Genomic DNA, 49,489 nt, shown 5'->3' with positions numbered 1-49,489 from the left:
CGGCGGACCGATCCGGCTTTGAGCCGTAACCGAAGCCACCGCCTTCAGGCGGTGGAGCATTCACTGGCAGAATCCAAGCTTGGTACCGGCTGGGAACGGGGGAATACGTCACCTAGGCGGAAGCTCGTTCGCCCTCAGTCGAATTCACGCCCATGACCCGAAGCTGCCTTCCATCAATGCGGATTTTTTCAGAATCTCCCGTTCGGGTTGGCCGAGGCCTCAGGCAGGATTTGACCTCAGGCAGGATTTGAAGTGTCGCGGCCAAACGGGCGCCATTCGGACATTCCGGTACCATCATTGTTCACGCGGCCCGGTATCCTACAGCGTCTGCGAACTCTGCCACAGCCAGATTGCGAGCGAGCCTGAACGCCCGCGGACCTGTGCTTCCACAGGTCCTCTTAGAGCACCAGATTTGAACAACTCGCAGTCGCGGCCGGCGACTTGCAGCATTTTGTCGCTCACTGCGACTTCGGCATTTTTGTCGGCGGCGATCTCCATCAAGCGACTGGCGACGTTAACCGTATCACCCGTAATCGCGATGTGCTGACGGCCTTTGCCACCGAGTCTCGACGCAACGATTGTTCCGTAATGCGCTCCGATCTTGAAGCCGAGCCTGGATGCAGTTGATGCGGGCAACGAGACGAGCCAGTTGTTGGTACGGCTGGAGAGCGCTGCGCAGCAGCGGGCAGCATTGAAGGCATCATCTGTCGCTGCTTCCGGTAGACCGAACAGGATCATGGCTCCGTCACCCATGAAATTCGTGACAACGCCACCGCAGCTTGTCACCTCTTCGTCCACCAACGCATGGAACGTGTTCAAAAGTTCGCGTGTGGCGTTCGGCCCCAATGTTTCGCTCAGTCCGGTGAAACCGGACAGGTCAATGAATATGATGGCGGCGTCCCTCCGGACAGGTTCCAGGAGAAAGTCGCCATGCTTCGCGAGCCACCCCGCAAAGCCCGGGGCCTGAACTCGTTGCAGCAATTCGCTCTGCGTGGCGTAATACTGGGCCTGGTTCCTGCCCAACCAAAGCTGCGCGGCCCCGAACAAAATAGCCGGTGGAACGGCGGCGGCCATCGGCAACGCCGCGCTCAGCCAGATATGGTGTGAGAATGCGGTCATATTGACCACGAACCAGATCACAACCACGCCGACGATCGCTGCAAGGCCGATGGCGTTGCGACGCCATGCCAACAGCCCCACAAGAACCACTGGCAGCACCACTGCAAAGCCGGCATCTGCAAGGCGAACGTACTGATCTCGCACTATGCCGTCGCCGGTCATCAGATGGGCAATGGCCGTCGACATGACCTCGACGCCTGGGAGCACGGGATCAAACGGTGTCGGGAAAACATCGCCGGTGCCGGTTGCCGTTGCACCGATCACAACAATTCGATCCCGAAGAATGCCGACATCGACTTGCCCCCCCAGCACCGTCGTGGCGCTGATCGTGCGGATCGTGCCGCGGGGGCCATAGAATGTCAGAGGGAGTATGTGACCAATGTCCGTCCGAATCCGCTGTCCGCCCAGAGATAGATGGTCGGGCGCAATTCCCGGATCCTCTCGCACCGCCATGGCGGCAACGCGCAGGGAGAAAGACGCTTCCGTCCGGTCTCCGGCCCGAAACAGCAACGGGACGAACCGAGGCGTTCCCGTCCAGTCGGTAACCACGTTCACGACGCCGACAGCGGCGATATCCGAGAACGCTTTCAGGGGCCACAGAAACCGCTTGGCATTCGGCACTCGGGCGAGAGGGCCATCGCCCTCGACTGCAATCGATTGTTTACCTCCCGAGTAGACCGCTGCAGCAGCGATTACGCTTGAAGTCCCATGCAGCGAACGCGCGAGCGCCTCATCATCACCTTTTTTCCCGGGATCGACCAGCAGCAGGTCGACCGCAATGGCTTTCGGTCCAAAGCGAGCTATCGTATCGACAATCCGGGCAAGCGTGGCGCGGCTGAGGGGATAGCGGCCCTCGTTTCGGACCGCTTCGTCGTCTATTGCGACAATGGTAATCAGCTCAGGCGGCTTTGCCGTTCCCCGAACAAGCGTTCGAAGATCCGTCATCGTTGCTTCGACGCGATCGAGGGACCACATGTTGCCACGCCAGTGCGCAAAGCCAAGGCCGGCCCCCCAAAGACCCGCCAGAACGAGCGCGATCAGCGTCTGAAGCGCTCGCCCGCTCATTTAGCTTACTGACCGAAACGGGCCATCAAAGCCGAAACACGTGCGGCGGGCCAGCGCTTGACCGTCAGTGTGCCTGTTCCGGCTTCCACATCGACGCCTTCGCCCGGCCCGAGGACCACGCCAGCATTGGACGCCGGCCTTTGCACGGCGACGCGACCTTTGACGACGAAAACAGACGTCTTGCCTCGGGCAACGTCGACTGCCCATCTTGTACCTCGCACCGCCGCGATCGCCTGCGGGGTGACGACAGCGAAGCCACCCCGGACCCTGCCGGCTGGAGCATCGAATAACAGCGCCTTGCGCCGTAATCTGACCGCATCGGCACTGCCATTTCGATCACGGTCCACCAGTGCAAAACGAGCGCCATCTTCCGCAATGATGGTAAGGCCTTCCCGGCATCTCAGAATTTGTCGGGACGTACCTGCTACCACTCTGAACGTACAGCCGGCGTTATTCGACTGCGCTGAAGCGGTATCCACCCAGAAGACACAGCCAAGCATGCATGCCACCAGGCTCCGGAGATATCGGCCACTTGCGCTCATGAACGTCTCCTTGCTTTTGCGAAAATCTGCGGCAAGAAAATCTTTGCATTGTCTTCTGCGGTCAGCTTGGCGGTATACTCATGCTTACGAACCGGCACTTGCAGCCGCGTTGCCCCAAAGGTAGCACGGTGCCGACCAGCGATCTTAGCACGATAGCTTGCTCCAACACCAAATAACGCGACATCAAGCCGTTTGAAGCGGCCGCGATGCGAATGTCGCGAACGTCACGCGGCGACGCGGCTGTTCGGCTCATCTGCCAGAACGAGCAGGTCACGCCAGAAGCAGACGGCGATCGTACCTCTGCTGAGCGACCGGTTTTGGCGCCACTTTCTCGTACCCAATCGACGAGACGAATGACAGCATTCCACAGGCTGCACCCGTTGCAGACAATCATACTGGGCGGTGGCGTAACTCGTCACAGCGCGCCGCCCCGCGTCCAACATTTCAATGGGACCACACAGCCGGACCGGCGATGCGAAACCAGAGCGTCGCACTTTGCGACATATCACCTCTCGAAAAGCCTCGGCTGCATGCTAAGAGACTCAAAACAGCAAACGGACTGAGGAGCGGCCGGCATGCAAGGCGAAAACAAAAAAGCAGCCCGGTCGGACCTCGACGAAGCCGCACTTTATTTCCACAAGCATCCACGCCCTGGAAAGCTTGAAATCCAGGCAACAAAGCCGCTCGGCAACCAGCGCGACCTGGCGCTTGCCTATTCGCCCGGGGTCGCGGCGCCCTGTCTGGAAATCCGCGACAATCCGGCGGCCGCCGCCGACTACACGGCGCGGGCCAATCTGGTTGGCGTCGTCTCCAATGGTACGGCGGTGCTCGGCCTCGGCAATATCGGCCCGTTGGCCTCCAAGCCGGTGATGGAAGGCAAGGCCGTGCTGTTCAAGAAATTCGCCGGCATCGACGTCTTCGACATCGAGATCGACGCGCCTGACATCGAGCGGATGGTCGAGACGATCTCGGCGCTGGAGCCGACCTTCGGCGGCATCAACCTCGAGGACATCAAGGCGCCCGAATGTTTTGAGGTCGAGGAACGGCTGAAGGCCCGCATGGCCATACCGGTCTTCCACGACGACCAGCACGGCACTGCAATCATCGTCGCCGCCGCCGTGCTCAATGGGCTGGAATTTGCCGGCAAGACGATCTCCGACATCAAGATCGTCACCTCCGGCGCCGGGGCAGCGGCCCTCGCCTGCCTCAACTTGCTGGTTTTGCTGGGCGCACGCATCGAAAACATCTGGGTCACCGACCGTTTCGGCGTCGCCTACAAGGGCCGCGTCGATGAGATGGACCGCTGGAAGGACCCCTATGTGAAGGACACCGAGGCGCGCACGCTGGCCGATGTGCTGCCGGGCGCCGACGTGTTCCTGGGTCTTTCGGCCGCCGGCGTGCTGAAACCGGAATTGCTCCAGCACATGGCGCCAAAACCACTGATCCTGGCCTTGGCCAACCCCAACCCCGAGATCATGCCGGAAGCGGCACGGGCGGCGCGACCCGACGCGATGATCTGCACCGGCCGTTCCGATTTTCCCAACCAGGTCAACAACGTACTCTGCTTTCCTTACATTTTCCGTGGCGCCCTGGACTGCGGCGCCAGCGCCATCAACGAAGAGATGAAAATGGCTGCGGTGCGGGCGATCGCAGCCCTTGCCCGCGAGGAACCGTCGGATGTCGCCGCCCGCGCCTATTCCGGCGAAACGCCGATCTTCGGGCCCGATTTCCTGATCCCCTCGCCGTTCGATCCCAGGCTGATCCTGCGCATCGCGCCGGCGGTGGCCAAGGCCGCCTGCGACACCGGCGTCGCGACACGGCCGATCACCGACTTTGCCGCTTATATCGACACGCTCAACCGCTTCGTCTTCCGCTCCGGCCTGGTCATGAAGCCGGTGTTCACGATGGCCAAGACGTCGAGCGCCAAGCGCGTCATCTATGCCGACGGCGAGGACGAGCGCGTGCTGCGCGCCGCCCAGGTGGTGCTGGAGGAAGGCATCGCCGAGCCGATCCTGATCGGCCGCCCGCATGTCATCGAAGTCAGGCTGAAACGCTATGGACTGCGCATCAAGCCGGGCGTCGACTTCGGCCTGATCAATCCCGAGGACGATCCGCGTTATCGCCACTATGTCGACCTTTTGATCGAACTCGCCGGCCGGCGTGGCGTGACGACGGAGGCCGCGCGCACAATGGTGCGCACCGACAACACGGTGATCGCCGCACTTGCCCTCAAGCGTGGCGACGCCGACGCCATGGTCTGCGGCCTGGAAGGACGTTTCGAGCGGCATTTGCGCAATGTCACCCTGATCATCGGCCCGCGCGCCGGCATCAAGGATCACGACCTGTCGACGCTTTCCATGCTGATCTCGCAGCGCGGCATCATTTTCCTCACCGACACCCATGTCACCGTCGATCCAACTGCCGAGGAGATCGCCGAGATGACGGTGCTGGCTGCCGAAGAAATCCAGCGCTTCGGCATCGAGCCCAAGGCCGCCCTGCTGTCGCATTCGGATTTCGGCTCACGCGACTCGCCAAGCGCGCTCAAGATGCGGCAGGCAGCGGCGATCCTGGCGCGCATCGCGCCAGACCTGCAATGCGACGGCGAGATGCATGCCGACTCGGCTCTGTCGGAGCCGCTGCGCCAGCGGGTTTATCCGCATTCGCGGCTGAAGGGCGAAGCCAATCTGCTGGTCTTCCCCAATCTCGATTCGGCAAACATCACGCTCACCGCGCTGCGCGCGATGATGGACGCGCTGCATGTCGGGCCGATCCTGCTCGGCACCGACAGACCGGCGCATATATTGACGCCGTCGGTGACATCGCGCGGCGTCGTCAACATGACGGCGCTCGCGGTGGTCGAAGCAGCCCACAAGGCGCAGGCGGTCGTAAGTCTGGGCTAGGGCAATCGCTTCAGGTCTGCGCTGCCCCTCATTGCCCTGCCGGGCATTTCTCCCCGTATAGTGACGGGGAGAAAGATGCCTTCGCAAACGATTTCGCCAATCTCCAGCGTTGCAAAAAGTGTGCCGAGGTTGCGGCCAGACCCTTCTCCCCGTCACTATACGGGGAGAAGATGCCGGCAGGCAGATGAGGGGCGGCGCCGACGTTGCATTGGTCACGCCCAACATCAGTCAGAGACTCCTTTGTGTGAAGCTATTGCCCTGACCTGGCCATAGCCAATCTGGGCAAAACCCAATTTGACGGTAAGCTGAACAAAAAGTTAACCCCAAACGCGGTAGCTTTCACGACGGGCGGATAAACGGAGCTCAGACGGATGACGGGCGGAGGGTGGAAGCTGACGCGCGCGGCAGCACTGCTCGGTGCGCTGGCATTGTCAGGCTTTGCCGCCACCGAACTGCAGGCCGCCTCCGGTGTTTGCCGGCAACTGGAAGCCGATCTCGCGGCCGCTTCGCGCGGTGGCGGCACCAAGCCGACCCTGCTCAGGAAATATGATGATGCAATCGTGCGGCAGCGCCAGCAGATTTCAAAGGCCGTCAGCCAATCCAGCCGCGCCGGCTGCGGGTTTTCGCTGTCGCGCCGCAACGCCAACGCATGCGCCACACTCGACGCCACCATCGGTCGCATGGCAGCCAATCTCGACGGCTTGCAAGCCAAGCGCGCTGAACTCGCCGGCGGCGGTGCCCGCCGCGATCGCGCACGCATACTGGCTTCGCTCGACGCCAATGGCTGCCGCGACGATGCGGCGCCCAAGCCGGCACCGGGCCGGGACGCCAGCCGTGGAACCGGCGACCGAAACTTGCTCGACCAGCTTTTGGGCAGCGATGCAATTGAACCCGGCGTGCCCGCCTGGCCTGAAGAGCCCAATCAAGCTGTAGGCCCGCGCGACATCCGCACCATGCTCGCCGACGACATGGGCCAGCCGCACGGCGAATTCCGCACCATGTGCGTGCGCACCTGCGACGGCTATTTCTTCCCGATGTCGAATGCTGCCTCGCTGGGCGATTTCGAGCGCGACCAGAAGAACTGCGATTCGAGTTGCCCCGGGACCGAGATGCAGGTGTTTTATACGCGTAGCTTTGGCGACGACTCGGCTGACATGACGTCTTCGGTAACCGGCAGGCCCTACAGCGAACTGCCGACCGCCTATCTCTACAAGCAGCCCGCGCGCCCGCCGGCCTGCGGCTGCAACGCCGCGCGAAATTTCGAGATCATTGCCGGCAACCCGCCAAGCCCGGAACAAGCTGACCCCGCCGACCCCGAGAGTTTGGCCAATGTCGAAGGCCGGCTCGATCGCGAAGCCATCGAGCGCCTCGCCGTAAAACCCTCGCCGACGACCTTGCCGCCACCGGAACAGCGCAAGGTCAGGGTCGTCGGGCCAACGTTCCTTCCCGACCCAGCAGCGGCAACAGATCTGCAAGCTCCGGCCCCGAGGGCTGGCCGGTAAGCGCCAGCCTGAGCGGCGTGAACAGCGCCTTGCCCTTGCGGCCGGTTGCTTCCCTGATCCTGCCGGTCCACTCCTTCCAGACCGACCCGTTCCAGGGGTCTTCCGGCAAAAGATCGAACGCCTGGCGAAGGAACTCGCGGTCGACGTCGGAAAAATCCGGCTGCTCCTGCGGGCCGTCGCGAAGCGCGCGCCACCAGATCGCTGCATCGGCCAGCCTGTCGAGATTGCCGCGCACCGCCAGCCAAAAGGGCTCAGCCTGTTCGCCGGAAATGCCGAGCACGATCAGCCGGTCGCGCGCCTCGGAAAACGGCATATGGTGCAGCAGCGTGCGATTGAGCACGAAGAGCTCGTCCGGATCGAATTTGGCTGGGGATTTCGATGTCGCCGCCGGATCGAAGCGTTCGGCAAGCTCAGCCATCGTCTGCACCGCGACGACGTTCTCCGAGGTGCCGACGAGCACCGCTAGCGAGGCGACGGCCATCGGCTCGATGCCGGTCTCGCGCAGGCTTTCGATGGACAGCCCGCCGCTCCGCTTCGACAGGCCCTCGCCCGATGTGGTGGTCAACAGATTGTGGTGGCCGAACACTGGCGGCTCGGCACTCAGCGCCTGGAACAAGGCTAACTGCACGCCGGTATTGGTGACGTGGTCGTCGCCGCGGATGACATGGCTGATCCCCATCTCGATGTCGTCGGCCACCGAAGGCAGAGTATAGAGATAGGTGCCGTCCTCGCGCATGAGAACCGGGTCGGAAAGCGAGGCGAGGTCGACGGTTTCCTCGCCGCGCACCAGATCGGTCCAGTGGATTTCGGTGCGCTCCGGCTGCAACGGGTCGCTGGTGAAATTGGGCAGGAGAAAGCGCCAGTGCGGCCGGCGGCCATCGGCCTGGTATTCGGCGACCTGCTCAGCCGTCAGCGTCAGCGCCTCGCGGCCGTAGACCGGCGGCAGGCCGCGCGTGCGGCGCACCTTGCGCCTGAGATCGAGCTCTTCCGGTGTTTCGTAGCAAGCATAGAGAAGGCGCGCCGCCTTCAATTTCTCCACCGCCGCATCGTAGATCTCGAAGCGCCGTGACTGGTATTCCGTGGCGTCGGGAAAGATGCCCAGCCAATGCAGATCGTAGAGGATGGCGTCGGAGAATTCCTGCGTCGAGCGCGCGACGTCGGTGTCGTCGAAGCGCTGGATGAAGCGGCCCTTGTTGTTCATGGCGAACAGCCAGTTGAACAGCGCAGTGCGCGCATTGCCGATATGAATGCGGCCGGTGGGCGATGGGGCGAAACGGACGGTTACTGTCATGAACGGGGCGTACCGGATGGTTTTGCTGTTGACAAGACGCCCCCGCGTTTGGCCGCAGACATAGAACGTGACGAAGGCGATGAAAAGGCGGCAGCGCCGCGCGTTCTAGCGCATCGGCCCGAAAATCGGAACCGATTTTCGGGCCGCACGATGCGCAGATTTCAGATCGCCAGCCCCCTGGTCAATTCGAGCGCCTGGCGCTCGAACAGCCGGCGGTAGATGCCGCCTTGCAGCCGGATCAGCTGATCATGCGAGCCCTCCTCGACGATGCGGCCGCGATCGAACACCAGGAGCCTGTCAAGCGCTCGCACCGTCGAAAGCCGGTGCGCGATGACCAGCGTCGTGCGGCCGACCATCAACCGCTCCATCGCCTGCTGGATCAGCACCTCCGATTCCGAATCGAGGCTCGACGTCGCCTCGTCCAGAATGAGGATCCGCGCATCGGCAAGGAAAGCCCGCGCGATCGCCACCCGCTGGCGCTCGCCGCCCGATAGTTTCACGCCACGCTCGCCGACCAGCGTGCCATAGCCTTTCGGCAGATCGACGATGAAGTCGTGCGCGCTTGCCAGCCGTGCGGCATGCTCGATCTCGGCCTGCGTCGCGCTCGGCCGGGCATAGGCGATGTTTTCGGCCAGCGACCGATGGAACAGGATCGGCTCCTGCTGGACGATGGCGATCTGCCCGCGCAGCGATGCCTGCGCCACCACGGAGATATCCTGGCCGTCGATCAGGATCGTTCCCGCGTTTACGTCGTAAAGCCGCTGGATCAGCTTGACGAAGGTCGTCTTGCCCGAGCCCGAATGGCCGACCAGCCCGACGCGTTCCCCCGGCGTGATGTCCACCGAAAAGTCGCGATACAGCGGCAGTCGGTGGCTGCCGTAATGGAAGGTGACGTTGTCGAAGCTGATGCGGCCGTCGGTGATGCGGATCGGTTTGGCGCCGGGCACATCCTCGATGCCGAGCGGCTCGAACTGGAAGTCGACCAGTTCCTCCATGTCGTTGATCGAGCGCTGCAAATTGCGGATGTGGGTGCCGATATCGCGCAAATAGCCTTGCAGCACAAAAAACGAGGTCAGCACGAAGGTGACATCGCCGGCGCTCGCCTGCCCCCACGACCACAAAAGCAGGGAGAATCCGACCACCGCTGTTCGCAGAAGCAGCAGCATCGATCCTTGCGTGGTGCCGTTGATGGTGCCGCGCACCCAGGTGCGGCGCGTGCGGGCGCGCCATCTGGCGACGACCTTGGCGAGGCGCGTTTCCTCGCGTTCCTCGGCGCCAAAACCCTTGACCACGGCGTTGCAGCTCACCGCATCGGCCAGGGAGCCGCCCAGGCGTGTGTCCCATGCATTGGCAAGCCTTGCCGCGGGCGCGACATAGCCAAGCGACAGCAGCGCCGTCACCGCGATGAACAGCACCGAGCCTGCGGCGACGACAGCACCCATCAGCGGCCAGAACCAGCCGAGCAGCAGCGTCGAGCCGACGAGCATGACGACGGACGGCAGCAGCGCGATCAGGATCGTGTCGTTGAGCAGGTCGAGCGCCCACATGCCACGGGTTATCTTGCGCACGGTCGATCCGGCGAAGCTGTTGGCGTGCCAGTCGGTGGAGAAGCGCTGGACGCGGTGGAAGGCGTCGGCTGCGATATCCGCCATCATCTTCAGGGTCAGTTCGACGATGGCCATGAAGGCGAGGTTGCGCAGCACGACACCGGTGAGCGCCAGCGCCACCAGCATCGAAAACGCCGCCATCGCCGCGTTCCAAGCGACGTCGTCGGCCGCAGCACTGCTGGCGACGGCGTCGACCAGCCGGCCGGAATAGAGCGGCGTCAGCACGTCGGCCAAGGTAGACAGCAGGAACGTGCCCATGATGAGCGAAAGCCGCCACGGCTGGCGCCGCCAATGGCTGAGCGTGAAGCCAAGGACGCTGCGAAAGGCGCCGGCGCGCAAATCGATCTGAAAACGAGCCATGATGTCATTCGGGCGCAAACGAGCCCGGTCCCGCTAAGGTCGAAATTGAGAAAACCGCGTTGGGCGCGTGAGTGCCCGGGAATGCGGAAGGTTCGGCATTTTTGGCGGCTCGCCCGAATACGGGCGGCGACCGGCATCGACGAATGCCTGTTGTCAGATCGCCTGGGCATGAAGGTGAAAACCTTCCGGCGCGCCCTCTGAACCTAGGCTTCGCGGCCTCGCATAACGATGTCAAATCCTGGCATTCGGTCCTCCCATTAGAGCGATGTGCGTCCATTCGGACGCACAAAGTACGCTCTAACTCTTGAATCTGCGCATCGTGCTTTCTGAAAATCGATTCCGATTTTCAGGCCGATGCGTAGGGATCGCGGAAAGGCGTTTATAGAGTCGCGTCAGCGCCGCGCCAAGTCAGTGGAAGGCCAAAAGTGCATCTGGTCCAACTGGTGAGGCGATTTTGCAACAATCGCGGGTTGTGCACTTCCTCGCGGCAGCCATTTTCACAAGAGCGAGAAACGGCGATCTACCCGCCATCCCTGAACCGGTTGGTGATGGGATAACGGCGGTCGCGGCCGAAATTCTTTTTGGTGATCTTGACGCCGGGCGCTGCCTGCCGGCGCTTGTATTCGGCAATGTAGAGCAGGTGCTCGATGCGCGTCACCGTTGCCCGGTCGTGGCCGCGGGCAACGATCTCGTCGACACCCATCTCGTTCTCGACCAGACACTCCAATATGTCGTCCAGCACCGGATAGGGCGGCAGCGAATCCTGATCCGTCTGGTTCTCGCGCAGTTCCGCCGACGGCGCCTTGTCGATGATGTTGTTCGGGATCACCTCGCCGGAAGGGCCCAGCGCACCCGGCGGCACATGCGTATTGCGCCAGCGCGCCAGCGCATAGACCTGCATCTTGTAGAGGTCTTTTATTGGATTGAAGCCGCCATTCATGTCGCCGTAGAGCGTGGCGTAGCCGACCGACATCTCGCTCTTGTTGCCGGTGGTCACCACCATCGAGCCGAACTTGTTGGAGATCGCCATCAAAATAGTGCCGCGCGCGCGGCTCTGCAGGTTTTCCTCGGTGATGCCTTCCTTGGTGCCCTCGAAAAGTTGCGTCAGCGTATGCAGGAATCCCTCGACCGGCTCGAAGATCGGCACGATGTCGTAACGGCAGCCGAGCGCGCGGGCGCAGTCCTCGGCGTCCTTGAGTGAGTCCTTCGAGGTGTAGCGGTAGGGCATCATCACGGCGCGCAGCCGCTCCTCGCCGAGCGCATCGACGGCAAGTGCTGCGCAGATCGCCGAATCGATGCCGCCGGAAAGACCGAGCACGACATTCCTAAAACCGTTCTTGTTGACGTAGTCGCGCAGGCCCAGCATGCAGGCGCGGTAATCGGCCTCCTCCGTTTCCGGGATTTTCGACATCGGTCCTTCGGAGCAGACCCAGCCCTCGGAATTATTTCCACTTTGCGCGCCTGCGGCAGCGCGGTTGCGCTTCCAGGTGGTGACGTTGACCGTTTCCTCGAACTGGCTCATCTGGAAGGCCAGCGTCTTGTCAGAACCTATGGCAAACGACGCGCCGTCGAAGATCAGCTCGTCCTGGCCACCAAGCTGGTTGGCGTAGATGATCGGCAATCCGCATTCGATGACCTGGCGAATGACAATTTGGTGGCGAACATCGACCTTGCCGCGATAATAGGGCGAGCCGTTCGGCACCAACAGGATTTCCGCGCCGCTTTCGGCCAGCGTCTCGCAGACGCCGACATCGCCCCAGATGTCTTCGCAGATCGGAATTCCCAGGCGCACGCCGCGAAAATTGACCGGTCCCTGGATTTCAGGGCCGGCCTGGAAGACGCGCTTCTCGTCGAATTCGCCGTAGTTCGGCAGATCGAGCTTGTAGCGCTCGGCAAGGATCTTGCCGCCATCGGCAAAGATGATCGAATTGTGCGTGCCGCTCTTGCGCTTCAGCGGCGTGCCGATGATGACGCCCGGCCCGCCATCGGCAGTGTCGCCAGCGAAATCCTGCGCCGCCCGCTCGCAGGCTTTCAGGAACGCCGGCTTCAGCACCAGGTCCTCGGGCGGATAACCGGCGAGGAAAAGTTCGGTGAACAGCACAAGGTCGGCGCCTTGTCGGGCGGCATCCGCCCTCGCCTCGCGCGCCTTGGCGAGATTGCCGGCGACATCGCCAACCGTTGGATTGAGCTGGGCGACGGCGATGCGCAATATGTCGGAAGCGGTGTTGTCGGTCATGCCTGCTGACTTAGCGCGACAGAATTCGCCGGGCAATGGCGTTTGCTTGGACCACCCCAGACCTAATGACATGGGTCATTCTTGCCAGACCGATCGGACCGCCGGATACCGATCGCGTCCTATTCGCCCATATATTCGCGCAGTGCCTGCGGCGAGTGGTTTTCGCCGATCGACATCGCCAGGATGCGCGAAACATGCCGGCGCGGCAGCCCGGTATCCGCCGCCCAGGCATTGATCTGGTTCTGGATCTTGTCGAGATCCCGCTTCGATGTCGGGTGTTCGGCGATGTCCAGGCCGGCGTCGCGCAGTGCGGCCGCCATGTCGCCTGAGATGATGAAGGCGTCCCACTCCAGCCACCTCAAAAAATACTGGCCGGTATTGCCGCCGAGCCGGCTGCCATGCTTGCCGAGATAGGCCATCAGTCCAATCTGGTCGTCTTCTGGCCAGTCGGCGAGGAACCTGCCAAAGCCGCCGTGCTCCTTCGACACCCGCTCGACGAAAGCCGCGTTGTCGCGAACCGACTTGATCTTCTGCGGATTGCGCACGATGCGCTCGTCGCCTGTCAGGTCGTGCCAGAAATCGTCAGGCTGGAACAACAGCCGTTTCGGCTCGAAGCCGAGGAACGCTTGTTCGAAACCCGGCCATTTCTGCTCGATGACGCGCCAGACGAAGCCAGCAGCGAAAACACGCTCGGCCATGGTCGAGAGAATGCGGTCGTCGGAAATGTCAGCCACGGCGGCATTGTCAGGCATAGGCCCCAGCAGCGACGCCATCACCGCTTCCCCGCCCTTGCGTTTGGCCGCGCGGGCGCGGATTTTCTGGAAATCCATCATTGTTTCCTCACCCTGTCGCGTCAATCTACCACTTCCCGCGCGAACCAGTAGCCTCTACCTCTATCGCTGACGACGGAGGCGACGATGAACAAGACGATCGAGGAACTGGCGAACCGTTGGCTGAAGCGAAAGCCGGACGGCCTCAGCGCACCTGAAAACCGGGTGCTGCAATCAACGCTCGAGCGCACCACGATCTCCAAGGATACCAACAAGGCCGTCGCCTTTCATCAGACGTTTGGCGACCGCCTGGCCGACACCATCGCCCGGATCGGCGGCTCGTGGTCGTTCATCCTGACATTCATTGCTTTCCTGATCCTGTGGACGGCGGGCAATGTCTGGCTTTTGACGCGCGACGCCTTCGATCCCTATCCCTTCATCTTCCTCAACCTAGTGCTTTCTATGGTCGCGGCCCTGCAGGCGCCGGTGATCATGATGGCGCAAAACCGCCAGACCGAGCGCGATCGTATCGATGCCGCGCACGACTACGAGGTCAATCTCAAGGCCGAGATCGAGATCATGGCGCTGCATGAAAAGCTCGACGAACTGCGCCACAGCCAGATCATCGGCATGCGCGACGAGATCGCCCGGCTAGCCGAGCAGGTGAAGCGCATCGACGAGATTCTGTCCAAGCAGCGGACGCGTCCATGACGGATGCCATCCATAATCTCGTCGCACAATATGGGCTGATTGCCGTCTTTCTGGGCTGTGTCGCCGAGGGCGAAAGTGCCGCCCTCCTTGGCGGGTTTTTCGCGCATCAGCATGTCTTCGTCCTGTGGCAGGCGTTTCTGGCGGCCGCCATCGGCGCCTTTGTCGGCGACACGCTCTTCTTCACTCTCGGACGAAGCTTCGCCGACTATCCGCTCGTGATCAAATTGAGAGGTCGGCCAGGCTTCAGCCACGCCTATCGTCTCGTCTCCAACCATCCCGACATTTTCGTGCTGTCGAACCGCTTCATTTACGGCCTGCGCCTTGTCGGCGGCATCGCCGCCGGATTGTCCGGCATTGCCGTGACGCGCTTTGTCATTCTCAACGTCATTTCATCCATGGTCTGGGCCGGATTGTTCACCACCATCGGCTATGTGTTCGGGCTGGGCGCGGAGCGCATCGTCGGCCAGGCGTTGGCCCGTCACGAGCGATTGCTGATCGCCCTGGCGATTGGGTTGGGCGTGGCCGTCCTTGCCCGGTTCATCGCTCATCGCGTTGCCAAAAAGGAGCGCAGCAAGGAGACGTGAGGATCAGTCGATGCCGAGCGCCCGGTCGCCACGATCAAGGATCAGCGGGATGATCAGGTCTTCCTCGTCGGCAAGGTGCCGGGTCAGCATGGCGACCAGCCGGCTGTTCTCGTCGGCATACACATCGGCGGCAAAGCGCTGCTTGTCCTCGCTCTCGCTTAGCGTGCGGATGAAAGCGTTTGCGGCCTCGGCATTGCGCTCCAGCCCTTCATGGATCGTATGATGATCGGCATCGAGAATCTCGAAGCCGCGCTTCAGCCGGGTCTCGGCCTTGGCGAAGACCGGAAAATAATTGATATCCTCGACGTTATGGTGGCCGTCGAGATGCCCAAGAAAATGGTTGAGCCGCGGCGCGAACCAGCGCGCGAACTCCGGCGCCGTCAGCCGGCCCTCGCGATAGTCGCCAATGCCGTTGGTCAGCATGCCGCCGAGCTCGCGAAACATGTCGTGCCGCTGCAGCCACATGTTGGCGATGCCATGGATGTTGGTGTGGCCCTGCCAGACCTCGCGCGGATATTTTTCAGCCAGCCAGCGTAAATCGTCCGGCAGGCCTGCCCGCTCCAGCAGTAGAAAATCGGCACCTTCACCCATGACGGTCTCCTTTGGTGACCGTCATATAAGAGGTGAGATACTAGATCGGTAGCCCCAAGATTCGCTCGACGATGGCGATCCCCCAGACGCCGGCAACGATCACCACCGAAATCAGCACCGCCAGCGAACCGCAGTCCTTGGCGAGCTGGATATCGACGTTGAACTCCCGGCTGAACGCATCGCATGCGGCCTCGATGCCGGTGTTCAGCACTTCGACCATGATCAGCAGCAGCACCGCGCCGATCAGCAGCGCATAGCCGCGCCACGACACCGAAACAAACCAGCCGAGCGGCAGCGCCAGCACGAGCAGCATCAACTCCTGCTGGAAGGCTTTCTCGCTGGAAGCCAACTTGCGAAATGCCCGCACTGAATTGAAGAAAGCATCGATCAGCCGCTGCATGCCAAACCTTTCCGAACCACCGGCAGGGGATAGCGCAATGGCCGGATCAAGGGAATAAGGCGATCGCTGCAAAAATCATTTGCCGGCGAGCCTGTCACCCATCGGCGACCTTGATCGCCGGCGTCGACTTTTCGAACTGCGGCAGCCCATCGTCGATCGTGTAGTAGTCGCCCTTGTCGCCGACGAAGATGTGGCATTGGCCCTGAAGTCCGGTGGGCTTGTCGAACAGTCCGGCCAGGACCGAGACGTATTCATCATCCTGCGGCTTCCAGAACAGCAACGAGCCGCATGTCTTGCAGAAACCGCGCCTGGCAAACGAAGATGCTTCGTACCAGGTGATGCTTTCCGCGCCCACTATTGTGATGTCTGCGTTGGCAACATTGGTTGCAGCGTAGAAATGCCCGCTCTGCTTCCGGCACTGCGAGCAGTGGCAGTAGATGACGCCGCGCAAGGCCCCTCGCGTCTTGAACCGCACAGCCCCGCACAGGCATGATCCGCTATGCATGTCGTCCATCTCGCCCCCCAACGCAGTCGTCATTCTCGGCGTCCCTTGCCAGGATTCCAGTTTTGCAGCGGCTGTGTCCAAGCAAATGCGACATTCGATGGGTGTGTTCCGCATAGCACGGTTTGTACAAAGCGGCAGGCCGCGCCAGCAGCCTCTCAACGGCTCGCCGCATTGTTAAAGCCAACTATCTTTCCATATGAATTTTTATTGGCTATATTTTCATCAGAAAGGAGAGACTGCCGACAATGCAACCCGATCTCGCCGCCAATACGGCCGAAAATGCAGTCCTGACCAAGGCCACGCTGCGCGCCGCCGACCTGCTGGACATTACCGCCAGGATGCTGGCCTCCATCATCGGGGTTTCGGAAGCCACGGTTTCGCGCATGCGCAGGCAGGAGTTCCTGCTGGAGCGTGGAACCAAGCCGTTCGAGCTTGCCGTGCTGTTCGTCCGCCTGTTTCGCTCGCTCGACGCCATTGTCGGCGGCGACGAGACCGTCGCCCGGGCATGGCTGAAGAACGCCAACACGGCCTTCGATGGCACCCCGCTCGAAAAAATCGTGACGATATCAGGGCTTGTCGATGTCATCGCCTATCTGGACTCCCGACGCGCTCTCGTCTGAAGCCGCCAAGCGAAATGGCAAGTATGGGCTCGACGGCAAATACTGGCGCATGGTCGAGGCGCAGCACCGCGTCTCGACATTGAAAGTCGTTGACACGTTCGACGAGCAGGCCCTCCTCGAAGACCTGATCGACGAAACCAAGCCGCAAATCCCCTTGGAATGCCGGCATCTGCATTATCTCCTGGCAACGCCCTTCCGCTACGGCTCGATCTATCCGCACGGTTCGCGCTTCCGCCGCGCCGGCAGGACCAAGGGCGTCTACTACGCGGCGGAAACCATGATGACCGCCGTCTCTGAGATGGCTTTTTACCGCCTGCTGTTCTTCGCGGAATCGCCGGCCACGCCGTGGCCGCGCGACGCCGCCGAATACACCGCCTTCGCCGCCGCGATACGCTGCACCAAGGTGATCGACCTGACGCGGCCGCCGCTCGACCGCGACGCGGCGGCGTGGACGCACCCGACCGACTACGCGGCCTGCCAAGATATTGCCGATGTCGCGCGCGAAGCCGGGCTGGAGGCGATCCGCTATCGCTCCGTGCGCGACCCGAAAGGCGCCAATGTGGCGCTGCTGGCATGTAGCGGCTTTGCCAAGCCGAAACCGCTGGAACCCCACACCTGGCGCATCAGGCTGGGTGCCTTCGGCGTGCAGGCGATCTGCGAGTTCCCGCAAAAGCGGATCGAGTTCTCCAGGACGGCGTTTGCCGCCGGAAGGCAAGTTGGCGACGGCGGATTCCCTCGACCTTGGGATTAGAATAGCCAGAAATAGGTTGGCAGATAACCGATCACCTGGAGGTATTCGATGCCTTCGATGGCTGGAAAGACCGCGAGAAAATAGAGAGCATCGAAGAATGTGCTTCTTAGCGCTTTCGTGGAGAACGTGTGCTGATGCTCGTCGTGATAAAGCCATAGTTTGGGCCAGAACCGTGGTGTTCTGGCCGCATACGCCTCGTATTGCAGGCCAAACTTTCCCAGAAGAAACGCCTCTTCCTTTCTGGCGGTCATCCCGAAAACCGCGTAGGTGCACACTCCGAGAACGACGGCAACGATGATCGACCCGAACATGAGGCCGATGCCGAATGCTCCAATCATCGAAAACAGATACAGGGGATTGCGAGTGATCGAGTATGGCCCGTTTACCGCCAACTCGGTGTTCTTCCGGCCCCCGACATATAGGATGCTCCACAATCTTCCGAATATGCAGACGAGGATCAGGACAAAGCCTGTCATCTCGATAAGTTCATGAAGGGTCGATGCTTCGTCCCAGCCTGGTCGAGAGAACAACAGCGATCCGATCGCCGCGATGCTCAAGCCCTGGACGACAAGAAGTCTCTTTCGCTGATTGAAAGGTTGCGGGGCAATTGAAGCGGACATCATGGTTCCTTTGACAGAGGCTTTTTTGGCGCTCGCGCCAAGCATCCGGTTCATTTTCGGGAGAGGCGCCGCAAGTTTAGGGCCAATGACCGCGGAGCAAGCGGCGCCGGCCCATGCGGCCCTATTCCTTACTATTAATCAGAACTTCACGAGCCGTGCTGCGCTTGTAGCGCTTGCAGGTGACTCCTTCCAGCCGATGGGCCAAGGGCGCGGCCAGGAGACCGCGCCCGCTCGCGCGTCAGACGAAGAAGAAATCGGAGGCATTGATCCGCGCGGAGTCGAAATTGGCGATCTCTAGGGTTCCCTCCGCGAAGCTCAGCACGGTCGACCGTCCGTCCTGCGTGACGGCAATGTCCTCGAAGCTCTCGACGCCCGTATAGGTCGCGATCTCGATGCGATCGGCGCCGTTCTCGAAGCCCCGGATCAGGTCACTGCCAAAAGGTATCAGGTCGAAGACAAAGACGTCCTCGGCGCCGGCCTCGCCAAAGAGGGTATCGTCGTCCGCGCCGCCGGACATCCGCGCGCCGTCGCCGCCGGCCCGGAGCCGGTCGTCGCCTTGACCGCCCTTGAGCTCGTCGAAGCCATCGCCGCCGCAGAGCCGGTCGTTGCCGTCGCCACCTGCGAGTTCGTCATCGCCCGCACCGCCCTGAATCCTGTCGCGACCCTCGTCGCCATTGATCTCGTCGTCGCCCTCGTCGCCGAACAGCCGGTCGTGCCCCTCCTCGCCGGAGATCTCGTCATCGCCGGCGCCGCCATATGCACGATCGTTGCCGTCGCCGGCCTCGATCTGGTCGTCGCCGCCGCTACCACGGATCACGTCGTTGCCGTCGAGCGCGATGAGCTGATCGTCCTCATCGGTTCCGACGAGCCGATCCGGGCGGTCCGTGCCGACCCGCCGGCTGATGCCGGTTGCTTCAACCAGGGCATTAACTGTCTCGCCGCTGAGCGGCGCATCGCTAACGGCAACGAAAGCATCGTCGAAATCGCCGTCGAAGTCCTCGGTGCTGGCCAGGCCATCCTCGAAGCTCACCACCTCGACCCCGGCGAGGCCGTCGTCGATATCGCTTGCAAGGGCGTTCTCGCCGGCCACCGGGTTCAGGAAGTTGAAGCCGTCGCGGTTGCCGACCGAGTGGAACGCCCGGATCGGCAGGAGGTTGCCGTCGGCGTCGGTGACGACCGGCGCCACCCGGTCGTAGATGGTGGCCGGGCCAGGCGTGTAGGTCGTCGCGTCGTCGCCGTCGTAAACGTCGGCGACATCACCTGAGGTGAAGTCGCGGAAGAAGAGGCCGCCGTCTGCGTAGTCCTCGAGCTCGAGGCCGAGTTCCTCGACATCCGGGATGAGGAACAGGCCGAGCGACTGCCCGGCCGCGACCGTCATCGTCGCCTGGGCGCCCGCCTTCACGTCCTCGGTGTCGGCAAAGAGGATGCGCGCCTCGCCAATTTCGCCCGTCGCGGTGTCGAAAGTGTAGGCGCCGATCGCAGCGTTGGTGCTCGCGTCCTCGCTGAGGAAGGTGATGGTCTTGGCAGCGCCGTCTCCCGCGAAGGCGAGCTCCGTCGGATCGACGGGGGTGGAGACGTCGACTTCGCGCCTGTTCGTGATCTCGATGACGAGTTCGGGCTCATCCTCCGAGAGCACCACCTCCTCCTCCAACACCAGGCCAACGCCGGGCGCGAAGTATTTGTAGGCGCCCACGCCGGGCTCCAGGCCCGAAGTGTCGAGGATCTTGACGACACCGTGAAAGGAGCCGAAGTCGGTCTCGACGTCGAGGCCGGTTGCGATCACCTCGCCTTCATCCTCCGCCACGCCGGCGTAGAACTCCTGGAAATAGCTGTCGCCCGGCATCGGTGCTGCGCGCATGATCCATCCCGGCGCGGCGCCGTCGACGCCTGCCTCCCACGATCCGCCGAAGTCGGTCCCGATGAACTCGCCCTCGTCGTTGTAGTTGTAGTTCGTCGCGATCTCGCCCAGATACCAGACATTGCCGTCATCGGCCTGCGCGTACCAGTCGAGCGTGTCCTCGACGAGAACGCCGTCAGCATAGGCCGTATCGCGGACGACGACCGTCTCGACGCCCTCGATGATCTTCGTCTCGAACGTGGCGAAGTGATCGTTGCGCTCCGTCTCCTCCTCGCCGGTCTCGGGATCGATAAGCGCGGCGCCGTAGCTGTTGATGGTGCCTCCGGGCAGCGGAAAGAACGTGTTGTCGATGTTCGTGGAATTGCCGAACGTGGCGGCGGCAAAGTCGGGTAAAATGGCCATGGGAATGTCCTCCGAGGTGGATCGCGTCGCGGGTGCGTCCGCGGCCGGACGCTCGCCGCAGTCCCCAGCATGGCTTAGCTCCCGCCTCACGGGAATCCGGCAGGCGTGACGGGTAAAAAGACTCAGCCTTTCAAAGCCCTAGACGGCACATCCTACGGATGTGAGTGCCCTGCCGGCGGCATGACAGCTTTCCCGGTCACGGACTGCAGTCAAGTATCTGAGGGCGTGAAGCCTTGAAGCTGGCCAGCGGCGGACCAAAACGAGGGAGGCAATTTTGGCGTTCACGGGCTTCTTCAAGGACGCCTTGGCCATCATGCGTGAACGCAATTGGGGCACTTATCTCCGTGCCGACGTGCGGCAGTCTACCTGCCGAACTCCACACCTCCGCTGAAATCGAACACCGCACGCACGCTGAGAATGTGAGCGTTTTCGTGATCCGCATTCCGCGCGAACGTATAGGCGGCGGCGAGTTGCCATTTTGATCCAACGAACGGCGTATTGTCGTCGGACGAATATATGACCTCGAAATCAGCTAGGTAGTCGCGGGTATCCGGACCTCCGGCGACCAGGTTCGTCTGCTCCGTGTAGGTCGCGATATAGGTTAGTGAGTCTACGTCGAGCGCGGCGGAGCCCGTGACGACCAGGGCATCGTCCTGGCGGCCGTCAAAATGCCGAAGATAGGACATTTCGCCCAGCAGCCTGAGCGTCATTTCGTCCAGTTCGAAACTCTTGGTCGCGGCGGCGAGGTAGGCAATTTCGTCACCAAGCTTAACGTCGTCTTCGATGTCCTCCTCGGTAGGATGCCCGGCCCTCTGATACCGAAAGCCGAACCTGTAGCCAAATTCGCCGTCCAAATAGCAATCGGCTGTTTCCGAACCTTCGCAGCCATCAAGAGTTACCGAGAACGACGACACGCCCTTTGTGTTGCCCGCGCCGCCATCCGACAGGCTGGCCCGGCCCCGGTTGGTAAAGAGCGACTCGCTGAGGATCGTGCGATCGGTTGTGAATGCAGTCGCTGCCAAAGCATGGTTCAACCCGAGGTTTTCGAAGCGGAGGACAATTTCCCCGCCTAGACGTTCGTCCGCGTCGAAATCCGACACCAGTTCCGTGGCATTGATCCCTGGCGCGACTTCGCTGGCGAGACTGAAGATCGTATCGAATTTTCCGGCCCGCGTGGTAGCGGGACCTGCCTCGATCACGGTATACAGTTCGGCTACGTAGGTGCCAATTCCTTCAAGAACCGTATTCTCGCCGGGCGCCGAGTCCACCACCGGCTCGGTGATGATGGAAGTCTCCAGTTGCAGATAGTCCGTCGGCGCGAAAAGCAAATCGGCTGTGAGTGTCGGTTGAAGCACGTCGGACGTCAGGAATGACGGATCGGCCGCAAAAATCCAGTCGTTTTGAAGTTCCGTAGATAGTTCGTAACTGACACAGGGCGCCGCGCAGCCCTCGACCAGCTCCGCTACTGGATCTTCGGCCAGTACTGGAGTTGAGAATACAAGCAACCCCAGGCCGGTGAGAACTGAGGCAAGAAAGCGCACGGCCCGTGACCCTGGAGCTAGCTCCGCGCTACGCCGGGCGCGATGCGGCCGGCCGGCTCGACATCTCGGGACGAGCAAGGCCGTTGCGAGCCCCCAAGGAGTTCGACGGCACCGGCGGCAGAAGCAACTCCTCGAGGAAATAGGCAGAGAGCGCCGCGCGGCCCGGGAGCTCAGCCTTGTGGTAGAGCGCAGTCGCTTGCTGACGAATGGTCGCTTCGCTTGCTCCCCGGATTCGCGCGATCTCCTTGTGGCTAAAGCCCTTGAGCAGCAGGAGCCCGACCTCCTGCTCCGTCTGGGTGCAACCCCAAGCCGCAAACTGGCGCTGGATGGCGGCGCCGAGTTCCTGGAAATGGTCATCCAGGCCGGCCCGCCACTGCGTGTCGCGCTCACGGATCCGCGCAATCTCATCGCGCATGTCGAAGCTTTCCGCTTCCTGCTCCCGCAGGCGCGAGGACAGGAGCGCAACGCAGGCCGAGCAGCCTACGAGAAGTGCAATGCCCGCCGCTTCCGTCAACAGCTCGGTGAGGGTCACCCCCTCATCCTCCCTCACCGCCTCCATGCCGAGCAGGAGGGCGAAGGCCCCCACCGCACCCGCAATCAGGATCTGCCGGCCGCGTCCCTTGGTCCAGTCCATGGTCTGTCTCCGAAGCTCGAGTGGCGGCTGCGCGCCTTGGCTCGCCATGTCGCCGCCACTTTGCGCCTGCCAGCCGCAACGTGCAACAGATGAGCGCGGGCGTCGGTCACGTGATGAAGAAAAGGTCATCGGCGCCGAGCAACGCGATCCCGCCAGCGTGATCTCCACGCTCCCGGTCACGCCGCGTCGCCCCGGACCCGAAATCATTATTCGTGTCGAGCGCGGCGCCATCGAAGCGCGCCACCAAATCCGCGAGCGTAGGGAAATCGCCCTCTCCGGTCGTGGCGGAAAACCGGAAGGTGTTGGTTCCTTCTACGCCACCGCCCACGAGCAGGTCGTCCTGACAGCGGGCCGGCGTCAGCGGAAGTCCGTAATTGGCGGCGCAATGCGGACATTTTCCAGCTTCCACCGATTGACTGCTCCCGGCAACCACGACCCTCAGCGTGGTCGCTTGGGATGTCGGCTCTTAGGAAGCGGCAATTCTGATTTCAATGTCCGGCATCGGCGCAGAGCTGCCATTCAGAATCTGGCGTGTGGGCGTCGAGCCACGCCTCAACCGGCGGGTGCGTAGCGCAGCAGCGTCACGCCCTGGGTAAGGCTTTCCTTACCAAGCGGTTTCAACGCCAGCGACAGGCCAGGCTGGAAGTACGGCTTGCCGCCGCCCAGCACGACCGGGTGCATGTAGAGCCGGTACTCGTCGATGAGGCCGGATCGTGCGAGATGCGCGGCAAGATCGGCGCCGGCGACGGTGATCTGGCCATCCGCTTCCGACTTGAGAGATCTCACCACGTTCTCGACATCGCCGTTCGCCAGACGGGCATTAGGTCCGACTTCCCGAAGCGTCGTCGAAAACACGATCTTCGGGGTCTCGCGCCAGGCACGGGCAAAATCCAGCTCGATTTCGGCGCCGTTCTCTCGGTCCGGACTGTCCCAGAAGCGCATCGCCTCGTACATCCGGCGTCCACAGAGCGCGATCGAAGTCTGCCTCATCATGTCGTTAAAATGCCGGTGCAGTTCCCCTTCGGGTACCGGCAAGGCAATGTCTCCGTCCGGCCCGGCGATATAGCCGTCCAAGGACATCAGCATAGCATAGACGATCCTGGCCATCGGCGCCTCCGTTCTGTCCCCCCACGAAGATACATAACCGATTGCATTTCGCAATCGGTCTATCGCAAGATGCGTGGAATGCAATGAGTGATCAAGAAGCACCGGATTTCTCCGGTGCTTCTTGATCGTGAAATATTCCGATGGCGACTGAAATCAGCCGTTGACGGCCTGCTTGTGCTGGACCGGGTGGCTTTTCTTGAGCAGGTCCGAGACCAGGAACGCCAGTTCGATCGCCTGGTCGGCGTTGAGGCGCGGGTCGCAATGGGTGTGGTAGCGGTCCTGCAATTCCTCGGCGGTGATGGCGCGGGCGCCACCGGTGCATTCGGTGACGTTCTTGCCGGTCATCTCGATATGGATGCCGCCCGGATGCGTGCCTTCGGCGCGATGCACCTCGAAGAAGCTCTGCACTTCCTTCAGAATGCGGTCGAACGGCCGTGTCTTGTAGCCGGCAGCCTCGATGGTGTTGCCATGCATCGGGTCCGACGACCACACCACGCTGCGACCTTCCTTCTGCACCGCGCGCACCAGCTTCGGCAGATGCTCGGCGACCTTGTCGGAGCCGAAGCGCGCGATCAGCGTCAGCCGGCCGGGCTCGTTGTCCGGATTGAGCAGGTCGATGAGCTGCAGCAAGCCGTCTGGCGTCAGCGACGGGCCGCATTTCAGGCCCAGCGGGTTCTTGATGCCACGGCAGTATTCGACATGGGCATGGTCGGGCTGGCGGGTGCGATCGCCGATCCAGATCATGTGGCCGGAGGTTGCATACCAGTCGCCCGAGGTCGAATCGACGCGGGTCAGCGCCTCCTCGTAGCCGAGCAGCAGCGCCTCGTGGCTGGTGTAGAAGTCGGTCTCGCGCAGCGCGTAATTGGTCTCCGAGGTGATGCCGACAGCCTTCATGAAGTCCATCGTCTCGGTGATGCGGTTGGCGAGCGACTCGTATTTCTCGCCCTGCGGGCTGTCCGACACGAAGCCCAGCATCCATTGATGCACGTTCTCCAGGCTGGCGTAGCCGCCCTGCGCGAAAGCGCGCAACAGGTTGAGCGTCGCCGCCGACTGGCGGTAGGCCATCTCCTGGCGTGCGGGATCGGGAATGCGTGACTTGGCGTCGAACTCGATGCCGTTGATGATGTCGCCGCGATAGCTGGGCAAGGTCACGCCGCCCTTGGTCTCGGCGTCGGACGAGCGCGGCTTGGCGAACTGGCCGGCAACACGGCCGACCTTCACCACCGGCTGCGCGCCGGCGAAGGTCAGCACCACGGACATCTGCAGGAAGACGCGGAAGAAGTCGCGGATGTTGTCCGCGCCATGCTCGGCAAAACTCTCGGCGCAATCGCCGCCCTGCAGAAGGAATGCGTCACCGGCAGCAACGGTCGCAAGCTGCTTCTTCAGCTTGCGTGCCTCACCTGCAAAAACCAGCGGCGGGAAGGTGGCGAGTTGGGCTTCCGTGTTCTTTAGCGCGGCAAGATCCGGATAGGCAGGAACCTGCTGGATCGGCTTTGCTCTCCACGAATTCGGCGACCATTTCGTCATCGTTGCACCCAAAATTCTTTCCTGCGGGTGCTATCGCCCGCGATTTCGCCCCAATATGGGGATCGCGGCTCCATACACGAAGCCGATTTCCTATTCTAGACCGGATTTGGACGTGTGGCGAATGGCGTGACGCGGCGAAAAGCGGCGGAATGTTTGCGGCGATAGGCCCGGGCCGACGCAGTGCTAGGCCGTTTTCTCCGCCAGCCTTGCCAGTTGCGTCATGACGATCGCGGAACCGGCCAGCCGCTTTTCGGGCGTAGACCAGTCGCGGACGAAGACCACGCTGTGGTCCGGCCTTATCTTGGCCAGCGAACCCTGTTCGCCGATGAAGGTGACCAGCCCGACGGGGTTGGAGAACTCGCGCTTGCGGAAGTGGATGACGACGCCCTTTGGCCCGGCATCGAGCTTTTCGACATTGGCCTTGCGGCACAGCGCCTTGATGAAGACGATCTTCAAAAGATGTTTCACTTCCTCCGGCAAAGGTCCGAAGCGGTCGATCAGTTCGGCGCCGAAAGCGTCGATCTCCTCGGTGTTTTCGAGATCGCCGAGGCGGCGGTAGAGCGCCAGGCGCAGCTGCAGGTCCGGAACATAGCTTTCCGGGATCATCACCGCCGTGCCGACGGCGATCTGCGGCGACCAGCCGCCATCCTGCACCTCGCCGGAATCCTTCACCTCGGCGACGGCTTCCTCCAGCATCTGCTGGTAGAGCTCGAAGCCGACTTCCTTGATGTGGCCGGACTGCTCCTCGCCGAGAAGATTGCCAGCACCTCGGATGTCGAGATCGTGGCTGGCGAGTTGGAAACCGGCGCCCAGCGTGTCGAGCGACTGCAGCACCTTCAGCCGGCGCTCGGCGGTGTCGGTCAGCTTGCGGTTGGCCGGCAGCGTGAACAGCGCATAGGCGCGCACCTTGGAGCGGCCGACGCGGCCGCGCAGCTGGTAGAGCTGCGACAGGCCGAACATGTCGGCGCGATGCGCGATCAGCGTGTTGGCGGTCGGGATATCGAGGCCGGATTCGACGATGGTGGTCGACAACAGCACATCGTACTGGCCGTCATAGAAGGCGTTCATGATGTCGTCGAGCTCGCCGGGCGGCATCTGGCCGTGAGCGACAGCCACCTTCAGCTCGGGCACGGATTCACGAAGGAAATCATGGATTTCCGCCAGATCGCTGATGCGCGGCACGACATAGAAGGAATGACCGCCGCGGTAGCGTTCCCGGAGCAGGGTCTCGCGGATGACCAGCGGGTCGAAGGGCGAGATGAAGGTGCGCACCGCCAGGCGGTCGACCGGCGGCGTGGCGATCAGCGACAATTCGCGCACCCCGGTCAATGCCAGTTGCAGCGTGCGCGGGATCGGCGTCGCCGACAGCGTCAGCACATGCACGTCGCTCTTCAGGTCCTTCAGCCGCTCCTTGTGCTTGACGCCAAAATGCTGTTCCTCGTCGATGATCAACAGGCCGAGATTCTTGAACGAGATAGACGAGCCGAGCAGCGCGTGAGTGCCGATGACGATGTCGACCGTGCCGTCGGTGATGCCTTTCTTGGCCTCTGCCAGTTCCTTGGCGCCGACCAGCCGCGAGGCCTGGGCGACACGGATCGGCAGGCCGGAGAAGCGCTGCGAGAAGGTCTTGAAATGCTGGCGCGACAGCAGCGTCGTCGGCACCACCACCGCGACCTGAAAGCCTTCCATCGCCGCAATGAAGGCAGCGCGAAGGGCGACCTCGGTCTTGCCGAAGCCGACATCGCCGCAGATCAGCCGGTCCATCGGCTTTCCGGCGCCCAGGTCGCCCATGACCGAATCGATCGCCGTCTGCTGGTCGTCGGTCTCCTCATAGGGAAACCGCGCGGCGAATTCGTCATAGAGACCGTCGGCCGGCACCAGCGAGGGGGCAGCGCGCATCTGCCGCTCGGCGGCGATGCGGATCAACTGTCCGGCCATGTCGAGCAGGCGTTTCTTCAGCCGCGCTTTTCTGGACTGCCAGGCGCCGCCGCCAAGCTTGTCCAATGTCGCTTCGGCCGAATCCGAGCCATAGCGCGACAGCAGCTCGATGTTCTCCACCGGCAGGAACAGCCGGTCGTCGCCGGCGTAATGGATTTCGAGGCAATCATGCGGCGCGCCGACCGCCTCGATGGTGCGCAGCCCGATGAAGCGGCCAATACCGTGGTCGCTATGGACGACGATGTCGCCGGAGGACAACGCCGAGGCTTCGGCGATGAAATCGGAAGGGCGCTTCTTGCGCTTCGAGCGGCGGATGAGGCGGTCGCCCAGAATGTCCTGCTCGGCGACGACGACCAGTTTCTCGGTCTCGAAGCCGGATTCGAGCGGCAGCACGGCAAGTCCCGCCTGCCCCGGTTCGAGCCTTTCCGCCTCGGCCAGCGTGACGACCGTCTTGAGATTGCCGAGATGATGCTCGGCCAGGATCTGGCCGAGCCGGTCGAGCGAACCTTCGGTCCAGCCGGCGACGACGACGCGGCGGCGGGCGGCGCGCTCGTCGGCAATGTGTTTTACGACGACGTCGAAGACGTTGATGTTGGGGTCGGCGCGTTCCTCGACGAAGCTGCGGCCATGCCGTGAGCCGGCATGGTAGATTTTCCTGGCGCCGGCGTCGGGCGCGTCGAACGGCGTGAAGTCGATCGCCTCGCGCGGGCCAAGCGAGGCGATGAGGTTTTCCGGCGACAGATAAAGCAGGTCCGGCGGCACCGGCTTGTAGGGGACGGCGTCCTTCAGCGCGCCGTCGGCCTGCTTCCTGCGCGCCTCGTAATGGTCGAGGATCAGCGCATGGCGCTCCGCCAGCGCCTCATGCGCCAGATGGTCGAACACGACAGGCGTGTCCGGCAGATAGTCGAACACCGTCTCCAGCCGCTCGTAGAAGAACGGCAACCAATGTTCCATGCCGGCGAAACGCCGTCCCTCGCTGACCGCCGCATACAGCCCGTCGTCGCGCGAGGGCGCGCCAAAAGCTTCGATGTAGGAGCGGCGGAAACGGCTGATGGTCTCCGGCGTCAGCGCCACTTCGCTCATCGCCTGCAGCGCCATCGACTTGCGCTGGCCGGTGGTGCGCTGCGTGGTGGCGTCGAAGACGCGGATCGATTCCAGCGTGTCGCCGAAGAAATCGAGCCGCAGCGCTTCCGTCCAGCCCGGCGCGAACAGGTCCAGAATGCCGCCGCGCACGGCGAACTCGCCGACGCCGCGCACGGTTGGCACCCGCTCGAAGCCTGATATCTCCAGCCGCGACGCCAGTGCGTTCATGTCGATCTGGTTGCCGGGTTTGGCGTGAAATGTCTGCGCCTCGACAAGGCTTGCCGGCGGAATGCGCTGCAGCAGCGCGTTGGCGGTGGTCAGGATGACGGCGCGGTGTGGGTTTTTTGCCAACGCGATCATCGCGGTGAGTGCGTCCAGCCGCCGCGCGGCGGCATCCGAGCCGGGCGAAACGCGGTCATAGGGCAGACAATCCCAAGCCGGCAGTTCGAGCACCGGCAGGCCAGGCCCGGCGAATGAAAGCGCCTCGACGATCGAAGGCAGGCGCTGGCCGTCGCGTGCCACGAACAGCACCGGCTTATCGGGCGCGATCTCGTGCGTGGCCTGCACCAGCGCGAAGGCTTCGTAACCGTCGGCGACGCCGTCGACGATGAACTGGCCGGCGCGGCCTTTCGGCAGGCCGATTGTGGGGATCAGGCTCATGAAAGCACGTATTTCAGAGTGTCATCCCCTGGCGCGACGCCAGGATTTTTTGCAGGACGGCACAGTCGATGTCAGCCGGAATCGGCCGCTCGCCGGTGATCACGGGCAGGAATTCGGTGTCGGCAATTTCGAGGAGCCTCTCATATTGGTCGAGTTCGTCGCCGGTCAAGGCACCGATCTCGGCGTCGGCGAAACTGCCGAGAATAAGGTCCATTTCGCGCATGCCGCGATGCCAGGATCGAAACAGAAGCTTGCGGCGGCGGGCGTCGAGCCCCTCGCTTGATCGTCTCGTTCCGGTCATTGTCCAGCATCCTTGCCTGAAGCGGCGCATATAGCGTGGATAGAGCGCGGTGTCAGCCTTGCACGGCAATGTGAGACGCCCGACAATCAACTTGTAATGATTGCATTCCTTCGCGCCCCCCTCTGTCATGCCGGACATCTCCCCCACAAGGGGGCAGATCGGACTGTCCTTCCGTTTTCGCCAATCGCCAACGGTGAAGAAGAGGCACGGCGGCGAAGCTGCCAATCTCCCCCCCTGTGGGGGAGATGTCCGGCAGGACAGAGGGGGGCGCGAAGGAACTCGGCCCCAACAAAATCCGAGTTGGCGCAGCGCAAATGAGACCTTCCCTCCTCGATCCGCTGTTTGTCCCGATCACCTCGCTTGCCGGCGTCGGGCCGAAGGTCGGCGCACTGATCGAGAAAATCGTGCCGGCCGATCTCGGTGATCGCGCGGCGCGTGCCGGCGACCTTCTGTTCGTGCTGCCGCATTCGGTGATCGACCGCCGCAACCGGCCGGGCATCGCCGGTTCGGCCGAAGGCGCGATCGTCACCCTCGAAGTGCGCATCGATCGCCACCAGCCGCCGCCGCGCGGCAACCGATCGGTGCCGTACCGGGTTTACGCCCATGACGACACCGGCGAGATCGCGCTGACCTTCTTCCATGCGCACGCCGCCTACCTTGAAAAGGCGATGCCGGAGGGCGAGCATGTCGTGGTCTCCGGCCGCATGGAATGGTTCAACGGCCGCCCGACCATGGTTCATCCCGACCACATCGCGTTGGCCAGTGAGGCGGAAAACCTGCCGCTGGTCGAGCCGGTCTATCCGCTCACCGCCGGGCTGTCGGGAAAAGTGCTGCGCCGGGCAATCGGCCAGGCGCTCGCTCGCTTGCCGGTGCTGCCGGAATGGCAGGAGGATGAGTTTCTGCGCCGCCGCAGCTTTCCCGCCTTCGGCGATGCGCTCGCCCGCATCCACAATCCCGCCGATCCGATCGACGTGTCGGTCGACGGCGCGGCCTGGCGGCGTCTCGCCTATGACGAGTTTCTGGCAGGCCAGGTGTCGCTGGCGCTGGTGCGCGCAAGAGTCCGCCGCCTGTCCGGACGACCGCTGGTCGGCGACGGCCGCTTCGTCGAAAAGCTGCGCGCCGCCCTTCCCTATTCGCTGACCAATTCGCAGGAAATGGCGCTTGCCGAGATCAATGCCGATCTCGGAGACCCCGAACGCATGCTGCGCCTGCTGCAGGGTGATGTCGGCTCCGGCAAGACGGTTGTCGCGCTGCTCGCCATGGCACGCGCCGTCGAGGCCGGCGGCCAGGCGGCATTGATGGCGCCGACCGAAATCCTGGCGCGCCAGCATCTTGCGACGATTGCGCCGTTGGCGGAACAAGCCGGCCTGCGCATCGCCATCCTCACCGGCCGCGAAAAGGGCCGCGAGCGCATCGAGACGCTGACCGGTCTGGCCAGTGGCGAGATCGACATCGTCGTCGGTACCCACGCCCTGTTCCAGCAAACGGTGACGTTCCACGACCTCGTCCTCGCCGTCATCGACGAACAGCACCGTTTTGGCGTCCACCAGCGGCTCGCCATTACCGCCAAGGGCGACGCGCCCGACATGCTGGTGATGACGGCGACGCCGATCCCGCGCACGCTGGTGCTGACCGCCTTCGGCGACATGGATGTATCGAAGCTGACGGAAAAGCCGGCCGGTCGCCAACCGATCCGCACCGTCACCCTGCCGCTCGAGCGGCTCGACGAACTGGTCGGCCGCATGCGCGACGCCGTCGCCGACGGCCAGAAGATCTATTGGATCTGTCCGCTGGTCGAGGAGTCCGAAGAGATCAAGCTGATGTCGGCGGAGGACCGGTTTGCCTCGCTCAAGCCCCTGTTCGGCGACCGGATCGGCCTGGTGCACGGGCGCATGAAGGGCGCCGAAAAAGACGAGGCGATGCGCGCCTTCAAAGCCGGCGAAACACGCATCCTGATCGCCACCACGGTCATCGAGGTCGGCGTCGATGTGCCGGATGCGACGATCATGGTCATCGAGCATGCCGAGCGCTTCGGCCTCGCTCAGTTGCACCAATTGCGCGGCCGGGTCGGTCGAGGCGAAAAACCATCGTCCTGCGTGCTGCTCTACAAGGATCCGCTCGGCGAGACGGCAACGCGCCGGCTGTCAGTGATGCGCGAGACCGAGGACGGCTTTCGCATCGCCGAGGAAGATCTGAAGCTGCGTGGCGAAGGCGAGTTGCTCGGCACCCGCCAGTCCGGCACACCTGGCTTCCAGGTGGCGCGCATCGAGGCGCATGCCGACCTGCTCGAAGCCGCTCGCGACGACGCGCGGCTGATCCTGTCGCGCGATCCGGAATTGCAATCCGAACGCGGCGCCGCCCTTCGCATGCTGCTTTATTTGTTCGGTCGCGACGAGGCGGTGCGGCTCTTGCGCGCCGGCTGAGGCTCGGCATCCACAGGCGGATTGCCGATCTGGCCGCCGATCGGCTTGCCGTTCAACGTCACCATTTTCGTCTTGACCGCCGGCGCCACCAGCCCGGCCGAAACGATCAGCTTGGCGCCGTCCTCGATCGTCATGTCGAGCAGCACGATATCGGATTTCGGCACATACATCAGGAAGCCGGTGGTCGGGTTGGGCGTGCACGGCATGAACACCGCGATCAGCGGATCACCTTCCTGGTCGAGCTTCTGGTTGATCTCGGTCTCCTTCTCGTTGGCAACGAAGACCAGCGACCAGACGCCCTTGCGCGGGTATTCGACCAGCCCGACCTGGCGGAACATGTCGCCCTTGTTCGACAGCACGGTCTCGAATATCTGCTTCAGCGACCCGTAGATGCCGCGCACCAGCGGCATGCGGCCGAGCAGCCGCTCGCCGAACAAGACGATGGCCCGGCCGACGATATTGGCGGTCAGGAAACCGATCAGGGTGATCAGGATCAAGGCGACGATCAGCCCGAATCCCGGAACCGGCGCCGGCAGATAGCTATCGGGGTTGTAACGCGCCGGAATATAGGGTTTCACCCAGGAATCGACCCAGCCGATGAACGACCAGGCGATGTAGGCGGTGATCGCCAGCGGCGCGCAGACGACAAAGCCTGTCAGGAAGTAATTCCGCAGCCGGGTCATGCCTGAGGTCTTGGAAGCATCGGACATAGTTCACCGCAGCGCTGGTTGCGGCGCGACATTAATGAACCGCATCCGGCTTTGGAACTGCGAATTTTTTAAAAGATCAACTATGCCGCGACTTCCAGCGGCTCGATCTTCTCGAGCTCCGGCGCGAGTTTCCGTGCCTCGGTTTCGAGCTCATAGGCCTGCTGAAAATTCATCCAGAATTCGGGCGTGGTGTTGAAGAACCTGGCGAGGCGAAGCGCGGTATCGGGAGTCAAGCCGATCTCTTCCTTGGCAATGCGTTCGATACGAGTGCGCGGAAGATTGAGCTTCTTCGCCAGCGCGCCAGCGCTCATGCCAAGCGGGAGGAGATATTCCTCGCGCAGGAATTCTCCGGGGTGAATTGGACGTGCGAACTTGAGCATAGTTCAGGGACCTCGAAGGATTAGGGCAAGTGCCCACTCAATGGTAGTCGACGATCTCCACATCTTCGGCGCCAGCATCAGTCCATCTGAAGCAGATGCGCCATTGGTCGTTGATACGGATAGAATGCTGCCCAGCTCTACTCCCTTTCAGGGCTTCAAGGTGGTTTCCGGGTGGCGATCTAAGGTCATTCAATTGGGCGGCATTGGTGATAGCACGAAGACGACGTTCGCCACGGGCAACGAGATCGGGTGGAAAACACTTCGGCGCCTTCCCCTCGGCAACCGCTTCCACCGCCTTGCCTTTGAACGAAACGATCAATTTCCGCCCTCGTCACGTATCATACATTGATACACGAGGGCGTGCAAGAAATATGTATCAATAACTGATACTAACCGTCACCGGACCCTATCGGCAGCTGGTCGAAACTTGCCAGCTCTTACTCCACCGTCACCGATTTCGCCAGGTTGCGCGGCTGGTCGACGTCGGTGCCCATGAACACCGCGGTGAAATAGGCCAGCATCTGGATCGGCAGCGCGTAGATGATCGGCGAGATGATTTCCGGCACGTCCGGCAGCACGATCGTCTCCATCGTCTTCACCGTGGCGTGCGCGGCACCCTTGCTGTCGGTGATCAGGATGATCTTGCCGCCGCGCGCCGCCACTTCCTGCATGTTCGACACGGTTTTTTCAAAAATCCGGTCATGCGGGGCAATGACGATCACCGGCATGTTCTCGTCGATCAGCGCGATCGGCCCGTGCTTCAGCTCGCCGGCAGCATAGCCCTCGGCATGGATATAGGAGATTTCCTTGAGCTTCAGCGCGCCTTCCATGGCCAGCGGGAAATTGGTATCGCGGCCAAGATAAAGCACGTTCTTGTAGTGCGAGAGGTCGCGCGCGACCTTTTCGATCTGGCCGTCGAGTTTCAGGACCTGGTTGGCGTAGCGCGGCGCTTCCGACAGCTGGCGAACCAACGTCGTTTCCTGTTCCGGCGAAATCGTTCCGCGCGCCACGCCGGCCCGCACGGCAAGCGAGGCCAGCACCGACAATTGACAGGTGAAGGCCTTGGTCGAGGCGACGCCGATCTCCGGCCCGGCCAGCGTCGGCAGGATAACGTCGGATTCGCGCGCCATCGTCGATTCGCGGACATTGACGACTGCGCCGATTTTCATGCCCGCTTTGCGGCAATAGCGCAGCGAGGCCAGCGTGTCGGCGGTCTCGCCCGATTGCGAGATGAAGAAGGCGGCGTCTGTCTTCGACAGCGGCATTTCACGGTAACGGAATTCCGAAGCGACATCGATGTCGACCGGCAGCCGCGCATAGCGCTCGAACCAGTATTTGCTGATCAGGCCGGCCAGATAGGCAGTGCCGCAGGCCGAAATCGCCAGCCGGTCGATTTTGGCGAAATCGAACGGCAGGTCCAGCGGCTTCGAGACGCCGCCAACGAAATCCACATAATGCGCCAGCGTGTGCGAGATCACCTCGGGCTGTTCATGGATTTCCTTCTCCATGAAATGGCGCCGGTTGCCCTTGTCGACCATGAAGCTGGTGCTGAGCGACTGCTGGCGCTTGCGGTCGACCTTGTTGCCGTCCATGTCGAAGATGGCGACGTCGTTGCGGCGCACCACCGCCCAGTCGCCGTCCTCCAGATAGGTGATCGAATTGGTGAAGGGGGCAAGCGCGATGGCGTCGGAGCCCAAGAACATCTCGCCATCGCCATGGCCGACGGCCAGCGGCGGGCCGTTGCGCGCGCCGACGATGAGATCCTCGTCGCCCCTGAACATGATGGCCAGCGCAAAGGCGCCTTCCAGCCGCTTCAGCGCCTGGTGCGCGGCCTCGACCGGCTGCAGCCCCCTGGCCAGTTCGCGCCCCACCAGATGTGCGACGACCTCGGTGTCGGTCTGTGATGAAAATGTGTAGCCGTCGCGCATCAGCTCGTCGCGCAATTCGGCGAAATTCTCGATGATGCCGTTGTGGACGATGGCGACGCCGTCGGAAAAATGCGGATGCGCATTGGTCTCGTTGGGCACGCCATGCGTTGCCCAGCGCGTGTGGCCGATGCCGATCATGCCGTCGAGCGGTTCGTCCTTCAGCCGGCGTTCGAGATTGATCAGCTTGCCCTCGGCGCGGCGACGCGCCAGCTGGCCGTGCTCGACGGTGGCGACGCCGGCCGAATCATAGCCGCGATATTCGAGCCTTTTCAGTGCATCGACGATCAGTGGCGCGACCGGCGAGTGACTGACAATTCCGACGATACCGCACATAGACGTTGCCCCCGATTCCGGCATGAAAACCCGGCGCCATTTAGGGTTGGCCGGGCTGCCGCGAAAATCACATTGCGTTTCGTTCCGTATCAGCCGGAACGGTTCTGCACAGATGCACCATGACAGGGCGCTCTTGCAATCCGGTTACAGCAATCGCTCGGTTTCTCCGAGCATGCATCGTATCTCGCCTCGGTGGTTCCTGAAATCCATCATAGATATGATGCGGTCATGAACAAACGAATCGACACGGTGACGCTTTGGCGTCCGGTTGGGCCTAAAGAACTGAAACTGATCGAGAAGTCGGGCATGCGGGCGTTCCCGCCGCGCCTTCCCGAGCAACCCATTTTCTACCCCGTTCTGACCGAAGCCTATGCCGTGCAGATCGCGCGTGACTGGAACGTGCCAGCCAGCGGCTCGGGATTCGTCACCCGGTTTGAGGTTCTGAAGGATTTTCTCGACCGCTATCAGATCGAACACGCCGGCAGCAAGGCTCATCGGGAATACTGGATTCCTGCCGAAGACCTCCCTGAATTCAACAGGGCGATTGTCGGCGGAATCAAAGTGACCGCTGCTTTCGGCAAGGATGCGAACCAGCCGACTGTCGAAGAATAATCATGCCCCGGCCTTCTTCGCCGCCGCAGCCGAAGCAAAACGCTCGCGCAATTCCTTGCCCTTGCCGGGCAGCGTCCTCTGGCGGGCGCGGCCAAAGGCCAGCGCATCGTCGGGCACGCTTTCGGTGATCACGCTGCCCGAAGCGATGTAGCCGCCCTTGCCGATTGCAACAGGCGCCACCAGCGACGAATTCGAGCCGACGAAAGCGCCCTCGCCGATGTCGGTGAAGAATTTCGAGTAGCCGTCATAATTGCAGGTGATGGTTCCAGCGCCGATATTGGCGCCGGCGCCGACGCGGGCATCGCCGATATAGGTCAGGTGATTGACCTTGGCGCCCTCCTCGACCGTCGCCTGCTTGACCTCGCAGAAATTGCCGACCTTGGCTTTTTGCCGGAGATCGGCGCCCGGCCGCAGCCGCGCAAACGGACCAACATCGCAATTCGAAGCGATCGTGGCGCCTTCAATATGGCTGAAGGCATGGATCCTGGCGCCGGTGGCGATTGTCACGCCCGGCCCAAACCAGACATTGGGCTCGACGATCGTATCGGCGCCGATCTCGGTATCGTGCGAAAAGAAGACGGTTTCCGGCGCGATCAATGTGACGCCGGAGAGCATGGCCTCGCGCCGCCGGCGCGTCTGCCAGATGCCTTCCGCCGCAGCGAGTTCGGCACGGTTGTTGATGCCGAGCACATTCTCAAAGCCGGCTTCTGCGGCGACGACGTCAAGGCCTTGCCCGCCGGCGATCTCGACGATGTCGGTGAGGTAATACTCGCCCTTGGCGTTGTTGTTGCCGACCTGATCGAGCAGCGTCAGCGCGTGCTTGCCGGCAACCGCCATCAGACCGCCATTGCAGAAGGTGATTTTCTTCTCCTCCTCGGTGCAGTCCTTTTCCTCGCGGATGGCGATGAGCTTGCCGCCCTTTTCGATCAGCCGGCCATAGCCGGACGGATTTGAGGTGCGGAAGCCGACCACAACGACGGCAGCGCCTTCGGCCAGTTTTAGGCGCGCGGCGGTCAGCACCGCCGGATCGATCAGCGGCGTATCGCCGAACATCACGAGGATGTCGTCGTAACCCTTTGATATCGCATCGCGAGCGGCCAGAACGGCATGCGCCGTGCCGAGCCGCTTGTCCTGGACGAAGGTCTCCGCCTTCGGCGTGAACTTTTGCGTGGCCTTGCGCATCTCGTCGGCGCCATGGCCGATCACCAGCGCCAGATCGCCGCTGCCTGCGGCTTCCGCGGCCTTGACGACATGGGTGACCATCGGCAGGCCGGCGATCGGGTGCAGCACTTTTGGCACGGCGCTTTTCATGCGCGTGCCTTCGCCGGCAGCGAGGATGACGGACAGGCAGGTTCTCTGGCTCATGGAATGCGACCATTTGAAAAGGGTTGGGAATCAAGGCATGGATTGGCGCCATGCTGCACCAATGCGGTTAAATTCCGGTGAGGTGGTAGAGCAGCGTTTCCGATTGCCGCTATTTTCTTGCTGGTATTTGCAGCACTGAGCACTCACAGTCGGTGACCGCCAAGTGTCTTCAGTTTCTAAGCCGCCTATATGGGGCTGACGCTCAAGCCGAATGAGGATGCAATGAAGAAGGTTAGCGCCCGACGACCGCAATGGCAAACTCGCAGCGTCCGCCTTCATCTAATCGTCCAACGCCACGAACAGGCGCGTGCCGAGTCCAAAGCCGGTGAGACCGCCAAAGTAGATGCCCGGCGACAAGTGGCCGGACACATCCCCTGGCTGGCCGGGTCGAATTCCGGCGAGGTTAGACATTGGCAACCGATAAATTAATCTTAATTATTGTCGAGTATAGACGTGCTAATCGGAGTACCAATGCGAACACCATCGGAACGGCCCGGCGCTGCATTTATTTTTACGGCAATTGTGCGTGCCATCTTCGATTTTGTTATTTGGTCTTTTTTCGGTGGATTGCTAGCATTTATTGGGTATTACGGATTCGCAAGCTTTGCTCCAGAGAGCTTAAAAAATAGATTGGGCCTGGAAGTTGCAACCTACGGATTTTTTTGGGCGTTCCGACCGCTGCTTTAGTCTCAGGCATTGTTGGATTGGTATTTTCGCTGCGTCGGAGCGATAAAGAGCGGCAAGCGCACCGTTCAGACTGACCCCATTTAGGCGAACAATGCTCTTACACTTCGGCTGGTCGCTGGTGTAGGTTTCCACAGGCGCGAGCCGCATTTTTCCGCTCGTCACAATGTTACAAAAGGAACTTTTTCAGACAATTTTTAATAAAAACGATATCATTCAAGACAGGCAATGCAGTTCGATCCTGTGCGTACGCATCGGCTTCTGAACGGGCAGTGGGCCTACCCCAACTGCCCGAGCACGGGAAAATTCTCCAGCAGCCAGTAGGACGCGGCCTGCACGCCACCGGTCAGGAAGAACACGCCGGCGGCGACCAGCAGCGCGCCCATCGCCTTTTCGACACGGCCGAGATGGACGCGGAATTTTGCGAGAAAGCGCATGAAGGCGCCGGAAAACAGCGCCGCGATCAGGAAGGGGATGCCGAGGCCGAGCGAATAGGCGGCGAGCAGCAGGGCGCCCTCGCCCACCGTCTCGCGGCCGCCGGCCAGCGTCAGGATCGGTCCCAGCACCGGTCCGATGCAAGGCGTCCAGCCGAAGGCGAAGGCCAGTCCCATGACGTAGGCGGCAACGATACTGGCCGGTTTGCCCTGCGCCTGGAAGCGCGCCTCACGCGACAGCAGCGGGATGCGCAATATGCCGAGGAAATTCAGCCCCATCAGGATGATAAGCACGCCGGCCGCCATCGCCAGCGGCTCCTGCCAGACGCGCAGCAGCCGTCCGATGGTCGAGGCGCCGGCGCCCAGCGCCACGAAGACGGTCGAGAAGCCGAGAACGAAGGCGATCGAGGCATAGAGCAGCGCGCTGCGTGCGTCGGCCTTGGCGGTGACGCCGGCATTGCCGCGGAAATCGTCGACCGACACGCCGGCCATGTAGCAGAGATAGGGCGGCACCAGCGGCAGCACGCAAGGCGACAGGAACGAGATCGCCCCCGCCCCGACCGCGCTGACATAGCCGATATCCAATGCCATTCCCGAAACTCCAACTGTATCGGCGCCGATATAGCGGCGCGCGGGCTTGTCCGCCAATCACCAATGCGTGGCAAGTTGCCGCCTCGCATCGAGGAAGAAACGCGACGCCAAGCGCGTTGATGCAACGAGGCCGCGACTTTCCGCGCGCTTCTCGATCATATCAGGGAGAATGTCATGAAATCGATCACAGCCGGGCTGGCCGCGCTTTTGCTCAGCACCGCCGCCTCCTTCGCCGCTGAGGCGTGGAAGGAAGCCGATGTTGGCGGCACCAAGATCTACACCGATGCCAACGGCATGACCCTCTACACCTACGACAAGGACGAGAAAGGCAAGTCGAACTGCTACGACAAATGCGCCACCAATTGGCCGCCGCTGAAAGCCGAGGCCGATGCGAAGGCGGAGGGCGAATGGACAATCGTCGACCGCACCGACGGCACCAAGATGTGGGCCTATGAAGGCAAGCCGCTCTACACATTCATCAAGGACAAGAAGGCTGGCGATGTGACCGGCGACGGCGTCGGCGAGGTCTGGCATATCGCCAAGGCCGACTGAGCCCCGAACCTGAACCCTCGCCTTGACCCGAGGGAAATCGCTGGCTGCCGGATATCCCTGCAGGCCTTCCGGCGGCTAGCTTCTTGTACTGTCCCGCTGGACACGAGCCCCACTCGCCACGCCTGTCTCGCCCGCCGACAGAGCACCATGCCGGACTTCTCTTCAGCCAGGGCTGGCGCATGATCGATGTTTCTCTTATATCCGCGGAGGAATTTGTCCCGTTTCTCTCTGATTCATTGCCGGCTTGTCCAACGATAGGGCAGCCGCTCCCCTTATCTGGGATTGCGGATATCACATGATGCGCCCTTGGGTTGCGCACTCAATGCAGGACTGCATTTTGGGCGCTTCCCCTTGACCGGATGCAAAAGCACGGCCATGTGAGCGACAATTATACGAGATTTCGTCGCGCGCAGCGGAATTCTTCTGCCGCACCACAGCTGATATGAGACCTCATGGACGTCGTCGTCGTCGAATCGCCGGCCAAAGCGAAGACAATCAACAAGTACCTCGGAAAGAACTACAAGGTCCTGGCCTCGTTCGGCCACGTCCGCGATCTGCCGGCCAAGGATGGCTCGGTGCGTCCGGACGAGGATTTTGCCATGTCCTGGGCTGTCGACACCGCCTCGAGCAAACGTCTTGCCGACATCGCCAAGGCGGTCAAGGACGCCGACGGCCTGATCCTCGCCACCGATCCGGACCGTGAGGGCGAAGCCATTTCCTGGCATGTCCTGGAAGTGCTGAAGCAGAAGCGCGCGCTGAAGGACAAGCCGGTCAGCCGCGTCGTCTTCAACGCCATCACCAAATCGTCGGTGCTGGAAGCAATGGCCAATCCGCGCCAGATCGATGCGCCGCTGGTCGACGCCTATCTCGCCCGCCGCGCGCTCGACTATCTTGTCGGCTTCACGCTGTCGCCCGTGCTATGGCGCAAGCTGCCGGGCGCCCGCTCCGCCGGCCGCGTCCAGTCGGTGGCACTGCGCCTCGTCTGCGACCGCGAATTGGAAATCGAGCGCTTCATCCGCGAGGAATATTGGCAGGTCGCCGCCATTCTCGGCACGCCGCGCAAGGATAATTTCGAGGCGCGGCTGACTGCCTTCGATCGCAAGAAACTGCAAAAGCTCGACATTTCGAACAAGGCGCAGGCCGACGACATCAAGGCGATGTTGGATGGCGCGACCTTCAAGGCGCTGTCGGTCGAAGCCAAGCCGACCAGGCGCAATCCAGGCCCGCCCTTCACCACCTCGACGCTGCAGCAGGCCGCCTCTTCGCGCCTCGGCTTTTCGGCAAACCGCACCATGCAGGTGGCGCAGCGGCTCTATGAAGGCATGGACATCGGCGGCGAGACCACCGGCCTGATCACCTACATGCGAACCGACGGCGTGCAGATGGCGCCCGAGGCGATATCAGCCGCGCGCGATGCGATCGCAAAAGAGTTCGGCCCAAAATACCTGCCCGAAAAGCCGCGCAACTACACGACCAAGGCCAAGAACGCCCAGGAAGCGCACGAAGCGATCCGCCCGACCGACTTCATGCGCACGCCGGCTTCGGTCAGGCAATATCTCGATGCCGACCAGGCGCGGCTTTACGAGATTGTCTGGAAACGCGCCATCGCCAGCCAGATGCAGCCGGCCGAGATCGAGCGCACCACGGTCGAGATCGAGGCGGTCAACGGCGCCCGCACCGCGGAGCTTCGCGCCGTCGGTTCGGTCGTTCGCTTCGATGGCTTCATTGCCGCCTATACCGACCAGAAGGAGGAGGATGCGGAAGACGAGGAAGACCGCCGTCTGCCCGAGATCCGTGCCGGCGAACAACTCGAGCGCGAGGCGATCAACGCCACCCAGCACACCACCGAACCGCCGCCGCGCTATTCGGAAGCCTCGCTGATCAAGAAGCTGGAAGAGCTCGGTATCGGCCGGCCGTCGACCTACACGGCGATCCTGAAGACGCTGGAGGACCGCGACTACGTCAGCATGGACAAGCGCAAGCTGTTGCCGCAGGCCAAGGGCCGGCTGTTGTCGGCCTTCCTCGAAAGCTTCTTCGAGCGCTATGTCGAGTATGATTTTACCGCTTCGCTCGAGGAAAAACTCGACGAGATTTCCGACGGCAAGCTCGCCTGGAAGGATGTGCTGCGCGATTTCTGGAAGGATTTTTCAGGCGCCGTCGCCGACATCAAGGAATTGCGCGTCACCGACGTGCTCGACGCCCTCAACGAGGAACTGGCGCCGCTGGTGTTTCCGGCGCGAGAAGACGGTTCGAACCCCCGCATCTGCCCGAAATGCGGCACCGGCAACCTGTCGCTGAAGCTCGGCAAATTCGGCGCCTTTGTCGGCTGCTCGAATTATCCCGAATGCTCCTTCACCCGCCAGTTCGGCGACGCCGCCAACCCCAATGCCGAAAACGGCAATGGCGAGGACGGCACCAAGGTGCTGGGCAAGGACCCCTACACGGCGGAGGAAATCACGCTGCGCAGCGGTCGTTTCGGCCCCTATGTCCAGCGCGGCGACGGCAAGGAAGCCAAGCGCTCAAGCCTGCCCAAGGGCTGGACCGCCGATTCGATCGACCACGAAAAGGCCCTCGCCCTGCTGTCGCTGCCGCGCGACGTCGGCAAGCATCCGGAATCCGGCAAGATGATCTCGGCCGGGCTGGGGCGTTACGGTCCGTTCGTGCTGCACGACGGCACCTACGCCAATCTCGACAATATCGAGGACGTGTTTTCGATCGGTCTCAACCGCGCCGTGTCGGTGATCGCCGAGAAGCAGTTGAAAGGCCCCGGCGGTCGCAATGGCGGCACGGCCGCCGCCTTGAAGGAACTTGGCGAGCATCCGGCGGGCGGCGGCAAGATCGTCGTGCGCGACGGCAAATACGGGCCCTATGTCAATTTCGGCAAGGTCAATGCGACGCTGCCGAAAGGCAAGGACCCGCAGTCGGTGACGATTGAGGACGCGGTGGCGCTGATTGCCGAGAAGGAAGCCAAGGGCGGCAATGGCGGCAGAAAGCCCTTCCGCAAAGCCGCCGCACCTGCCAAAAAGCCGGCGGCCAAAAAACCGGCGGCCAAGAAAGTGGCCAACAAAAAGGGATAGTGCATCGTGGCGCGCAGGGTATCCGGAAGAAGTCATGGCGATCTGCGCACCGCCGACACCAGGGCCAAGGTTAAGGATGATTACCGGCCGTCCCGCGACGAAATCCTGCGCTACATCGCCGAAAATCCGGATCGCTCAGGCAAACGCGACATCGCCAAGGCGTTTGCGCTGCGCGGCGAGGACCGTATCTGGCTGAAGGATGTTTTGCGTGACTTGCAGGATGAGGGCCTGCTGACCAAGGAGCGCAAGCGGCTCGCCCGCGTCGGTGCCCTCGCCCATGTCGCCGTGCTCGACATCTTTGGCCGCGACGCCGACGGCGTGCTTTTGGCGCACCCAACCGAAGCCGTGGGCAACGGCGAGCCTCCTGTCATAGCGATCCGCGTGTCGCGCGGCGGCGGCGACCCGACACCGGGCATTGGCGACCGCGTGCTGGCCAAGACCTTTCCAACCGATGACCCGACCGGCCCTGCCTATACCGGGCGGGTGATGAAGATCTTCGAGAAGCGCACCGATGCAGTTCTCGGCGTTTTTCGCGTGCTGCAGGACGGTACCTTCCGCATCGAGCCTGTCGAAAGACGCCAGCCGGAGCTGGTCGTCGACAAGGAATTCCAGAACGGCGCCAAGAACGGCGATCTTGTCGAGGTCGAGCCGGCGCGGGCCTCCCGCTACGGGCTGCCCAGGGCCAAGGTGCTGGCGGTGCTGGGTTCGCTGACCAGCGAAAAGGCGGTCTCGATGATCGCCATTCACGCGCACGACATTCCGCATATTTTCCCGGCAGACGTCATCGCCGAGGCGGAGGCAGTCAAACCGGCGACGCTGGCCGGCCGTGAAGACTGGCGCGACCTGCCGCTGGTCACCATCGATCCGGCCGACGCCAAGGACCATGACGACGCCGTGTTCGCGACAGCAGATCCGGACGAGAAGAACCCCGGCGGCGTGGTCGTTACCGTGGCGATCGCCGATGTCGCCGCTTATGTGCGCTATGGCACCGCGCTCGACCGCGAGGCGCTGAAGCGCGGCAACTCGGTCTATTTCCCGGATCGCGTCGTGCCGATGCTGCCGGAGCGCATCTCCAACGACCTTTGTTCGCTGCGCGAAGGCCAGGACCGCCCGGCGCTGGCGGTCCGCATGACCTTTTCGGCCGATGGCCACAAGCTTAGGCATTCGTTCCACCGCATCATGATGAAATCGGCGGCGAAGCTCGCCTATCGCCAAGCGCAGGCCGCGATCGATGGCGGGCCGGATGACAAGACCGGCCCGATCCTCGACACGGTGCTGAAGCCGCTGTGGGATGCCTACGCCGTCGTGAAGCGCGGTCGTGAGACGCGCCAGCCGCTCGAGCTCGAACTGCCGGAGCGGAAAATCCTGCTCAAGGAGGACGGCACCGTCGACCGCGTCGTCGTGCCGGAGCGGCTCGACGCGCACAAGCTGATCGAAGAATTCATGATCCAGGCCAATGTCGCGGCGGCCGAGACGCTGGAGGCGAAACGACAGGCGCTGGTCTACCGCATCCATGACGCACCTTCGCTCGCCAAGCAGGAATCGCTGCGTGAATTCCTTCAGACGCTTGGCCTGTCGCTGGCGCGCGGGTCCCAGATGCGGCCAAACCAGTTCAACGGCATTCTGGATAGCGTCCGCGGCGCCGACCATGAGGGGCTGGTCAACGAGGTGGTGCTGCGCACGCAGATGCAGGCCGAATATTCGCCAAGCAATATCGGCCATTTCGGCCTCAATCTGAAACGCTATGCGCACTTCACCTCGCCGATCCGCAGATATGCCGACCTGATCGTGCATCGCGGGCTGATTGCCGCGCTCGGCTTCGGTGCAGGCGGACTGACGCAGGATGAAGCGGAGCGGCTGGAAGAAGTTTCTGCGCTGATCTCAGCCACCGAGCGCCGCGCCATGGCCGCCGAGCGCGACACGGTCGACCGGCTGATCGCCGCCTATCTGGCAGAGCGTGTCGACGATCGCTTCGATGCACGCATTTCGGGCGTCACCAAGTCGGGACTATTTGTCCAATTGCCGCAGTATGGCGCAGATGGTTTCATTCCGGTGTCAAGTCTGGGCGGCGATTACTATATATACGACGAAACTGCCCGATCGCTTTTCGGAGAACGCACCGGCAAGGGCTATCAGCTTGCCGACCGCGTCGAGGTTCGCCTGATCGAGGTGGCGCCTATGGCCGGCGCGATGCGTTTCGAGATGCTGACCGACCCAAAGCCGCTGCCCGGCTCCAAACGGTCGTTTCACAAGGCCAAGGGCCGCGCCCGTGCGTCGCAATCGCGTCCAGGCTCGCGCGGCAGGAGACGGTAATGCCAAGCGATCTGAAAAAGAACGAACAGGTTTTCGGCGGCCAACAGCACTCGGGGCGGATCGCCCGCCCGCTGTGGACGGCGATGAAGCGTGGCGCGCTTGGCCGCTGCCCGCATTGCGGCGAGGGAAAGCTTTTTCGTGCCTTCGTCAAGACCGTCGATAAATGCGATCATTGCGGCGAGGCGCTTCATCACCACCGCGCCGACGACCTGCCGGCCTACTTGGTGGTGGTCATCGTCGGCCACATCGTGCTCGGCGCCTTCACGGGTGTCGAAGCGGCCTCCACTCTGTCCACTTGGCAGCACATCGCCATCTGGGTACCGCTGACCATCCTCATGGCGATCGTCTTGCTGCAGCCGGTCAAGGGCGCCGTCATCGGCCTGCAATGGGCGTTCTATATGCACGGCTTCGGCGGGGAAGAAGATCTGATCGAGTCGCATCCCGAGGCTTGAAACCGAGGCTAGCGCAAATCGGCATGGCTGGACGCCACTTTCGCATCGGAGAAGATTCCGCTAGGTCGTGCGCATGGACGTTATGACCAAGGCGGAAGTCGACAAGGTTGAGCCGATCGCGCTCGACGCCAGGCCTATACGCCCGCGCGACGCCGCGACGCTGATCCTGCTCGACCGCAGCGGCGCCGAGTTCCTGGTGCTGATGGGCAGGCGCCACGCCCGGCACGCCTTCATGCCGGGGAAATTCGTCTTTCCCGGTGGCCGTACCGATCCGGCCGACAGCCGAATTCCCGTTGCCACAGCGCTGCACCCTGAGGAACAGGCGAGGCTGACCGCCGGCGTCGGCCGCACCAGCCCGGCCCGCGCCCGCGCCATCGCTCTGTCGGCGATTCGCGAGACCTATGAAGAAGCCGGCCTGCTGATCGGCCAAAAGGGCGCCTTCGCCACGACCAGGCGCGATTGGCAGGGTTTTGCCGAGCACGGCGTAAGACCCTCGCTGGAAGCGCTGCGCTTCGTCGCGCGCGCCATCACGCCGCCAAACCGGGTGCGGCGCTTCGACACGCGCTTCTTCAGCGCCTGGCGCGAAAACGTCGCCGTGGAGCTGCCGGACGGCGGTCCGACCAACGAGTTGGAGGAATTGGTCTGGCTGCCGCTCGCCAAGGCCAGAGAAGCTGATATTCCCGACATCACCAGGGCTATCCTGGGGGAGCTGGAAAAGCGGCTCGTCGACGATCCGCTGCTGCGCCCCGGTGGTTCCGTTCCGTTCTACCGGCTTGTCCGCAATCGCTTCGTTCGCGAAATTCTGTAGAGCATAGAGCATTCACATCCCATGACAGTCGATACCCAGCAAGAGGTCGAAGAACGCGTCCATTGGCTGCCAATGATCGCGGCGATCTCGTCGATCAGCGTCGTCGGCATCGCCATCGGCCTCGGCATGCCGCTGCTCAGCGTCATTCTCGAAACGCGTGGCCATTCGGCGTCGATGATCGGCTTCAACACTGCTGTCGCCGGCCTCGCCTCGATCGCCGGCGCACCGCTCGCCACCCCGCTCGCGATGCGGTTCGGCGTCGCCAGGACGATGCTCGCCATGATCGCCACTGGAGTGCTGGCCTTTGTCGGCTTCCATTTCGCACCGGACTTCTGGATGTGGTTTCCGCTGCGCGTCCTGCTTCACATCGCGCTGACGGTGCTTTTCATCCTGTCGGAATTCTGGATCAGCACATCGGCGCCGCCGCACCGGCGCGGTCTCGTCCTCGGCATCTACGCCACCGTGCTGTCGCTCGGCTTTGCCGCCGGGCCGTGGCTGTTCGCCCAACTCGGCAGCGCCGGCTTCCTGCCCTTCGGCGTGATCATGGCGCTGGTCACGCTGGCCGCCATTCCAGTTCTGGCGGCACGCAACGAGAGCCCGACGATCGTCTCCAACGGCGAAACCAGCAACTTCCTGCGTTACATCTGGTTGGTGCCGACGGCGACCGCTGCGGTGCTGGTATTCGGCGCGGTCGAGACCGGCGGCTTTGCGCTGTTTCCCGTCTATGGCAACCGCATCGGCTACTCCGAGGCCGATGCCGCCCTCCTGCTCACCATGATCGGCCTCGGCAACGTGCTGTTGCAGATCCCGCTCGGCATGATCAGCGACCGTGTCAGCGACCGCCGTTATCTGCTTCTGGCGTGTGCAACCATCGGGCTTGCCGGCACCATCTTCATGCCGCACTTCGCGCAGAACTGGCATCTGATGGCGGCGCTTCTGTTCGTCTGGGGCGGCGTCGTCGCGGCCATGTACACGATCGGCCTGGCCCATCTCGGCTCGCAGCTTTCCGGCCACGACCTGGCCTCGGCCAACGCTGCCTTCGTGCTCTGCTACGGTGTCGGCATGGTGCTCGGCCCGCAGGCGATCGGCATCGGCATGGACCTTTTCGGCCCCTCCGGTTTCGGCTGGGCGCTCGGCATGTTCTTCGCCTTCTATATCGCGCTGGTCGGCGCCAGGCTTATCCGAAAAATTCTGTAGGAAGACCCGATCAAATGCCTCAGGTGGCGCAAGGCTGCTGACATAACCGTGTCAGCAGCACCTGGGTAGATTGTCAGCAACACGCCACGAATTTGAGGATGCCGCCATGATCGACTCCGGGTTTGAAACGAAATCGCTGCGGATGGAATTGCTGCTGCTTGTGACCTTCCAGGCGCCGGCTTCCGATGTCGACCGTATCATGGAAGCGGTGGTCGCGATCGCCCCGCTCACCATGGGCAAATACGACAGCAATGCCTACCAGTCGGCGCACGGCATCGAGCGCTACCGGGCACTCGAAGGTGCTGCCGCCGGCGCCGAGACCGAATTGCGCCGACGGCATGGCACGGTGGAAGTGTCGTTCGAGCTGCCCGACGACCAGGCGTTGGCCGCCCGCATCGTCGAGGCGATCTTCCAGGTCCACAGCTATCAGGAGCCGGTGATCCGCATCCAGCCGATCCTCGCCAGCCGCTCAAAGGGATTGGACGACCGCTCCAACCCGAACCGCTGGTGGAATACCACGGGAGACTGGAAGAAGGCCGCTCCAGTTAAAGAAGATGCGTAGAATGAAGCCGCGTTTCCTTCTCCCCTTGTGGGAGAAGGAAGAGGCGCTCTCACGGGGTTGACTTTCCGGGCGCGTTGTTTATGTGTCGCGCTAAGTTTCCCGCGTCCGGGTGTTTTCCCGTGTTCCAGCGGCCAAAATTCCACCAACACAACGGACTGATACCATGGCCAAAGCCGCAAACATCAAGATCAAGCTTCTGTCGACCGCCGACACCGGTTTCTTCTACGTGACCAGCAAGAACAGCCGCACCAAGACCGACAAGCTGTCGTTCCGCAAATACGATCCGGTCGCCAAGAAGCACGTCGAGTTCAAGGAAACCAAGATCAAGTAATCTGCTTTCCTGCCTAGACAAAAACGCCGCCCCTGTGGGCGGCGTTTTTGTGTTCAAAGCTCGAAAAGTCCAGAAATTCCACTGCTTGGCGCAGAGTCTTGATGTCATTAGAATTGGGGGCCGGTCGGCGTTTGGCAGCGGTACGAGGAGGCCACTATGTGCCAGCGCCGGCCGGCCGACCCCACGGACCCAGGAGATGCGGCGGACCTGAATCATGGGGTATTCTTCGGATCGATCCGGCGATCTACCCTCGCGCCGGTCCCGTCATTGGCCTGCACATTTGCGCAACAGCCTGTGAAAATCAACAATTTCTTAACCAAGCCCGGCGAATCGCTTGCGTTAAGGTAAATTCGTAACCCTGTCGCATTGACAGGATAATCGGCGCTACGCCGCCTTGGCGACGACCCGGTTGCGGCCGGCGCTCTTGGCTTCGTAGAGCGCGAGGTCGGCCCGCTTCATCAGCCCGGCGACCGAGTCGACCCCCTTCAGCACCGACGACACGCCGACGCTGACGGTGACCTCGACCGTCTTGCCGTCCTGACCGACGGCAAACGGCATCTGGGCGATTTCGGCGCGAATACGCTCTGCGACCTTTTCGGCGACCGCGCCGTCCGTGTCCGGCATTACCACGACGAACTCCTCGCCACCGAAGCGGCAGGCGAGATCGATGCCGCGCACATTCTTGCGCAGCCGTCGCGCGAATTCGCGCAGCACCTCGTCGCCGCCGTCATGGCCATGCGCGTCGTTGACGGTCTTGAAGCGGTCGAGATCGGTGATCATCACCGACAGCGGCCGCCGCCGCGCCACGGCGCGGTCGAACAGTGTCTGCAGATGGCTGTCAAGGTAACGGCGATTGTGCAATCCCGTCAGCGCGTCGGTCACCGCCATCTCGATGGTTTGGGTTACGCTGGCGCGCAGCTGGTCGTTGTAGCGCTTGCGGCGCACCTGCGTGCGCAGCCGAGCGGTCAATTCCTGCTGGTCGATCGGCCGCATCAGATAATCGTTGATGCCGAGCTCGAGGCCGCGGACGATGCGCCCCTCCTCACCCTGCTCCGCCAGAAGGATGATCGGCACGAAACGGGTGCGATCAAGCGAACGCAGTTGCGAGCAGAGCCTGAGCGGATCGAAATCGGCAAAACCCGTCGAGATCATCACGCATTCATAGGGCGTGTCGGCGGCTTGGAAGAAGCCGGCATGCGGATCGGTGGCGATGTCGAGGTCGGCGCTGCCGCGCAGCATCTTCTGGACGCGCTCAAAGGAAGATTTGCGCTCGTCGATCAGCAGAACCTTCGGCGTGGTGTCCGCGGATGCGAAGTTGCGGCTCAACAGCTCCTCGATGCCGATATTGCGCGTGGTCGAGGCGCGCAGGCGCAACTCATCGGTCAACGTCTTCAGCCTGACCAAGCTTTTGACGCGCGTCATCAATTGCAGATCGTTGACCGGTTTGGTCAGAAAATCGTCGGCACCGGCCTCGAGGCCGCGCACCCGGTCCGAAACCTGGTCGAGCGCGGT

At 62.5% G+C, this 49,489-nt stretch carries 42 protein-coding genes (1 of these 42 running past the window's edge); 17 read left to right on the top strand and 25 right to left on the bottom strand.

Features of this window, described 5'->3' with window-relative positions; genetic code table 11:
• Positions 1 to 318 precede the first annotated feature (318 nt).
• Together BQ8794_RS33300 and BQ8794_RS33295 are read right to left on the bottom strand one after the other, a co-directional pair.
• Entirely contained in the window at positions 319 to 2,184 is a 1,866-nt protein-coding gene (locus BQ8794_RS33300) for a CHASE2 domain-containing protein (protein WP_077383988.1), read from the bottom strand.
• 5 nt (positions 2,185 to 2,189) lie between these two features.
• Entirely contained in the window at positions 2,190 to 2,726 is a 537-nt protein-coding gene (locus tag BQ8794_RS33295) for a FecR domain-containing protein (protein WP_077383987.1), read from the bottom strand.
• A gap of 575 nt (positions 2,727 to 3,301) precedes the next feature.
• Between BQ8794_RS33295 and BQ8794_RS33290 the strand changes: the two genes are divergently transcribed.
• Both BQ8794_RS33290 and BQ8794_RS33280 read left to right on the top strand, forming a co-directional pair.
• A complete protein-coding gene (locus tag BQ8794_RS33290) occupies positions 3,302 to 5,626 on the top strand; it encodes an NADP-dependent malic enzyme (protein WP_077383986.1) in 2,325 nt (774 codons plus the stop codon).
• Between the two features lie 371 nt (positions 5,627 to 5,997).
• On the top strand, positions 5,998 to 7,128 hold the full coding sequence (locus tag BQ8794_RS33280; RefSeq protein WP_077383985.1) for a DUF2865 domain-containing protein: 1,131 nt from the start codon (positions 5,998 to 6,000) through the stop codon (positions 7,126 to 7,128).
• On the opposite strand, the gene gltX is transcribed toward BQ8794_RS33280, so the two are convergent.
• The 4 genes from gltX to BQ8794_RS33260 form a co-directional block, all read right to left on the bottom strand.
• Positions 7,046 to 8,419, bottom strand: coding sequence for a glutamate--tRNA ligase (gene gltX / locus BQ8794_RS33275; protein WP_077383984.1), 1,374 nt, complete (start codon positions 8,417 to 8,419; stop codon positions 7,046 to 7,048). The genes BQ8794_RS33280 and gltX overlap by 83 nt on opposite strands.
• A 161-nt stretch (positions 8,420 to 8,580) precedes the next feature.
• Positions 8,581 to 10,386 carry an ABC transporter ATP-binding protein gene (locus BQ8794_RS33270; protein WP_077384139.1) on the bottom strand — a complete coding sequence of 602 codons (1,806 nt, stop codon included), beginning with the start codon at positions 10,384 to 10,386 and terminating at the stop codon, positions 8,581 to 8,583.
• Positions 10,387 to 10,906: 520 nt separating this feature from the next.
• A complete protein-coding gene (locus BQ8794_RS33265) occupies positions 10,907 to 12,622 on the bottom strand; it encodes an NAD+ synthase (RefSeq protein ID WP_077383983.1) in 1,716 nt (571 codons plus the stop codon).
• 119 nt (positions 12,623 to 12,741) lie between these two features.
• Positions 12,742 to 13,455, bottom strand: coding sequence for a DNA-3-methyladenine glycosylase I (locus BQ8794_RS33260; RefSeq protein WP_077383982.1), 714 nt, complete (start codon positions 13,453 to 13,455; stop codon positions 12,742 to 12,744).
• A gap of 84 nt (positions 13,456 to 13,539) precedes the next feature.
• On the opposite strand from BQ8794_RS33260, the gene BQ8794_RS33255 reads away from it, so the two are divergent.
• On the top strand, positions 13,540 to 14,103 hold the full coding sequence (locus BQ8794_RS33255; RefSeq protein WP_077383981.1) for a DUF1003 domain-containing protein: 564 nt from the start codon (positions 13,540 to 13,542) through the stop codon (positions 14,101 to 14,103).
• A complete protein-coding gene (locus tag BQ8794_RS33250; RefSeq protein WP_077383980.1) occupies positions 14,100 to 14,687 on the top strand; it encodes a DedA family protein in 588 nt (195 codons plus the stop codon). The genes BQ8794_RS33255 and BQ8794_RS33250 overlap by 4 nt, the downstream gene beginning before the upstream one ends.
• Before the next feature lie 3 nt (positions 14,688 to 14,690).
• On the opposite strand, the gene BQ8794_RS33245 is transcribed toward BQ8794_RS33250, so the two are convergent.
• From BQ8794_RS33245 to BQ8794_RS33235, 3 genes are all read right to left on the bottom strand, one after another.
• Positions 14,691 to 15,278 carry a hemerythrin domain-containing protein gene (locus tag BQ8794_RS33245; RefSeq protein ID WP_077383979.1) on the bottom strand — a complete coding sequence of 196 codons (588 nt, stop codon included), beginning with the start codon at positions 15,276 to 15,278 and terminating at the stop codon, positions 14,691 to 14,693.
• 40 nt (positions 15,279 to 15,318) lie between these two features.
• Positions 15,319 to 15,678 (bottom strand): diacylglycerol kinase, encoded by a 360-nt coding sequence (locus BQ8794_RS33240; RefSeq protein ID WP_077383978.1) that lies wholly within the window; start codon positions 15,676 to 15,678, stop codon positions 15,319 to 15,321.
• Between the two features lie 94 nt (positions 15,679 to 15,772).
• Entirely contained in the window at positions 15,773 to 16,192 is a 420-nt protein-coding gene (locus BQ8794_RS33235) for a GFA family protein (RefSeq protein WP_077383977.1), read from the bottom strand.
• 236 nt (positions 16,193 to 16,428) lie between these two features.
• Here BQ8794_RS33235 and BQ8794_RS33230 point away from each other — a divergent pair, with 236 nt between their 5' ends.
• Positions 16,429 to 16,803 (top strand): MbcA/ParS/Xre antitoxin family protein, encoded by a 375-nt coding sequence (locus BQ8794_RS33230; RefSeq protein WP_077383976.1) that lies wholly within the window; start codon positions 16,429 to 16,431, stop codon positions 16,801 to 16,803.
• On the top strand, positions 16,763 to 17,554 hold the full coding sequence (locus BQ8794_RS33225) for an RES family NAD+ phosphorylase (RefSeq protein ID WP_077383975.1): 792 nt from the start codon (positions 16,763 to 16,765) through the stop codon (positions 17,552 to 17,554). The genes BQ8794_RS33230 and BQ8794_RS33225 overlap by 41 nt, the downstream gene beginning before the upstream one ends.
• Here BQ8794_RS33225 and BQ8794_RS33220 read toward each other — a convergent pair.
• The 9 genes from BQ8794_RS33220 to BQ8794_RS33180 form a co-directional block, all read right to left on the bottom strand.
• Complete coding sequence (locus tag BQ8794_RS33220; protein WP_244555187.1) at positions 17,551 to 18,228, bottom strand: methyltransferase family protein; 678 nt, start codon at positions 18,226 to 18,228, stop codon at positions 17,551 to 17,553. The two genes, BQ8794_RS33225 and BQ8794_RS33220, sit on opposite strands and share 4 nt — an antisense overlap.
• A 184-nt stretch (positions 18,229 to 18,412) precedes the next feature.
• On the bottom strand, positions 18,413 to 20,434 hold the full coding sequence (locus tag BQ8794_RS33215) for a hypothetical protein (RefSeq protein ID WP_077383974.1): 2,022 nt from the start codon (positions 20,432 to 20,434) through the stop codon (positions 18,413 to 18,415).
• Between the two features lie 362 nt (positions 20,435 to 20,796).
• On the bottom strand, positions 20,797 to 21,975 hold the full coding sequence (locus tag BQ8794_RS33210) for a hypothetical protein (protein ID WP_077383973.1): 1,179 nt from the start codon (positions 21,973 to 21,975) through the stop codon (positions 20,797 to 20,799).
• Between the two features lie 28 nt (positions 21,976 to 22,003).
• Complete coding sequence (locus tag BQ8794_RS33205; protein ID WP_077384137.1) at positions 22,004 to 22,609, bottom strand: helix-turn-helix transcriptional regulator; 606 nt, start codon at positions 22,607 to 22,609, stop codon at positions 22,004 to 22,006.
• A 106-nt stretch (positions 22,610 to 22,715) separates the two neighbouring features.
• Positions 22,716 to 23,018 (bottom strand): hypothetical protein, encoded by a 303-nt coding sequence (locus BQ8794_RS33200; RefSeq protein ID WP_077383972.1) that lies wholly within the window; start codon positions 23,016 to 23,018, stop codon positions 22,716 to 22,718.
• A 143-nt stretch (positions 23,019 to 23,161) separates the two neighbouring features.
• A complete protein-coding gene (locus tag BQ8794_RS33195; RefSeq protein ID WP_077383971.1) occupies positions 23,162 to 23,716 on the bottom strand; it encodes a dihydrofolate reductase family protein in 555 nt (184 codons plus the stop codon).
• Between the two features lie 153 nt (positions 23,717 to 23,869).
• The gene (locus BQ8794_RS33190; RefSeq protein ID WP_077383970.1) at positions 23,870 to 25,243 is read right to left on the bottom strand and encodes a class II 3-deoxy-7-phosphoheptulonate synthase; all 1,374 of its coding nucleotides are present in this window, start codon (positions 25,241 to 25,243) and stop codon (positions 23,870 to 23,872) included.
• 183 nt (positions 25,244 to 25,426) lie between these two features.
• Entirely contained in the window at positions 25,427 to 28,924 is a 3,498-nt protein-coding gene (gene mfd / locus BQ8794_RS33185) for a transcription-repair coupling factor (protein WP_077383969.1), read from the bottom strand.
• Between the two features lie 13 nt (positions 28,925 to 28,937).
• Positions 28,938 to 29,225, bottom strand: coding sequence for an FAD assembly factor SdhE (locus tag BQ8794_RS33180; protein WP_077384136.1), 288 nt, complete (start codon positions 29,223 to 29,225; stop codon positions 28,938 to 28,940).
• Between the two features lie 314 nt (positions 29,226 to 29,539).
• On the opposite strand from BQ8794_RS33180, the gene recG reads away from it, so the two are divergent.
• On the top strand, positions 29,540 to 31,648 hold the full coding sequence (gene recG / locus BQ8794_RS33175; RefSeq protein WP_077384135.1) for an ATP-dependent DNA helicase RecG: 2,109 nt from the start codon (positions 29,540 to 29,542) through the stop codon (positions 31,646 to 31,648).
• Here recG and BQ8794_RS33170 read toward each other — a convergent pair.
• From BQ8794_RS33170 to glmS, 4 genes are all read right to left on the bottom strand, one after another.
• Positions 31,600 to 32,358, bottom strand: coding sequence for a DUF502 domain-containing protein (locus BQ8794_RS33170; protein WP_077383968.1), 759 nt, complete (start codon positions 32,356 to 32,358; stop codon positions 31,600 to 31,602). The two genes, recG and BQ8794_RS33170, sit on opposite strands and share 49 nt — an antisense overlap.
• Before the next feature lie 80 nt (positions 32,359 to 32,438).
• Positions 32,439 to 32,738 carry a HigA family addiction module antitoxin gene (locus BQ8794_RS33165; protein WP_077383967.1) on the bottom strand — a complete coding sequence of 100 codons (300 nt, stop codon included), beginning with the start codon at positions 32,736 to 32,738 and terminating at the stop codon, positions 32,439 to 32,441.
• 37 nt (positions 32,739 to 32,775) lie between these two features.
• On the bottom strand, positions 32,776 to 33,057 hold the full coding sequence (locus BQ8794_RS33160) for a type II toxin-antitoxin system RelE/ParE family toxin (RefSeq protein ID WP_077383966.1): 282 nt from the start codon (positions 33,055 to 33,057) through the stop codon (positions 32,776 to 32,778).
• A gap of 118 nt (positions 33,058 to 33,175) precedes the next feature.
• On the bottom strand, positions 33,176 to 34,999 hold the full coding sequence (glmS, locus tag BQ8794_RS33155; protein WP_077383965.1) for a glutamine--fructose-6-phosphate transaminase (isomerizing): 1,824 nt from the start codon (positions 34,997 to 34,999) through the stop codon (positions 33,176 to 33,178).
• Between the two features lie 228 nt (positions 35,000 to 35,227).
• Between glmS and BQ8794_RS33150 the strand changes: the two genes are divergently transcribed.
• Positions 35,228 to 35,611, top strand: coding sequence for an ADP-ribosylation/crystallin J1 (locus BQ8794_RS33150; protein WP_077383964.1), 384 nt, complete (start codon positions 35,228 to 35,230; stop codon positions 35,609 to 35,611).
• On the opposite strand, the gene glmU is transcribed toward BQ8794_RS33150, so the two are convergent.
• A complete protein-coding gene (glmU, locus tag BQ8794_RS33145) occupies positions 35,612 to 36,976 on the bottom strand; it encodes a bifunctional UDP-N-acetylglucosamine diphosphorylase/glucosamine-1-phosphate N-acetyltransferase GlmU (protein ID WP_077383963.1) in 1,365 nt (454 codons plus the stop codon).
• Between the two features lie 471 nt (positions 36,977 to 37,447).
• Here glmU and BQ8794_RS35350 point away from each other — a divergent pair, with 471 nt between their 5' ends.
• Positions 37,448 to 37,663 carry a hypothetical protein gene (locus BQ8794_RS35350; protein ID WP_143744824.1) on the top strand — a complete coding sequence of 72 codons (216 nt, stop codon included), beginning with the start codon at positions 37,448 to 37,450 and terminating at the stop codon, positions 37,661 to 37,663.
• A gap of 275 nt (positions 37,664 to 37,938) precedes the next feature.
• Here BQ8794_RS35350 and BQ8794_RS33140 read toward each other — a convergent pair whose 3' ends face one another.
• Positions 37,939 to 38,685 (bottom strand): cytochrome c biogenesis CcdA family protein, encoded by a 747-nt coding sequence (locus tag BQ8794_RS33140; protein WP_077384134.1) that lies wholly within the window; start codon positions 38,683 to 38,685, stop codon positions 37,939 to 37,941.
• Positions 38,686 to 38,859: 174 nt separating this feature from the next.
• Between BQ8794_RS33140 and BQ8794_RS33135 the strand changes: the two genes are divergently transcribed.
• From BQ8794_RS33135 to rpmG, 8 genes are all read left to right on the top strand, one after another.
• Positions 38,860 to 39,237, top strand: a complete 378-nt coding sequence (locus BQ8794_RS33135; RefSeq protein WP_077383962.1) for a COG4315 family predicted lipoprotein — start codon at positions 38,860 to 38,862, stop codon at positions 39,235 to 39,237.
• Positions 39,238 to 39,689: 452 nt separating this feature from the next.
• Complete coding sequence (gene topA, locus BQ8794_RS33130) at positions 39,690 to 42,314, top strand: type I DNA topoisomerase (protein WP_077383961.1); 2,625 nt, start codon at positions 39,690 to 39,692, stop codon at positions 42,312 to 42,314.
• 6 nt (positions 42,315 to 42,320) lie between these two features.
• Positions 42,321 to 44,627, top strand: a complete 2,307-nt coding sequence (rnr, locus tag BQ8794_RS33125) for a ribonuclease R (RefSeq protein WP_077383960.1) — start codon at positions 42,321 to 42,323, stop codon at positions 44,625 to 44,627.
• Positions 44,627 to 45,079, top strand: a complete 453-nt coding sequence (locus BQ8794_RS33120; protein WP_077383959.1) for a DUF983 domain-containing protein — start codon at positions 44,627 to 44,629, stop codon at positions 45,077 to 45,079. Before rnr ends, BQ8794_RS33120 begins: the two co-directional genes overlap by 1 nt.
• A 73-nt stretch (positions 45,080 to 45,152) precedes the next feature.
• On the top strand, positions 45,153 to 45,887 hold the full coding sequence (locus tag BQ8794_RS33115; protein WP_077383958.1) for an NUDIX hydrolase: 735 nt from the start codon (positions 45,153 to 45,155) through the stop codon (positions 45,885 to 45,887).
• Positions 45,888 to 45,908: 21 nt separating this feature from the next.
• Complete coding sequence (locus tag BQ8794_RS33110) at positions 45,909 to 47,084, top strand: MFS transporter (RefSeq protein ID WP_077383957.1); 1,176 nt, start codon at positions 45,909 to 45,911, stop codon at positions 47,082 to 47,084.
• Positions 47,085 to 47,190: 106 nt separating this feature from the next.
• Positions 47,191 to 47,646 (top strand): YqfO family protein, encoded by a 456-nt coding sequence (locus tag BQ8794_RS33105; protein WP_077383956.1) that lies wholly within the window; start codon positions 47,191 to 47,193, stop codon positions 47,644 to 47,646.
• Positions 47,647 to 47,809: 163 nt separating this feature from the next.
• Entirely contained in the window at positions 47,810 to 47,977 is a 168-nt protein-coding gene (rpmG, locus tag BQ8794_RS33100; protein ID WP_006201775.1) for a 50S ribosomal protein L33, read from the top strand.
• A 384-nt stretch (positions 47,978 to 48,361) separates the two neighbouring features.
• On the opposite strand, the gene BQ8794_RS33090 is transcribed toward rpmG, so the two are convergent.
• Positions 48,362 to 49,489: the 3' portion of a PleD family two-component system response regulator gene (locus BQ8794_RS33090; RefSeq protein WP_077383954.1), read on the bottom strand. Its footprint extends 246 nt past the window's final position; only the last 1,128 of its 1,374 coding nucleotides appear in the window; its start codon lies off the right edge, out of view; its stop codon occupies positions 48,362 to 48,364.

This window comes from Mesorhizobium prunaredense (assembly GCF_900156895.1).
In the GTDB taxonomy this organism is placed as follows: domain Bacteria; phylum Pseudomonadota; class Alphaproteobacteria; order Rhizobiales; family Rhizobiaceae; genus Mesorhizobium; species Mesorhizobium prunaredense.
This window is presented reverse-complemented; position numbering and strand designations above follow the sequence as displayed.

What these genes read in the sequence shown, in the direction of transcription:
- BQ8794_RS33245 (WP_077383979.1), bottom strand. Translation starts at nt 15,278, where the DNA reads ATGGGTGAAGGTGCCGATTTTCTACTGCTGGAGCGGGCAGGCCTGCCG.
- BQ8794_RS33290 (WP_077383986.1), top strand. Translation starts at nt 3,302, where the DNA reads ATGCAAGGCGAAAACAAAAAAGCAGCCCGGTCGGACCTCGACGAAGCC.
- BQ8794_RS33240 (WP_077383978.1), bottom strand. Translation starts at nt 15,678, where the DNA reads ATGCAGCGGCTGATCGATGCTTTCTTCAATTCAGTGCGGGCATTTCGC.
- BQ8794_RS33150 (WP_077383964.1), top strand. Translation starts at nt 35,228, where the DNA reads ATGAACAAACGAATCGACACGGTGACGCTTTGGCGTCCGGTTGGGCCT.
- BQ8794_RS35350 (WP_143744824.1), top strand. Translation starts at nt 37,448, where the DNA reads ATGCGAACACCATCGGAACGGCCCGGCGCTGCATTTATTTTTACGGCA.
- BQ8794_RS33265 (WP_077383983.1), bottom strand. Translation starts at nt 12,622, where the DNA reads ATGACCGACAACACCGCTTCCGACATATTGCGCATCGCCGTCGCCCAG.
- topA (WP_077383961.1), top strand. Translation starts at nt 39,690, where the DNA reads ATGGACGTCGTCGTCGTCGAATCGCCGGCCAAAGCGAAGACAATCAAC.
- rpmG (WP_006201775.1), top strand. Translation starts at nt 47,810, where the DNA reads ATGGCCAAAGCCGCAAACATCAAGATCAAGCTTCTGTCGACCGCCGAC.
- BQ8794_RS33230 (WP_077383976.1), top strand. Translation starts at nt 16,429, where the DNA reads ATGCAACCCGATCTCGCCGCCAATACGGCCGAAAATGCAGTCCTGACC.
- BQ8794_RS33135 (WP_077383962.1), top strand. Translation starts at nt 38,860, where the DNA reads ATGAAATCGATCACAGCCGGGCTGGCCGCGCTTTTGCTCAGCACCGCC.
- mfd (WP_077383969.1), bottom strand. Translation starts at nt 28,924, where the DNA reads ATGAGCCTGATCCCCACAATCGGCCTGCCGAAAGGCCGCGCCGGCCAG.
- BQ8794_RS33250 (WP_077383980.1), top strand. Translation starts at nt 14,100, where the DNA reads ATGACGGATGCCATCCATAATCTCGTCGCACAATATGGGCTGATTGCC.
- BQ8794_RS33295 (WP_077383987.1), bottom strand. Translation starts at nt 2,726, where the DNA reads ATGAGCGCAAGTGGCCGATATCTCCGGAGCCTGGTGGCATGCATGCTT.
- BQ8794_RS33280 (WP_077383985.1), top strand. Translation starts at nt 5,998, where the DNA reads ATGACGGGCGGAGGGTGGAAGCTGACGCGCGCGGCAGCACTGCTCGGT.
- BQ8794_RS33110 (WP_077383957.1), top strand. Translation starts at nt 45,909, where the DNA reads ATGACAGTCGATACCCAGCAAGAGGTCGAAGAACGCGTCCATTGGCTG.
- BQ8794_RS33140 (WP_077384134.1), bottom strand. Translation starts at nt 38,685, where the DNA reads ATGGCATTGGATATCGGCTATGTCAGCGCGGTCGGGGCGGGGGCGATC.
- BQ8794_RS33235 (WP_077383977.1), bottom strand. Translation starts at nt 16,192, where the DNA reads ATGGACGACATGCATAGCGGATCATGCCTGTGCGGGGCTGTGCGGTTC.
- BQ8794_RS33270 (WP_077384139.1), bottom strand. Translation starts at nt 10,386, where the DNA reads ATGGCTCGTTTTCAGATCGATTTGCGCGCCGGCGCCTTTCGCAGCGTC.
- recG (WP_077384135.1), top strand. Translation starts at nt 29,540, where the DNA reads ATGAGACCTTCCCTCCTCGATCCGCTGTTTGTCCCGATCACCTCGCTT.
- BQ8794_RS33215 (WP_077383974.1), bottom strand. Translation starts at nt 20,434, where the DNA reads ATGGCCATTTTACCCGACTTTGCCGCCGCCACGTTCGGCAATTCCACG.
- BQ8794_RS33105 (WP_077383956.1), top strand. Translation starts at nt 47,191, where the DNA reads ATGATCGACTCCGGGTTTGAAACGAAATCGCTGCGGATGGAATTGCTG.
- BQ8794_RS33205 (WP_077384137.1), bottom strand. Translation starts at nt 22,609, where the DNA reads ATGGACTGGACCAAGGGACGCGGCCGGCAGATCCTGATTGCGGGTGCG.
- BQ8794_RS33300 (WP_077383988.1), bottom strand. Translation starts at nt 2,184, where the DNA reads ATGAGCGGGCGAGCGCTTCAGACGCTGATCGCGCTCGTTCTGGCGGGT.
- glmS (WP_077383965.1), bottom strand. Translation starts at nt 34,999, where the DNA reads ATGTGCGGTATCGTCGGAATTGTCAGTCACTCGCCGGTCGCGCCACTG.
- BQ8794_RS33165 (WP_077383967.1), bottom strand. Translation starts at nt 32,738, where the DNA reads ATGCTCAAGTTCGCACGTCCAATTCACCCCGGAGAATTCCTGCGCGAG.
- BQ8794_RS33225 (WP_077383975.1), top strand. Translation starts at nt 16,763, where the DNA reads ATGTCATCGCCTATCTGGACTCCCGACGCGCTCTCGTCTGAAGCCGCC.
- BQ8794_RS33120 (WP_077383959.1), top strand. Translation starts at nt 44,627, where the DNA reads ATGCCAAGCGATCTGAAAAAGAACGAACAGGTTTTCGGCGGCCAACAG.
- BQ8794_RS33220 (WP_244555187.1), bottom strand. Translation starts at nt 18,228, where the DNA reads ATGAACCGGATGCTTGGCGCGAGCGCCAAAAAAGCCTCTGTCAAAGGA.
- BQ8794_RS33260 (WP_077383982.1), bottom strand. Translation starts at nt 13,455, where the DNA reads ATGATGGATTTCCAGAAAATCCGCGCCCGCGCGGCCAAACGCAAGGGC.
- gltX (WP_077383984.1), bottom strand. Translation starts at nt 8,419, where the DNA reads ATGACAGTAACCGTCCGTTTCGCCCCATCGCCCACCGGCCGCATTCAT.
- glmU (WP_077383963.1), bottom strand. Translation starts at nt 36,976, where the DNA reads ATGAGCCAGAGAACCTGCCTGTCCGTCATCCTCGCTGCCGGCGAAGGC.
- BQ8794_RS33115 (WP_077383958.1), top strand. Translation starts at nt 45,153, where the DNA reads ATGGACGTTATGACCAAGGCGGAAGTCGACAAGGTTGAGCCGATCGCG.
- BQ8794_RS33190 (WP_077383970.1), bottom strand. Translation starts at nt 25,243, where the DNA reads ATGACGAAATGGTCGCCGAATTCGTGGAGAGCAAAGCCGATCCAGCAG.
- BQ8794_RS33170 (WP_077383968.1), bottom strand. Translation starts at nt 32,358, where the DNA reads ATGTCCGATGCTTCCAAGACCTCAGGCATGACCCGGCTGCGGAATTAC.
- BQ8794_RS33195 (WP_077383971.1), bottom strand. Translation starts at nt 23,716, where the DNA reads ATGGCCAGGATCGTCTATGCTATGCTGATGTCCTTGGACGGCTATATC.
- BQ8794_RS33180 (WP_077384136.1), bottom strand. Translation starts at nt 29,225, where the DNA reads ATGACCGGAACGAGACGATCAAGCGAGGGGCTCGACGCCCGCCGCCGC.
- BQ8794_RS33255 (WP_077383981.1), top strand. Translation starts at nt 13,540, where the DNA reads ATGAACAAGACGATCGAGGAACTGGCGAACCGTTGGCTGAAGCGAAAG.